Annotated in this window: 44 protein-coding genes; 17 read left to right on the top strand and 27 right to left on the bottom strand. The window is 54.1% G+C overall.

Annotation, left to right across the window (positions count from 1 at the left end; translation table 11 throughout):
* On the top strand, positions 1–235 hold a 235-nt coding region (locus AC0QHF_RS21640), incomplete at its 5' end, for a DUF433 domain-containing protein (RefSeq protein ID WP_324706321.1).
* A 162-nt stretch (positions 236–397) separates the two neighbouring features.
* Here AC0QHF_RS21640 and AC0QHF_RS21635 read toward each other — a convergent pair.
* The 7 genes from AC0QHF_RS21635 to AC0QHF_RS21605 all read right to left on the bottom strand — a co-directional run bounded on the left by AC0QHF_RS21635 (position 398) and on the right by AC0QHF_RS21605 (position 7,101).
* On the bottom strand, positions 398–2,101 hold the full coding sequence (locus AC0QHF_RS21635) for an NAD+ synthase (RefSeq protein WP_324706320.1): 1,704 nt from the start codon (positions 2,099–2,101) through the stop codon (positions 398–400).
* A gap of 98 nt (positions 2,102–2,199) precedes the next feature.
* Positions 2,200–2,997, bottom strand: coding sequence for a carbon dioxide-concentrating mechanism protein CcmK (locus AC0QHF_RS21630; protein WP_324706319.1), 798 nt, complete (start codon positions 2,995–2,997; stop codon positions 2,200–2,202).
* Positions 2,998–3,209: 212 nt separating this feature from the next.
* Positions 3,210–3,839, bottom strand: coding sequence for an LbetaH domain-containing protein (locus AC0QHF_RS21625; protein ID WP_324706318.1), 630 nt, complete (start codon positions 3,837–3,839; stop codon positions 3,210–3,212).
* A 45-nt stretch (positions 3,840–3,884) separates the two neighbouring features.
* Positions 3,885–5,525: a ribulose bisphosphate carboxylase small subunit gene (locus tag AC0QHF_RS21620; RefSeq protein WP_324706317.1), complete on the bottom strand. Its 1,641-nt coding sequence runs from the start codon at positions 5,523–5,525 to the stop codon at positions 3,885–3,887.
* A 120-nt stretch (positions 5,526–5,645) separates the two neighbouring features.
* Positions 5,646–5,954 (bottom strand): EutN/CcmL family microcompartment protein, encoded by a 309-nt coding sequence (locus tag AC0QHF_RS21615; protein ID WP_324706316.1) that lies wholly within the window; start codon positions 5,952–5,954, stop codon positions 5,646–5,648.
* Positions 5,955–6,179: 225 nt separating this feature from the next.
* Complete coding sequence (locus tag AC0QHF_RS21610; protein WP_324706315.1) at positions 6,180–6,536, bottom strand: carbon dioxide-concentrating mechanism protein CcmK; 357 nt, start codon at positions 6,534–6,536, stop codon at positions 6,180–6,182.
* A gap of 253 nt (positions 6,537–6,789) precedes the next feature.
* Positions 6,790–7,101 (bottom strand): carbon dioxide-concentrating mechanism protein CcmK, encoded by a 312-nt coding sequence (locus AC0QHF_RS21605; RefSeq protein ID WP_324706314.1) that lies wholly within the window; start codon positions 7,099–7,101, stop codon positions 6,790–6,792.
* Between the two features lie 430 nt (positions 7,102–7,531).
* Between AC0QHF_RS21605 and AC0QHF_RS21600 the strand changes: the two genes are divergently transcribed.
* The 6 genes from AC0QHF_RS21600 to folK all read left to right on the top strand — a co-directional run bounded on the left by AC0QHF_RS21600 (position 7,532) and on the right by folK (position 15,552).
* Complete coding sequence (locus AC0QHF_RS21600) at positions 7,532–9,403, top strand: NAD(P)H-quinone oxidoreductase subunit F (protein ID WP_324706313.1); 1,872 nt, start codon at positions 7,532–7,534, stop codon at positions 9,401–9,403.
* Between the two features lie 37 nt (positions 9,404–9,440).
* Positions 9,441–10,964, top strand: a complete 1,524-nt coding sequence (locus AC0QHF_RS21595) for an NADH-quinone oxidoreductase subunit M (RefSeq protein ID WP_324706312.1) — start codon at positions 9,441–9,443, stop codon at positions 10,962–10,964.
* Between the two features lie 57 nt (positions 10,965–11,021).
* A complete protein-coding gene (locus AC0QHF_RS21590; protein WP_324706311.1) occupies positions 11,022–12,176 on the top strand; it encodes a CO2 hydration protein in 1,155 nt (384 codons plus the stop codon).
* A 438-nt stretch (positions 12,177–12,614) separates the two neighbouring features.
* Positions 12,615–14,360: an ABC transporter ATP-binding protein gene (locus AC0QHF_RS21585; protein ID WP_324706310.1), complete on the top strand. Its 1,746-nt coding sequence runs from the start codon at positions 12,615–12,617 to the stop codon at positions 14,358–14,360.
* A 267-nt stretch (positions 14,361–14,627) separates the two neighbouring features.
* On the top strand, positions 14,628–14,999 hold the full coding sequence (folB, locus tag AC0QHF_RS21580; RefSeq protein WP_324706309.1) for a dihydroneopterin aldolase: 372 nt from the start codon (positions 14,628–14,630) through the stop codon (positions 14,997–14,999).
* A 49-nt stretch (positions 15,000–15,048) separates the two neighbouring features.
* Positions 15,049–15,552: a 2-amino-4-hydroxy-6-hydroxymethyldihydropteridine diphosphokinase gene (folK, locus tag AC0QHF_RS21575; protein ID WP_324706308.1), complete on the top strand. Its 504-nt coding sequence runs from the start codon at positions 15,049–15,051 to the stop codon at positions 15,550–15,552.
* 1 nt (position 15,553) lies between these two features.
* On the opposite strand, the gene AC0QHF_RS21570 is transcribed toward folK, so the two are convergent.
* The 7 genes from AC0QHF_RS21570 to AC0QHF_RS21540 form a co-directional block, all read right to left on the bottom strand.
* Positions 15,554–16,504, bottom strand: a complete 951-nt coding sequence (locus tag AC0QHF_RS21570; protein ID WP_324706307.1) for an NAD(P)/FAD-dependent oxidoreductase — start codon at positions 16,502–16,504, stop codon at positions 15,554–15,556.
* 78 nt (positions 16,505–16,582) lie between these two features.
* Positions 16,583–17,488, bottom strand: a complete 906-nt coding sequence (locus AC0QHF_RS21565) for a dihydropteroate synthase (protein WP_324706306.1) — start codon at positions 17,486–17,488, stop codon at positions 16,583–16,585.
* A 121-nt stretch (positions 17,489–17,609) separates the two neighbouring features.
* Positions 17,610–18,332 (bottom strand): bifunctional dihydropteridine reductase/dihydrofolate reductase TmpR, encoded by a 723-nt coding sequence (gene tmpR / locus AC0QHF_RS21560; protein WP_324706305.1) that lies wholly within the window; start codon positions 18,330–18,332, stop codon positions 17,610–17,612.
* A 34-nt stretch (positions 18,333–18,366) separates the two neighbouring features.
* Entirely contained in the window at positions 18,367–18,768 is a 402-nt protein-coding gene (locus tag AC0QHF_RS21555) for an NUDIX domain-containing protein (protein ID WP_324706304.1), read from the bottom strand.
* A 119-nt stretch (positions 18,769–18,887) separates the two neighbouring features.
* Positions 18,888–19,136 (bottom strand): hypothetical protein, encoded by a 249-nt coding sequence (locus tag AC0QHF_RS21550; RefSeq protein WP_324706303.1) that lies wholly within the window; start codon positions 19,134–19,136, stop codon positions 18,888–18,890.
* Positions 19,136–19,639 (bottom strand): acyltransferase family protein, encoded by a 504-nt coding sequence (locus tag AC0QHF_RS21545; RefSeq protein ID WP_324706302.1) that lies wholly within the window; start codon positions 19,637–19,639, stop codon positions 19,136–19,138. The genes AC0QHF_RS21550 and AC0QHF_RS21545 overlap by 1 nt, the downstream gene beginning before the upstream one ends.
* A 168-nt stretch (positions 19,640–19,807) precedes the next feature.
* The gene (locus AC0QHF_RS21540) at positions 19,808–20,002 is read right to left on the bottom strand and encodes a heavy-metal-associated domain-containing protein (RefSeq protein ID WP_324706301.1); all 195 of its coding nucleotides are present in this window, start codon (positions 20,000–20,002) and stop codon (positions 19,808–19,810) included.
* A 268-nt stretch (positions 20,003–20,270) separates the two neighbouring features.
* Here AC0QHF_RS21540 and AC0QHF_RS21535 point away from each other — a divergent pair, with 268 nt between their 5' ends.
* The 7 genes from AC0QHF_RS21535 to AC0QHF_RS21505 all read left to right on the top strand — a co-directional run bounded on the left by AC0QHF_RS21535 (position 20,271) and on the right by AC0QHF_RS21505 (position 34,297).
* The gene (locus AC0QHF_RS21535) at positions 20,271–20,843 is read left to right on the top strand and encodes a DUF3611 family protein (RefSeq protein ID WP_324706300.1); all 573 of its coding nucleotides are present in this window, start codon (positions 20,271–20,273) and stop codon (positions 20,841–20,843) included.
* 142 nt (positions 20,844–20,985) lie between these two features.
* Positions 20,986–22,068, top strand: coding sequence for a CAP domain-containing protein (locus tag AC0QHF_RS21530; RefSeq protein WP_324706299.1), 1,083 nt, complete (start codon positions 20,986–20,988; stop codon positions 22,066–22,068).
* 292 nt (positions 22,069–22,360) lie between these two features.
* The gene (locus AC0QHF_RS21525) at positions 22,361–22,549 is read left to right on the top strand and encodes a hypothetical protein (protein WP_324706298.1); all 189 of its coding nucleotides are present in this window, start codon (positions 22,361–22,363) and stop codon (positions 22,547–22,549) included.
* Positions 22,550–22,701: 152 nt separating this feature from the next.
* Entirely contained in the window at positions 22,702–31,743 is a 9,042-nt protein-coding gene (locus AC0QHF_RS21520) for a polyketide synthase (RefSeq protein WP_324706297.1), read from the top strand.
* A 164-nt stretch (positions 31,744–31,907) separates the two neighbouring features.
* A complete protein-coding gene (locus tag AC0QHF_RS21515; RefSeq protein WP_324706296.1) occupies positions 31,908–32,534 on the top strand; it encodes a class I SAM-dependent DNA methyltransferase in 627 nt (208 codons plus the stop codon).
* Positions 32,535–32,565: 31 nt separating this feature from the next.
* Positions 32,566–33,738: a TauD/TfdA family dioxygenase gene (locus AC0QHF_RS21510; RefSeq protein ID WP_324706295.1), complete on the top strand. Its 1,173-nt coding sequence runs from the start codon at positions 32,566–32,568 to the stop codon at positions 33,736–33,738.
* The gene (locus AC0QHF_RS21505) at positions 33,731–34,297 is read left to right on the top strand and encodes an HD domain-containing protein (RefSeq protein WP_324706294.1); all 567 of its coding nucleotides are present in this window, start codon (positions 33,731–33,733) and stop codon (positions 34,295–34,297) included. The genes AC0QHF_RS21510 and AC0QHF_RS21505 overlap by 8 nt, the downstream gene beginning before the upstream one ends.
* A 75-nt stretch (positions 34,298–34,372) precedes the next feature.
* Here AC0QHF_RS21505 and AC0QHF_RS21500 read toward each other — a convergent pair whose 3' ends face one another.
* The 5 genes from AC0QHF_RS21500 to AC0QHF_RS21480 form a co-directional block, all read right to left on the bottom strand.
* Positions 34,373–35,380, bottom strand: coding sequence for a tetratricopeptide repeat protein (locus AC0QHF_RS21500; RefSeq protein ID WP_324706293.1), 1,008 nt, complete (start codon positions 35,378–35,380; stop codon positions 34,373–34,375).
* A 415-nt stretch (positions 35,381–35,795) separates the two neighbouring features.
* Complete coding sequence (gene leuS / locus AC0QHF_RS21495; RefSeq protein ID WP_324706292.1) at positions 35,796–38,372, bottom strand: leucine--tRNA ligase; 2,577 nt, start codon at positions 38,370–38,372, stop codon at positions 35,796–35,798.
* A 63-nt stretch (positions 38,373–38,435) separates the two neighbouring features.
* Positions 38,436–39,146, bottom strand: a complete 711-nt coding sequence (locus AC0QHF_RS21490) for a hypothetical protein (protein ID WP_324706291.1) — start codon at positions 39,144–39,146, stop codon at positions 38,436–38,438.
* Positions 39,147–39,285: 139 nt separating this feature from the next.
* Complete coding sequence (locus tag AC0QHF_RS21485; protein WP_324706290.1) at positions 39,286–40,581, bottom strand: serpin family protein; 1,296 nt, start codon at positions 40,579–40,581, stop codon at positions 39,286–39,288.
* A gap of 210 nt (positions 40,582–40,791) precedes the next feature.
* Entirely contained in the window at positions 40,792–41,751 is a 960-nt protein-coding gene (locus tag AC0QHF_RS21480) for a 3'(2'),5'-bisphosphate nucleotidase (protein WP_324706289.1), read from the bottom strand.
* Positions 41,752–41,968: 217 nt separating this feature from the next.
* On the opposite strand from AC0QHF_RS21480, the gene AC0QHF_RS21475 reads away from it, so the two are divergent.
* The gene (locus AC0QHF_RS21475) at positions 41,969–42,760 is read left to right on the top strand and encodes an MOSC domain-containing protein (protein ID WP_324706322.1); all 792 of its coding nucleotides are present in this window, start codon (positions 41,969–41,971) and stop codon (positions 42,758–42,760) included.
* A gap of 242 nt (positions 42,761–43,002) precedes the next feature.
* A complete protein-coding gene (locus AC0QHF_RS21470) occupies positions 43,003–43,488 on the top strand; it encodes a hypothetical protein (RefSeq protein WP_324706288.1) in 486 nt (161 codons plus the stop codon).
* Between the two features lie 262 nt (positions 43,489–43,750).
* Here the strand turns inward: AC0QHF_RS21470 and AC0QHF_RS21465 are convergent, their stop codons facing one another.
* The 5 genes from AC0QHF_RS21465 to modA form a co-directional block, all read right to left on the bottom strand.
* The gene (locus AC0QHF_RS21465) at positions 43,751–44,338 is read right to left on the bottom strand and encodes a PAP/fibrillin family protein (RefSeq protein ID WP_324706287.1); all 588 of its coding nucleotides are present in this window, start codon (positions 44,336–44,338) and stop codon (positions 43,751–43,753) included.
* Between the two features lie 182 nt (positions 44,339–44,520).
* Positions 44,521–44,730, bottom strand: a complete 210-nt coding sequence (locus AC0QHF_RS21460) for a TOBE domain-containing protein (protein ID WP_324706286.1) — start codon at positions 44,728–44,730, stop codon at positions 44,521–44,523.
* A gap of 10 nt (positions 44,731–44,740) precedes the next feature.
* Positions 44,741–46,642 carry a molybdate ABC transporter permease subunit gene (modB, locus tag AC0QHF_RS21455; protein ID WP_324706285.1) on the bottom strand — a complete coding sequence of 634 codons (1,902 nt, stop codon included), beginning with the start codon at positions 46,640–46,642 and terminating at the stop codon, positions 44,741–44,743.
* 136 nt (positions 46,643–46,778) lie between these two features.
* Positions 46,779–47,624 carry a ModD protein gene (modD, locus tag AC0QHF_RS21450; RefSeq protein ID WP_324706284.1) on the bottom strand — a complete coding sequence of 282 codons (846 nt, stop codon included), beginning with the start codon at positions 47,622–47,624 and terminating at the stop codon, positions 46,779–46,781.
* A 32-nt stretch (positions 47,625–47,656) separates the two neighbouring features.
* Positions 47,657–48,454, bottom strand: coding sequence for a molybdate ABC transporter substrate-binding protein (gene modA / locus AC0QHF_RS21445; protein ID WP_324706283.1), 798 nt, complete (start codon positions 48,452–48,454; stop codon positions 47,657–47,659).
* Between the two features lie 190 nt (positions 48,455–48,644).
* Here modA and AC0QHF_RS21440 point away from each other — a divergent pair, with 190 nt between their 5' ends.
* Complete coding sequence (locus AC0QHF_RS21440; protein WP_324706282.1) at positions 48,645–50,063, top strand: B12-binding domain-containing radical SAM protein; 1,419 nt, start codon at positions 48,645–48,647, stop codon at positions 50,061–50,063.
* A 79-nt stretch (positions 50,064–50,142) separates the two neighbouring features.
* On the opposite strand, the gene AC0QHF_RS21435 is transcribed toward AC0QHF_RS21440, so the two are convergent.
* From AC0QHF_RS21435 to AC0QHF_RS21425, 3 genes are read right to left on the bottom strand one after another with little or no spacing between them, the layout of a single operon-like run.
* Positions 50,143–51,156 carry an NAD-dependent epimerase gene (locus AC0QHF_RS21435; protein ID WP_324706281.1) on the bottom strand — a complete coding sequence of 338 codons (1,014 nt, stop codon included), beginning with the start codon at positions 51,154–51,156 and terminating at the stop codon, positions 50,143–50,145.
* 11 nt (positions 51,157–51,167) lie between these two features.
* On the bottom strand, positions 51,168–52,460 hold the full coding sequence (locus AC0QHF_RS21430; RefSeq protein ID WP_324706280.1) for a nucleotide sugar dehydrogenase: 1,293 nt from the start codon (positions 52,458–52,460) through the stop codon (positions 51,168–51,170).
* Positions 52,461–52,480: 20 nt separating this feature from the next.
* Positions 52,481–53,338 carry a polysaccharide deacetylase family protein gene (locus AC0QHF_RS21425; RefSeq protein WP_324706279.1) on the bottom strand — a complete coding sequence of 286 codons (858 nt, stop codon included), beginning with the start codon at positions 53,336–53,338 and terminating at the stop codon, positions 52,481–52,483.
* Positions 53,339–53,435 lie beyond the last annotated feature (97 nt).

Below are 53,435 nucleotides of genomic sequence, written 5' to 3'. Positions count from 1 at the left end.
AATTGCCAGCACCTATCCGTCTCTAAACCTAGAGCAAGTCTACGCCACGATCTTGTATTATCTGCACCACAAAGAAGCCGTTGATGCGTATATGACCGATTGGCTGGAGTGGGCGGAACGAATGCGGGAAGAGCAGCAACGCAATCCACCCCCAGTGGCAGAAAAAATACGTCGATTAAGGGCCCAAAGAGATGCAATGAGGCAGGCGAATGACCCTCAAGTATCTTATGGATGAAAATGTTGATTTTCTACCACTCCCTTGAGATGTGGAGGATAAAATGTTAGTGCGATACTCTCGCCCTCACCCCCAGCCCCTCTCCCAATCCTGGGCGAGGGGAGCAACTTTCTTGTTCCCCCCAAAATTGGGGGGTTAGGGGGGCTTCCGAGACTGCCATCCCTACAGATATTTCCCCTTGGCGATCGGCATCCGCCACCCCGTCCCGAAGGCGCGATCGCTGATTTTCAGTCCCGGCGGCGCCTGACGACGCTTAAATTCCGCCCGCATTACCAACTGAATAATTCGCTTAACGGTTTCTTCGTCGTGTCCCGCCTCGACCATCGTTTTTAAGGATTCGTGCCGCTCGATCAGGCGATACAAAATATCGTCTAAAATTTCGTAAGGCGGGAGAGAATCGCTGTCAACCTGACCCGGTTTTAACTCGGCGCTGGCGGGTTTTGTTATCACATTTTTGGGGATAATTTCTCGCCCTTTGTCGCGGTTCAACCACTTGCAAATCGAGTAAACTCGGGTTTTGGGTACGTCGGCGATGACCGCCAAACCGCCGTTCATATCCCCGTATAAAGTACAGTATCCCACCGACAATTCCGATTTGTTGCCGGTCGATAATAACAAGTTGCCGAACTTGTTGGAAATTGCCATCAGCAACGTCCCCCGAATTCGGGATTGGATATTTTCCTCGGCGATGCCGAATTCCGTCCCGGCGAACAGGTCGGCGAGGGTGCGATCGAAGGCGCCCATCGCGTCTTGAATGGGGAGGGTTTGGGTTTCGATTTCCAAATTTTTCGCCAATTCCAAAGCATCTGTAATCGAGTGTTCGGAACTGTAGGGGGAGGGCATCAACACCCCCAAAACCCGATCGCGCCCCAAAGCTTCCGATGCGATCGCGGCCACCAAAGAGGAATCGACGCCGCCGCTCAACCCGATCACCGCTTTAGAAAAGCCGCATTTCCGCGTATAATCCCGGACGCCCAAAACCAAGGCCCGCCAAATTTCTTCGTCGATATCGTCCGTGGGTTTGGCGGGGGATTCGGGGGATTCGACGACGATGGGAGTATCTGCAGAAGTGCGATCGAAACTCAATACTTGAAAGTCGGTTTCAAAGGCGGCTAACGCCTTCACCACCTCGCCCTTTCCGTCGAGGATGAGGCTGCACCCGTCGAAGATCAGATCGTCGTTGGCGCCGACCTGGTTGGCGTATAAAATGGGGATTCTGTAGCGGCGGGCGCTGTGGCCGAGCATGGATTTCCGCAACTGTTGTTTGGCGGCGCGGTAGGGGGAGGCGGACAGGTTGACGACCAAATCCACGTTGCGATCGCCGAGATCCTTCATCGGGTCGCAGGTGTAGGTGCGGTGTCCCCAAAATTCTTCGTCATTCCAGAGATCTTCGCAAATTGTGACGCCAATTTGCAGCGGCGCGTCGGCGTCCGGGTCCGGGAGGGTGACGACGTTGCAGTTTTTCCCCGGTTCAAAATATCGATATTCGTCGAAAACGTCGTAGTTGGGGAGCAACCGCTTGTAAAAAATCTGTTGAATTTTGCCCCCCATCACCCAGGCGGCGCCGTTGAAGAGGGGTTTGCCGCCCTGACGGCCCGATTCGGGGTTGGGAAAGACGGTTCCCACCAAAACCGCCAATTCCGGGGGCACTTGTGTGGCGAGTTGTCGCAGTTGGGTGTCCGCCGCCTCGATGAAACTGGGGCGGATGAGCAGATCTCGGGGGGGGTAGCCGACGAGGGCGAGTTCCGTGGTCACGAGGAGGTGAGCGCCGGCCTCGATGGCCTGGTGGGCGGCGTCCAAAATCTGTCCGGCGTTTCCGCTCAAATCGCCGACGGTGGGGTTGAGTTGTGCGATCGCAATTTTCATCGAAATTAGGGGGTAGGGTGTCGGGTGTGGGGTGTGGGGAACAATTAATAATTGTCAATTATCAACTGATTTGTCTGGCACGACTCCCGATTACCAATTTAATCCCAAGTTTCCAGGGAGCGATCGGATTCCTTTTCTTCCATGGGCACGGATTCGGTGGAGAGTTGTTTGAGGTCGGGCAGTTGGATCACTTCTTTTTCGGGCTGTTTGATATTGATGGGCAACTGCAGCGGCTCGTCTTTTTCGATCCAACAACTGGCCAGCGGCAGGGTTTGTTCCAGGTCATCGAGGGGTCTGGGGATGACCATGACGGCGTTCAATTCTCCGATCCGTTCAGCTTCGTACATCCCCGCTTCCACGGCGACGGCGACATCAGCGACGGACCCCCGGATGATGGCGGTACAAAGTCCCGCCCCGATGGTTTCGTAGGAAGCCAGGTAGACATCGGCGGCTTTGAGCATGGCGTCGGCGGCGCCGACCATGGCGGGAAATCCTCGGGTTTCCAGCAGGCCCACGGCTCGGTTGCTGAGGCGGGAGTGGCTGCCGTTGGCGAGTTGGGAGAGGCGGGAGCCGATGGGGAGGACGTATTCCAAGTTGGGGAGGGGTCGGGCGATGACCAGGGAGGACACGAACTGATCGAATTGTTTGGCGGTGTCCACTCCGGTTTGAATCGCCAGACGGATGTCGGCGATGCGGCCCCGCACGATCGCGGTACAGTGGCCGCTGCCGATTTTTTCGTAGCCGACGAGGTGAACACCTGCAGATTTGAGCATCATATCGGCCGTGCCGACGATCGCGGGAAAGCTGCGGGTCGAGACCAGACCCAGAGCGGCGTCTTTGAATTCGGGCTCGATGTTCCTTTTTTGGGGAACGGATATTTGCAAGTGTTCGTCCATGTTTCGTCTCTTCTCCAACAAGCGCGTGCGACTGACCGACTCGGTGTTTCGGGAGAAGGGTGGGGGGTCGGGGGGTTCGACGGGTGATGTTTGGCGATCGCACTTCCAAAGCTCGGGGCGATATCACGTTCGCTCAAATAGTTTTTTTTCAAACTATTTCTGTGATTCGATAATCAAAAATCTATACAATAACTGATTATCGGAACTTGATATTACGAGAGTCCCGAAGGAGGCGATCCGGAATTGGGGGGGGTTATGGGGTTACGGCGGTGGGGGAGCAAGGTTTTCAACAACTCGTTGATTTGAGTGTGTCCGTAAACCTGCGGCCCCATGCGCGTCTGGGGTTCTGATGCCGGCTGTGTCCGGGCCGGTTCGGGTTCCGAGTTTTCTGTTGCCGGTTCGGGTTCCGAGTTTTCTGTTACCGGTTCGGGTTCCGGTTCCGGGTTTTCTGTTGCCGGTTCCGGTTCTGCCGCCATATCGGGGGAGGATGCCCCCACCCGACGCGAGCGATCGCCAATTAAGGAACCCGAAGCGACCACATACTGGGCTTCGACGGCCGGATCGATGGCGGTCGAGTCGGAACCGATGCAGGCATTGACCCCAATTTTTCCAGTTCCCACCACTAGCACGCCCGCACCGATGCAGGCGCCCTTCTCTACTTCTAGGATACCGTGATGAGCATGAAGAATTGTTCCCATGCCAATGCAGACCCCAGCGGCGATCGCGATCTGAGAATCCGGATCGGCTCGGAGAACCACTCCGGGGGCGATGGCAGCACTGGGGTCAACGGTCACATCGCCACTCACGTAGTAAGACGGGTCTGGGTGATGCGGTGGCGACATACACATTCGGTCTGAACCTCTGGAAATGTGGACGGCGTTTCTACGTCATTCGGGACGCTGGATAATTTCCTCCAGAACCCGGCGCTTGGCTTTCGGATCGATACCGATCAAGCGGACATATTCGCCCTCATGTTCCTTCATACAGGCTTCCAGACCCGCGATCACCTCCCGCTGGTTGTTGGAGTCGATGGGGGTGCAACTGCGCCAGGAACCGGTGCGGAAGCGGCGCTTGTCGGCGTGTTCGGTGCCGATCTTGTAGCCCTGGGACAGGAGGCCCTGCACTTGGGCGATCGCCTCGGAACTCAAGTTCCCCTGAGACGGGGAGACGGAGGCGGCGCCGCTGCGGGCGGGGGTCGGGGCGGCGGGGGCCGTCACCGAGGTGGTTTGGGATACCTTGCCGTCGGGGCGCTGAATGATTTCTTCCACAACCCGGCGCTTGGCTTTCGGGTCGATGCCGATCAGGCGCACATATTCCCCGGTATGCTCGTTCATGAACGCATCCAACTGGGCCATGACAGCGGAGGCTTGGGTGCTGTCAATTTTCGGGCCGCTGCGCCAGGAACCGGTGCGGAAGCGGCGTCCATCGGCGTATTCGGTGCCGATTTTCAAGCCCTGGGCCAGCAGTTGGCTCACCTGCTGCCCGAAGTCCGAACCGCCGCCGGACGCGGATGCCCGAGGAGCCTGACGGGAGGCGGATTGGGAGGCCACCTGGCCGTTGGAGGACTTCCCGCCTACCGGACCGTCGGGGCGCTGGATGATTTCTTCGAGAACCCGGCGCTTGGCCTTGGCGTCGATCCCCAGCAGGCGGACGTATTCGCCCTGGTGTTCTTGCAGGCAGGCCTCCAGAGCCGACACCACCTCGCCGGTGTTCTGGGAGTCGATGGGGGCGCAACTGCGCCAGGAACCGGTGCGGAAGCGGCGCGGGTCGGCGTGTTCGGTGCCGATTTTGTAGCCCTGGCCCAGGAGTTGGCTGACGGTGGACACCGTTTCGGCGGGCAGGCCGGAATTGCCACTGTCGGCGCGGGTGCGATCGCGTCCCCCGCCGTTGCTGCCGGCCCGCTGGGACTCATTGCGGAGGGGGGCGATGCAGGCCACGTTTTCCGAACACTGGTAGCCCGCGGCCAGGGCTTGGTTGACGCCGATGACGTGGGTGGAGAACTTGATGTCGGTATCCGTCACGTCGGGCAGGCGATCGGCCTGTTGTTGGTTGGTGATGATGGCTCCGGAGGGGATGTACTTTCCGGCGGGAATTTCCACATCTTGGATCAGGGCGTGCATCATCACGATACACCCGTTTCCGACCCGGGCGTTGAAGACCGTGGACCGGAAACCGATGAAGCAGTTATCTCCCACGTAGGCCGGTCCGTGAATCAGGGACATATGGGTGATGGAGGAATTTTTTCCCACCCACACGGAGTAGGATTGCCCGTCATCTCCTTTGACCCGCCCTTCATCTAAACCGTGGATGACGACGCCGTCCTGGATGTTGGAGTTGTCGCCGATGTAGAAGGGGAAGCCTTCGTCGGCCCGGATGGAGGTGCCGGGGGCCACGAGGACGTGGGCGCCGATGCGGACGTCACCGATGATATTCGAGAATGAGTGGACGTAAGCTGAGGGGTCGATTTTGGGCTCCGCCAGGTTTTTAGACCAGGGTGTTGGAGGAGCCGCGTGGCTGCGAACTGCCATAACTCGATTTCTCCTAACCGACTTTCTATAAGGTTGACTTGTTGTTGGTGGACTCGGGCACGGGAGACGCCGGACGGAGGTGTTTCCGGGTTCGATCCCGATGGGATGGAACCCGGAACCTCAGCCCTGGCGGCCGTGCTCTCTTTGGTTGTAAATCTGCCGATTTCCGGCCGTCACCGTGTCGATAATGCCGACGACGGCCGCATCGGTCGGACGTGTTTCACTTCCGGACATTTGGCGGGCTGCACTTCCTCGGCTCACCAGGACCCATTCATCGAAACCCGCACCCACGTAGTCGATCGCAACTTCATATTCGGCGGTGGGCTCTCCCTGTTCATCTAGGAGTTGCAATAGCAAAAACTTGGACCCCCTGAGACTGGGTTCCTTTTGGGTACTGACGACGGTGCCAAGAACTCTGGCAATTTGCATTGGTTTTGCGGGGAATGGGTGACAGGATTCGGATAACTGACGGTTGAGAGTCGCTCCGAAGGCGCGAAGACGATGCCCCGACAGGGTTCGGGGGACGCAAGTTGCCCATGGTTTCGCGCCGGGGTGCGCCCGCTTCGGTGCGATGGTTCGGAAGCCATGTTTTGAGGTTGTCGTGGGGACGGGCGATGATATGGGTGGAGAAAACTCACCCCCCATTTACCCGCCTCACGGACGTCCCGGCGACGGACGGTTCAGCGGACGCAGGCCGCTGACGCTTTCGCGGAATTGTTCGACCTCTTCGGTGTAACGGATCGGAAGCACGTATTCTAAGTTTTCGTGGGGACGGGCGATGATGTGGGTGGAGAGTACCAACCCGCCATTGACCCGCCGCACGGACTCCGTTCCGGCGCTCACAGAGGCTTGCACTTCCGAAACATCGCCTCGCACGATGACGGTCACACGGGCGCTGCCGATTTTTTCGTAGCCCACCAGGGTGACGCGGGCGGCTTTCACCATCGAGTCCGCCGCCTCCACTACCGCTGGGAACCCCAGGGTTTCTATCATGCCAACTGCAATGGCCATAGTCGATTTTGACTCCTGAATCTCAAGATTGAAAACCCGCTCGGATGTCGTACTCGACGGCAGTCCGCTCCCCCGTTCCGGCGATGCCATCTCGGACACCGCGCCGATCCCCCGAGACTCGATCTCGGGGCGGGACTTTCGCAACTCACGTCAATCTCCTCGACGGTTGCCAGCCCCGTCTCTTCGGAGCGGGGTGCTGACTCCTGTACGACCTTTCCGGCGATCGGGTCGGGTCGCCTGACCGGCGGGCGATTTAGTAGGTCCGGAACTGTTCCACCGCGTCGGTGTAACGGATCGGGAGAACGTACTCCAGGTTTTCGTGGGGACGGGCGATGATGTGAGTGGACGAGAGCTCGCCACCGTTGACTCGTTTAATTGCTTCCATGCCCGCCGCGACTGAGGCTTGCACCTCGGAGACATCTCCTCGGACGATGACCGTTACGCGACCGCTTCCGATCTTTTCATATCCCACCAAGGTGACGCGGGCGGCTTTCACCATCGAGTCCGCCGCTTCGACGACGGCCGGAAAGCCTATGGTTTCAATCATTCCAACAGCGATTGACATCGTATTACAACTCCTAATGACGGACAGACAGAATTTCCGAGCGTCAATGCCTTACGCACTGAGTCCGGCGATCGCACAGACTACGGATTCTTTCTGCCTTTTGCGAAAAAAGTTTTCAACCTCCCTCAAATTTAAGAATAGGAGAATTGTGCGTTCTTTGACAATATTAATCTTCATTATAATTTCTCATATTCGTTATTATTTTTATTGATTAGTAATATAAATTAAGATTTTTTTAAAAAACTTAATAATTCCGCCGATCTCTTCGCCATTTGTCTTGACTTTTGTGCCAAACTGTGGTCAAAAAATCCCCCGGTCGCGCCACAGGTGGGGGGCGATCGCCGGGGGATTTTCGACATCCCCCGCCTCCGAGACGGACGCAAATGCTGATATATTAATTTGAGAGTTAATATTTCTTTATCTAACTTAAATGATTGAGTTCCTCCTACAAGCAAGTTGGTGGATACCGATATATGGCCTGATCGGGGCAGTTCTGACCCTGCCGTGGTCAACGGGACTGATCCGCCGCACCGGGCCGAGGCCAGCGGCCTATTTTAATCTGTTGATGACCGTGGCGGCATTCGCGCACGGTTCGGTCATCTACCGGGCCACCTGGGACCTGCCGAGACAGCAAATAACCATTCAATGGCTCGACGCTGCGGGCTTAGATTTATCATTCTTATTGGAAATTTCCCCCGTCAGCCTGGGGGCGGTGGAACTGGTGACGGGCATCAGCCTGGTCGCCCAGCTTTACGCCCTGGGATACATGGAAAAAGACTGGGCGACGGCTCGATTTTTCGGCCTGATGGGATTTTTTGAGGCGGCGGTGAGCGGGTTGGCCCTGAGCGATTCCCTGCTGCTGAGTTATATTTTGCTGGAACTGCTGACCCTCTCCACCTATCTGCTGGTCGGGTTCTGGTACGCCCAACCCCTGGTGGTGACGGCGGCGCGGGATGCGTTCCTCACCAAGCGGGTAGGGGACGTGCTGTTGCTGATGGGGGTGGTGTACCTCTCGACGGTGGCGGGGAGTCTGAACTTCTCCGATTTGGAACTGTGGTCGGAAAGCCACAACTTGCCCCCCCTGACGGCGGCTCTGCTGGGGTTGGCCCTGATCGCCGGACCCGTCGGCAAGTGCGCCCAATTTCCGCTGCACCTGTGGCTGGATGAGGCGATGGAGGGGCCTAACCCGGCCTCCCTGCTGCGGAATTCCGTGGTGGTGGCGGGGGGCGCCTACGTTTTGATCAAACTGCAGCCGCTCCTGGCTTTGTCCCCGGTGGTCTCCGATACGCTGATGGTGTTGGGGACGGTGACGGCGGTGGGGGCGTCCCTGGTGGCGATCGCACAAATTGACATCAAACGGGCGCTCTCCCACTCCACCAGCGCCTATCTGGGGCTAGTCTTCGTGGCGGTGGGTCAAAATCACGTCGATATTGCCCTGCTGCTACTGCTCACCCATGCGATCGCCAAGTGCCTCCTGTTCATGAGCGCCGGTTCCGTTATCCTCACCACCAACACCCAGGACATGACGGAAATGGGGGGACTCTGGTCGCGGATGCCCGCCACCACCACCGCCTTTATTGTCGGTGCCGCCGGGATGGTCGCCCTGATGCCGTTGGGGATGTTCTGGACGCTGCGGCGGTGGGTGAGCGGATTTTGGAGCCTGCCGCCGTGGCTGGCGGTGCTGCTGGTGCTGGTGAATTTTCTGACGGCTTTGGGTTTGACCCGGGTGTTCGGTTTGGTGTTCGCCGGAGAAACCCAGCCCAAAACCAGGCGGGCGCCGGAAGTCCTGTGGCCGATGGCCCTGCCGATGGTCGCCATGACCGTCGTGACGCTGTTGGTGCCGCTGATGCTCCAACAGTGGCAACTGTTGCTGAGTTGGTCCGCGCCGCTGGTGGAAGTCCCCGCCTCCGGCCTGGAAGCCCGGATCGAAGACTTCACCTTCCCCCTGGCGATCGCATCTGGGGGACTGGGGGTGGCGATCGGTTCGTTCATCTACCTGTACGGTCCGGACAAGCAACCCTACAAACTGCCCTGGAAGTCCGTACAGGATTTACTGGCCTACGATTTTTATATCGATCGCCTCTACGATGTCACTGTCGTCTTTCTCGTCAACCGCATTTCCGCCGCCAGTGCTTGGGTCGATCGCTATGTCATCGATGGGGTGGTAAACGGATTCGGTTTGGCGACCCTATTGAGTGGGGAAGGGCTCAAATATAGCATTCCCGGACAATTCCAGTTCTATGTCCTCACCATCGCTGCTAGTATCGGTCTGCTAATGATTTTGATGCTGTGGCAATTCTAGACCCCTTGGGAAACCCAGAGAACGGACAACCTCAAAAATGCTAAGTGTTTTAATTTGGATTCCCCTCATCGCCGCCCTCTATATCGGGATCTGGCCGAAACTCACCGCCCAACTCGCCCGCCAAATTTCCCGATTTGTAGCGGGGGGATTGTTTCTGTGGTCGGTGATATTGACCCGTTGGTTCGATCCCGCGATCGCCGATTTGCAGATGGTGGAGCGGATTCGGTGGATCGAGTCCCTAGGGTTAAACTATACCCTGGGCATTGACGGGTTGTCCCTGCCGTTAATTATTATGACCAGTCTGTTGGTGGCGATCGCGATCGGGTGCACCGACCTGGAAATTCCCCGCCACCGCCTCTATTACGCCCTGCTGCTGGTTATCTTTTCCGGCATTGCCGGGACGTTCCTGGCTCAAAACCTGCTCCTGTTTTTGCTGTTTTACGAAATCGAACTGATCCCCCTCTACCTGCTGATCGCCATCTGGGGCGGCCAACGCAAGGGGTACGCGGCGACCAAATTCCTCCTCTACACCGCCGTTTCCGGGTTCCTGATCCTGGCCGCATTTTTGGGGGTGGTGTGGCTCACCCAGGCGCCCAACTTCGATTTGGACACCCTAGCCACCGCCCCGACGGGCATCGCGGCCCTGGCCCCGACCACTCAATTCATTCTCCTCGGGGGAATTATCGTCGGATTCGGGATTAAAATTCCCCTCGTCCCCTTCCACACCTGGCTCCCCGATGCCCACGTCGAAGCCTCCACGCCGATTTCTGTCCTGCTGGCGGGGGTATTGCTGAAATTGGGAACCTACGGGTTGCTGCGGTTCGGCGTGGGGTTATTTCCGGACGCCTGGAGTGCGATCGCGCCCTACATGGCGGGTTGGGCGGTGGTCAGCGTCCTCTACGGGGCCTCCTGCGCCATTTCCCAGAAAGATATCAAAAAAATGGTTGCCTACAGCTCCATCGCCCACATGGGTTATATTCTGTTAGCATTTGCGGCGGCCACCCCCCTGAGTTTGCTGGGTTCGGTGATGCAAATGGTCAGCCACGGCCTGATCTCGGCCCTGCTATTCCTCTCCGTGGGGGTCGTTTACAAAAAATCGGGAAGTCGAGATATCGACGTGATTCGAGGATTGCTGAATCCGGAACGGGGTTTACCGCTAATTGGCAGCATCATGATCGTCGCGGTGATGGCCAGCGCCGGCATCCCAGGTTTGGTCGGTTTTATCGCCGAATTTATCATATTTCGCGGCAGTATGGAAGTGTTCCCGGTGCAGACGTTATTGTGCATGGTGGGAACGGGTCTGACCTCGGTTTACTTCCTGATCATGGTCAACCGCGCCTTTTTCGGGCGCCTGTCCGAAACCGTGGTGAATTTGCCCCCGGTTCAGTGGCGCGATCGCATCCCCGCGATCGCTTTAGCCGTGATTATCACCTTCCTCGGCATCCAACCGGCTTGGCTGGTAAAGTGGACCGAAACCACCACCTCGGCGTTAATGCCTGTTCCTGCGATCGTCGCACAAATGGGAGGGAGTCGGGAGTCGGGAGTCGAGAGTCGGGAGTAGGTCATTTTTCACTTTTCATTTTTCACTTTTCACTTTTCACTTTTCCCCACCCCATCCATGACATCTCAAACCCATCCACTCAGCAACTACATCCATCGCCTGGAGTCGGGCGACGCCCTGCTGCCGGACTATCCCGAAAACCTGGTCGAAGTCGTCGGCATCCTCAAAAGCTACGGCGTGGTATTGGACGCCTACTCCGTCAACCTGATCTATATCGCCGACCATCAATTCTTGGTCTTATTTCCCTTTTTCAAATACTTCAACGGGGAAATCAACCTGCAAAAACTCCTCAAATTTTGGTGGCACGATCGCATCAACTACGAATACGCCGAATACTGCATGAAAACCATGCTCTGGCACGGCGGGGGCGGATTGGATACTTACCTCGACTCCCAAGAATTTAAAACCCTCGCAGAAGCCGCAATTCAGGCGAAAATTAAAAACAATCCGTTCATGGTCGGGCTGCACAAACTCTTCCCCGAATTCCTACCCGAACAAGTCCGGCAACTCGCCTACTACAGCGGTTTGGGACAATTTTGGCGGGTGATGAGCGATATGTTTTTAGACCTGTCCGATCGCTACGATCGCGGCGAAATCCAATCCATCCCCGCCGTCGTCGATCACATCCTCAACGGCTTGGTCGCCGCCGCCAACCAACCTATCACTTACTCCGTCGAAATCAAGGGCACAACCTACGACATCATCCCCAAATCGGCGGGACTGACCTTTTTGATGGATACGGCGGTGCCCTATGTCGAAGCCGTTTTCTTCCGGGGGGCGCCCTTCCCGGGCACGGTGTCCTACAACGCCCAGGCCCACCAGATCCCCGGCGAACAGAAAGATTTCGCCTACGGCGCCCTCTACGCCGACCCCCTGCCCATCGGCGGTTCCGGCATCCCCCCCACCCAGTTGATGCAGGATATGCGCCACTTTTTGCCGGACTACCTGCACGAAATCTACCGCAATAGCTGCCGGGGGGAAGATGACCTGCGGGTGCAAATCTGCCAGAGTTTCCAAAAGTCGATGTTCTGCGTCACCACCGCCGCCATCCGGGGACTTGCCCCCCACCCCCTCGACACCGACGACCCCGCCCAAAAACAGGCCAACCGCGCCTATCTGGAAAACTGGATGAATCGCTTCGTCCACTCCCGCCTTGCCGAAGTCAACGAACCCACCTCCCGCGAGTGCCGCCCCTTCACGCGATCGGAATAGTCAATCGGCGTTAAAATTTGGGGAGGCGACCGGAGGCGGAGGGGGCACAGGAGGCAGATCTGCCAATTCTAGACCCGCCTTGAAATTCATTTCAAGGCGAATCGCAAAAGTCCACGCTTGCGTGGACTGGGTTGGACATAGGGTGTCCTAATCTCAGATCCGTATGAACTCCCCAATCATCTTTAGATGATTTGAGCTCTTAGCTTGGGAATTAATATCAAATCCGGTTATCCCCTCCTAAACCTCCCCAATCATCTTCAGATGATTTGAGCTGTTAGCTTGGGAATTGATTCCCAAGCGGTTTGGAATATCCAACCCGTTTTGTTCCGGGCATTCAACCGGATTTGATATAATTCCCAAGCGGTCTAGGCGGAAAACCCGCTCCCTCCGCTTCCTCCGCCCCCTCCGCCCACACCCCACACCCCACACCCCAACCCTATGGCTCATTCAAGACTCAAAACCCTGGGAAGATACCTGCGCCCCCACTGGAAAGTGTCGGGGCTGGGGACGATCGCCCTTTTGGTCGTGAATGCCTTGGGCGTGTACATTCCGCTGCTGATCCGCAACGGGGTGGACGATTTGCAAGAGACAGTCGATTTTCAGCCCGTCATCTGGCAGGTTTTATTGATTGTCGCCCTGGCGTCGATCATGTGGACGATCCGGATGGCTTCCCGGATTTTGATTTTCGGGGTGGGGCGGAAGGTGGAATTTGACCTGAAACAGAAGATTTTCAACCACCTGATCGGCTTGGAAGCGTCCTATTTTTCCAACAGCCGGATCGGGGACCTGATCAACCGGGCGACGAGTGACGTGGACAATATCCGCCGTCTGGTGGGGTTCGCGGTGTTGAGTTTGGTGAATACGGTTTTCGCCTACGCCCTGACGCTGCCGGTGATGTTGGCGATCGATGTCAAGTTAACATTGTTGTCGGTGTCGGTTTATCCGCTGATGTTGCTGCTGGTGCAGGTGTTCAGCGGGAAGCTGCGGGACCAGCAGATGGAGGTGCAGGAAAAACTTTCCAATCTCAGTGACTTGATTCAGGAGGATATGAGCGGCATTTCCCTGATCAAAATTTACGCCCAGGAGGAGAACGAACGGCGGGCGTTTGTGGGGAATAATCGGGAATTGCTGGAGGCGAATTTGAAACTGGCTCGGACGCGGAATTTTTTGTTTCCGTTGTTGGGGGGTTTGGCGAGTTTGAGTCTGTTGATTTTGCTGGCGGTGGGGGATCAGGCGATCGCCACCGGGGAACTTAGCGTCGGGGATTTCGTGGCGTTGGTGCTCTATATCGAGCGGTTGGTGTTCCCGACGGCGTTATTGGGTTTTACGATTACGGCTTACCAGCGGGGGGAAGTGAGTGTCGATCGCGTCGAGTCGATTTTGTCGATCAAACCGAAGATTCAAGATCCTGTCGATCCGATACCGCTGCGGACTCCGGTGAGGGGTTGGCTGAGTGCGCGGGATTTGACGTTTACTTATCCGGAGGCGAAAACCCCGGCTTTATCTGAGGTGAATTTTACCATCGCGCCGGGGGAAACGATCGCCGTGGTGGGGCCGATCGGTTCGGGGAAGACGACGCTGGCGAACGCGATTCCCCGGTTGTTGGATATCGACATTGATCGCCTGTTTCTCGACGGCCAGGATATCACCCAAGTGCCGCTGGCACAACTGCGGGCGGCGATCGGTTATGTCCCCCAGGAGAGCTTTTTATTTAGTACCACGATCGCGAATAATATCTGTTATGGCTGTCCCCAGGCGGAGCGATCGCAAATTGAGGCGGCGGCGAAGTTGGCTCGAATTCACGACGAAATTCTTAATTTTCCCGATGGCTACGATACCATCGTGGGGGAACGCGGCATCACCCTTTCGGGGGGGCAGCGACAGCGGACGGCGTTGGCTAGGGCTCTGATTTCGGATGCTAAGGTTTTGATTTTGGACGATTCTTTGTCGAGCGTGGATAATCAGACGGCGACGGAAATTCTGGATAATTTGACGGGTGGAACGCAGCAGAAAACGGTGGTGTTTATTTCTCACCAGATGTCTGCGGCGACGACGGCGGATCGGATTTTTGTGATGGATAAGGGTGCGATCGTTCAGGTGGGGAGTCATGAGGAGTTGGTGGCTGAGAAGGGGTTGTATCAGTTGCTTTGGAATCAGCATCGGTTGGAGGAGATTTTGGGGTAAGTCCGCAGATTTCGCAGATTTTCGCAGATGGGGGATTTCGGTTTTGTGGCAGTCCCCTGGCGGGGAATTGACTCGCACAACCCGCGAGAGCGTACCTATCGCGGATCGCACCCCGGAAAAAATGAGAAAATCCCGTCGGCGGCCGGCCGGGAGAGGTGCGGGGGTCAGTCGGCAGATTTCCCGGATTTTCGCAGATTGGGGATGGCCGGGTATGGGGTATACTATTAGCTGGCGTACTGGGGCATTACGGAGTAACCTTTAGAAACAATGGACGCGATCGAAATTACGGGCTTGCGCTATTACGGATATGTGGGATATTTCCCGGAAGAGCAGGCTCTAGGTCAATGGTTTGAAGTGGATTTGACCCTGTGGTTGGATTTATCTGGGGTTGGCAAAAGCGATCGCCTGGAAGATACCTTAAATTATGCGGATGTGGTGGAACGGGTGCGCCAACTGATCGAAACTTCAAAGTTCAAGATGATCGAACGGTTGAATACTGCGATTATCGAGGCCGTTCTGGATATGGAAATGGTGCAAAAAGTGCGATCGCGGGTGATTAAACAGCCGCCGATTCCCGGTTTTGGCGGTCATGTGGCGATCGACATGACTCGGAGTAGAGATGAAGTCGCTGAATTTTGAGAATCGCAATAGTTTTGACCGGAATTTTATAGTCTATCAAACTGAAAAGATGATCACTACAAAACGGACCCTGAGTGCGATCGCTATGGGTAGTAATCTGGGCGACTCTCACAGAACCTTAGAAAAGGCCCTCAAAACGATTGACCAAACTCCCGGCATTACTGTCAAGGCCTATTCGAGTTGGTACAAAACCGCACCCATCGGCCCCTCACAGCCGGATTTTCTGAATGGTTGTGCCCTGTTGGAAGTGCAGCTAACCCCCCAAGAGTTACTCCAAACGCTGCTCGATATTGAGGATCAATTTGGCCGAGTCCGTCAAGAGCGTTGGGGGCCGCGAACTTTGGATTTGGATGTGCTATTATTTGGCGATTTAATCCTAGAAACGCCGGAGTTGCAAATACCCCATCCGCGCATGACTGACCGAGCATTTGTGTTAGTTCCCTTGGCGGAAATTGCCCCGGATTGGATCGAACCGGTTTCCGGAAAGGCAATTTCTCAACTGGTGAAACAGGTGGACGATTCGGGAGTCTCTTTGGCGCTGGTGCGAAACTAAACTATCGCAGATCTTCTTCTGCACTGCGGGCGGCAATTGCTCCGTGACCGACAGCGGTGGCTACGCAGGCATCGCGGGGATTGGTCACATCTCCCACTGCGTAAACATGGGGGATTGAAGTCCGCAAAAATGGGTCGGTGGCGATATATCCTCCTGAATTGAGTTCCAGGGTCCCCACCCCTCCGGCGTCAAAGAGTTGAACAATGGGCTCGACGTTGGGCGCAAAGCCCATCCGAAAACAGATGTAGTCAAATGGGAGAGTTTCTGGGGATTTTTCGCCCTCTTGAAATGTCAGACAAAGGCGATCGCCTTTGTCTGACATTTTCTCAATATTTGCCGGTTGGTGCAACGTGATTTTGCCGGCTTTAATATACTCCAATACCTTATTTTGATTGATTCCGAATCCTTTCAGATGGGAGCGAATAAACAGGTGAATATGTTGGGCCGTGTCGGCCAGCATGATTGCCGTACCCAGTCCGTTATCGCCACCCCCAACCACTGCCACGACTTGTCCGTAGGTCATGGGAATTGCCCCCGGATTAAAGCAAATGCGGTTGGAGGATGATAGGCGATCGCTTCCGGGAATCGAGGCGATCGCTTCAAATCCTTTAAACCTTTGACCGGTGGCAATTACGATCCCTTCGGTGGTGATTTCGTGTTCTGGGGTACAAATTTTAAAATTCTCCCCACCCTGAATACTTTCGATCGGAGAGTTACACAGAGTCCGAATCACCTCGACCTCAATATGTCGGCGGAATTCCTGGGCCAATTCTTTGCCGGTTTTGCCCGCCACTCCCAGATACCATTTCTGATGAAATGGATTGATATTTTGCAACCCGCCCAGTTGCGGGCTTTTTTCGATGATAATGGGATACAATCCGAGGTATTTTAACCACAAAGCACAAGACATCCCGGCTGGCCCGCCACCAATTACTGCAACCTTTTTTTTCATCTGACTTTCTTTTTTTAGTCAATGTTTTGCGATCGCCTGTGGGAGCCCGGGCGATCGCGACGTTGAGCGACCCAACCCTCACATCAAACTCATCGTCTCCAAAACTGCTTTCACTTTGGAGACTTCATGGGTTCTGAGTATATCGTTTTTTCCCAAGGCGGCAAAAACCGAGGTAAAGACTTGAGCGCTTCTGACTTCTTCTGCAAAAACTTCCAGAGCCGTCGGAATTTGATTGAACACAGGAAATCCTAATTTTCTCAGTCGAAAAGCACTCAAAAGGCTTTTGATTTGATAGTTGAGTCGCTTGGATACATATTCATATTTGTAGTAAAAATTCGAGTATCCCAAGCCAACAGCGGGATCGATAAAGATTTTTTTAACCCCCAGTTTCGTGGCGATTTCTGTTTCTTTTCCGAAATAATTATACAAAAATTCAATCGGATCTTTCGCTAAGGTGAAGTCGAACTCTCCCACATCTCTGGCGTGTTTTCCTTGAATGTAACACATGATAATTGCCGCATCAAACTCGGCTACCACCTGGTACATTTCTTCACTCTTCTCGGTGCCCGTAAAATTGATCACATTGGCTCCGGCTTTCAAACATTCTCTGGCCACTTCCGGGTGATAGGTTTCGACCGAAGTCAATATGCCTTCTTGACTTAAAGTTTTAAGAATCGGCAGCAGTTGACTGGTCTGCTTAACCTGATCGGCCCGTTGGGTGTGTTGTGAACTCGCTTCCGCCCCAATATCAACAATGTCGGCTCCTTGAGCGGTTAAAATTTTGGCTCGTCGAATTGCTTGTTCGGAATGATAACAGACGGCATGATTAAACCAAGAATCAGTGGAAAGATTGATCACTCCTAGCAGGGACGTTTGAGAATTGAAGTTAAATGTTTTATGCCCGATGGTGAATTCTTCGACTCGGGCATTGTAGTCATCTTTATGGGCGACGTAAATTTCGTATATATCTTCGAGAGTCAGCATCTTTAACTACCTGTAATAAATCGGATGATTGGTCAGTCGGGCGAGGGTCTTGAGCGGGCAGGAAAGATTTCGGTTTGGGGAGAAATTTCGCCTTTACGACCCATGGAAAATTCTCCGAAAATTACAACTTCCAACCCCCCGCCACTTCCAAAAATTGTCCGGTGATATATTCGGACTCGGGACTGATAAAGAAATCGACCGCATTGCAGATTTCTTTTAATCGGGCGGGACGTTGGTTGGGCAAGAGCGGAATTGTCTCCTCTAAGCCGACTGAATTTTCGGCAACTCCGGGCGCGATGATATTCGCCGTAATGTTGTCCTTAATTAACTCCTTTGCCAGTGACTTAGTATAGATGATAATACCGGTTTTGGCAATGCGATACGCCGTCTGGTCGTCGGTGGCGATGAGATGTTGGGCGCTGGCGAAGGCAAAGTTTACAATCCGTCCCCAACCGGCTGCTTTGAGGTGGGGAATTGCTGTTTGAGTCACGTAAAAAGTGGCATTGAGATTGGAGTCGATCATTTCTTGCCACTCTTTTATGGAGGTTTGACTGGCGAGTTTTTCCAAATAATTGCCCACGTTGTTGACAACCACAGACAGGCCGCCGAGTTTTTCGGCGGCGGTTTCTACCAGGGACTGGGCTTGTTCCGGTTTCGTGACGTCGGCTTGCAGCGCCATCGATTTGATGCCGTAGGTGGCGGCTTCTTGACTGGCTTGGTTGGCCGCGTCGGCACTGTTTTTATAGTGAAAAGCGACATCGAATCCCTGACCGGCAAGGTGAAGTGCGATCGCCCGTCCAATTCCCACTGCCGATCCGGTGACAAGGGCCTTTTTTAGCATCATTAGTTTGGGTTAACTTTGCCAATTAATAATGATACTATAGATCAACATTTTTGTCAATATAATTCTGAATTAAAATTCGAGTATAGGTATTGAGATTGTACTCCATTGCCTCTCGGGGTGTCACCCAAGCCCACTCCCGAATTTCTTCATTGGGAACAATTTTTTCCCGGGCGGAGAAAGCGTAGTAGTTGATCATAATAAAATGGGCGGGTTGGCAAAACTGGGAATCCAGAATAGCTTCTTGTAACAGGGCAAAGCGGATTTGCGTCAACTCCAAACCCACTTCTTCTTGGAATTCTCGTATCAGGGCGGAAACGAGACTTTCCCCCCATTCAACTTTCCCCCCGGGAACGCCCCAGGTTCCCCGCCACTTGGTCGTTTTCACGATTAACACTTGTCCGCGATCGTTCGCCACCAAAGCACCGACAGTTGACAAGGGAAATTGTCTTTGTCCTGATGGAGCCGATGTTTTGGCTAGGGTCGTTGGATTTTGTCCGCTCACTTTGATGATTGACTGGTAAATTAGCTGTTCGAGTTGAAGATTGCGATCGCATTTTACCAGATGACGATCGCGGGAGCCAAGAAATGACCCGAAGATCTGCTGCGACGCGGTTTCCGTCCCCGGGCAGGGAATGGAGCGAGGTTAATTGAAAAAGTGATGGTGAGGGTCCAGGTGGCGATCGCCCGTTCCTCGGCGCGAACGGTGACTCCCAGCATGAAAACGAATAAGAACAGGTAGACGTAGCTGGCATCGGCCAAGAAAATGGACTGCTCCCAAGCGGTATAACGGAAAATCCCAAACATCAATAGGGTAGCGGCCAGAACGATCGCCCTTTTGACCCGAGAATTAGCCAGGGCAAGGCGATCGGTATCAGCATCAGGGTCGAAAGGTAGACGGCAATATACCACAGACTGCCGGGGTAAACGGGGATGCGAGACCACAGCTTGCTATCCGGGCTGACCTTTAGCATGGAAGAAAAAGCCGGCAAAAAATTGGGGAAGGCATTCTCTTTGAGGGCGAGGGCAAAAAAGATGCCGATCAGCAACAAAGCGCTGACCATGAGATAGTTCAAATACAGATTGATGAACTGCTTGAGCGATCGGCGCAGCGATTTGACGAAATTTCCACTTCGATTCAGGTAGCCAGAAATGAAAACAAATGCGGTGACATCTGCCAGCAAACTGACTTGCCGAGACACATCTGGTAGATACTCTTCTCCCGTCCAAAAGACGGTGTGGATGTGGATGACCCAGAGGATGAGCAATCCCTTAAATAAGTCGATGAATCGATCGCGATTGGCAGGCATGGTGAGATGTTCAAAATGGTGAGTAATCGGCGCGAGGCAAGTTTTTGTTTCCTCGTCACGCCGGACGGCTAGACTTTAACTTAACTGGATCAAAAATGGCAACCCGCAGCCCGCCGGTCCCCCACCCCGTCCGAACTCGCGACAACCGCGAATCGCACCCCCGAACCCTTATTCGATGGTTTCACCCGTGGAACGGAGCGCCTGTCTGACGGATTCTTCGGACATGGATGTATCGACTTCGACGGTTTTTCCTTCCCAGTCAACTTTAACGTCCGCGTCTTTGTCGGCCGTTTTCACCACTTCTTTGATGGTGGTGGCGCATCCTTGGCAAACCCAACTGGGGACCCGATAGACTGTACTCATAAATAATGACTCTCTATGGTGACTTCAATCTGGCTGTACTTTACAGCTTGGGGGGCGATCGCGTCGTCTGTCTGTCGAAAGATTGATCCCGTTTTGACTGTCATTTTTCCTTCGCCCACCTGCAGATGGAAATCGCTGTCACCTCCGATGTACTCTCTAGCCAATTCGCGGCCGTGGAGCTATAATACTCTAAACCGAACTTTTTAAATTAAAAAATCGGGCGATTCCCACGTGATCGCCTCAGACTTCAAACCGGAGGTACGGTCAATTGACAGGTAATAAAACAAAAAATATCAATAATCCTTTGCTCCCCAACGAGTTGCAAGAAAAAGGAAAAATTCTCCGCATGAGCGGTTTGGCGGGTTTGTCTTTACAATTTATCGCCGCCTTCATCGCCATTTTATCGCTCATTTTTACCAGCACCGGACGGGGCATCGCCGACGACACGAATCCGGCCTTGGGAATCGGAGTGACGTTTGCCGTCATCGGGCTGATCGCGGCGGGATTCGGCATTTTTTTCTCGTTTCGATATAGCCAAATTGGCACACAATTGTTGACGCCCACCGGCGTCGCCCAACCCAAGAAATCGGATACGGTCAAACTGTTGAGGCTGGGGTTGTTGGTCGGGTTGATTGGCATTTTAATCACGTTGATCGGTTCCGGGATCACGGCTTCTGTCTTGATCGCTAAAACGATTTCCCAGCCGCCGGGAACCACCCTTACCGAAGCCAGCGAAGCCGTCCGCGCCCTGGATGTTTTTGTCATCGTCGCCAATTTGAACGGGTTGGCTTCCCACTATATCGGAAGCGTGACTTCGATTTGGCTATTATATCGACTTTAAATCCTCCGTTGTTGGGCTTGAGCCCCCGGAGTGCGTCGCAGCGCCGCAACTTTTTCGGAACAGGAAGGCGGGTATGCGAAGATTAAGTAGGGGGAATTCTCCGGGACTTCCCCTGTTGAGTCGATCGCGAGGAAAAAGAAAAATGGTATTGACACCGGATGGGGAACTCGGCGCGTTATTGGGTGAGGATAACGCCGAACAAATCAACCTGTTCTCCGGACAGTTGAGCGGATTTCCGGGGGGACTGCTGGCTTTGGGGGGAAATGACACCGTTGCGGGATCGGATGACGACGAATTGATTATCGCCAACCGGGGTGCGGACAGCGTATTCGGCGCTGGAGGGGCCGATCGCCTCTACGGTGGAAAAGAAAATGATATCCTGGATGGCGGGGGCGGAGACGACCATTTATTCGGAAATCTCGATGCCGATACGGTGGTCGGAGGTGACGGAAATGATTCTTTATTTGGGGGTCAACAAAATGACCAACTCATCGGTGGGGCGGGCTCAGATACCCTCTACGGTGATTTGGGAATGGATACGGTGACGGGGGGAGAAGGAAGCGATGTTTTCGCCCTTGCCAGTGGCGGACGGGACGTGATTACCGACTTTGAAGATAACATCGATCGCATTTTACTCCCCGACGGGATCGCCGAGATCCAAATTCGGGCGATCGGGGTGAATCAAACCTTAATTACCGTCGCCAATACCGGGGAAGAATTGGCGGTTTTGGAGGGCATCGCAGGGGATGCGATGGACGAAAACGATTTTGTTGGTAATGTTGTTATTGTCGATAACGGCGGCCCGACCGAACCGCCAACCGGTACCAGTTTCCCCGAACAGGTGATTGAATTGACCAATAATTTCCGCGCCCAAAACGGTTTATCTCCTTTGGAATTCGACCCCCAACTGGCGACGGCGGCGCAAACCCATACGGAAAATATGGCGTTTCAAGACTTTTTCTCCCACACAGGGGCGGACGGTTCCGACGTGGGCGATCGCGTCACCAATACGGGCTATAATTACTCCACCGTCGGCGAAAATATCGGCGCGGGTTATCAAACCCCCGAAGCCGTCGTCCAGGGTTGGATCGAAAGTCCCGGACACCGCGCCAATCTGCTGAACCCGGATTTCCAAGAAATCGGAGTCGGCTATTTCTTGTTAGAAGAAGATACCGGAAACGAAAATTGGAATTACTACTGGACGCAGGTTTTCGGTGCCACCTGATCGCCGACCGAGATGCCGGGTTTCCATGCAGAATTGCCGCCAGAAACCCGGTTCCCGGTCTATTCTCAACCGTCGGTCGAATCACCCCATATGGCAGGGAGCGATCGTCGCCATAAAAATCATTGTTTTTGCGTCAAATTTTTCCAAAGAACTGGAGACAATCACCGCGACCATCAATGATGAATGATTGGTCGTTGATTCTTAAATGACTTCAATTCGAGAGTGAGACCTCCTAAATCGGGAACTTAAACTCCCTTTAAACCCAGTTTTAAAGGCGGGTTGCGATCCTCAAATGGTCAAGATCCTGGCAGCCATCGTCACGGAAATATTAGCCGCCCCTAAATTTTACACCACCCCGCAGTTTTTGTCAATTTTATTAACAAGTCAGAGCCGGGGCCGATGGCGCGATCGGCGGCAGTTCTCCCTGCCACCGTCGCCTCAAAATCTGACCTTGACAGATCGAGAGCGGCAATCGAGCTGAGGCAATCCGAGTTGAGAACACCCGAGTCCTGCCAGCCCAAGACCACCCATCTCTAAAGGTACAATTTCTCCCAGCACCAAGCCCATGAAAATGTTATGCTGTATTGAGCCTGTATTGAGTTGAAGCGGGGATTGTTATTTGTGGAAGAATTGATGCTAACAAAATCGGAAAGCCATCAATTTTGGGTTCAGTGGAACGATACTGGAGCCGAGTACCCCCGGGACAAGTGCATCCACCAGTTACTTGAAGAACAGGTAGAAAGAACTCCCGATGCGGTGGCCGTCGTTTTTGAAAACGAGCGACTGACCTACCGACAGTTGAATGCCAAGGCCAACCAACTGGCCCACCATTTGCAACATCTGGGTGTCGGACCCGAGATCTTGGTCGGCATTTGTGTCGATCGCTCCTTAGAAATGCTCGTGGGACTGCTGGGCATCCTGAAAGCGGGCGGCGCCTATGTTCCCCTCGATCCGACCTATCCCCGCGATCGCTTGGCTTACATGGTAGAAAGCGCTCAAGTCGCGATCATCTTGACCCAGGAGAAATTAGTCCCGATCCTCAGAGAAGGGGTGCTCAAGGGCCAAGAAACCCACGGAGAACAGACATCTCGCCTGTTAACCCTGGACGGGGACTGGGACAAAATCGCCCAGGAAAGTGATATGAATCCCGATGGGGGAGTCCAACCTCATAACCTAGCCTATACCATTTACACCTCCGGCTCCACCGGCAAACCCAAAGGCGTGGAAATCGAACATCGCTCGGTGGTCAACTTCTTAACCTCAATGGCACGTCAACCCGGACTGACCGACCGAGACATTCTGCTGGCCGTCACCACCATTTCCTTTGACATTGCCGGACTGGAACTGTACCTGCCCCTGGTGGTGGGAGCCCGAGTGGTCATTGCCCCCCAAGAAGTTGTATCGGAAGGGCAGGTCTTAGCTCAATTAATCGAAAATTCCGGCGCCACGGTCATGCAGGCCACGCCAGCCACTTGGTATCTGCTCCTCGCTTCCGGGTGGCAAGGCCAACCGGGCCTGAAAATCCTCTGCGGCGGCGAAGCCCTGCCCCAAGCCCTGGCCGATCGCCTCCTTGACACCGGAGCCCACCTATGGAATATGTACGGGCCTACAGAAGCCACCATTTGGTCCACGACCTACGAAGTGGGCAACGGTCGCCGTTCCGCCGACAATGCCGATGATATTAGCCACCTCACCCAAAACGGTCCTGAATCCGTCGGCACTCCCATCGCCAATACCCAAATCTACATTCTCGACGAAGAATTTCAACCCGTCCCCATCGGGGAACTCGGAGAACTGTACATCGGCGGAGACGGTCTGGCCCGGGGCTACCGCGATCGCCCCGATTTGACCGCAGAACGATTTATTGCCAATCCCTTCGGCCCGGGACGACTCTACAAAACGGGGGATCTGGCCCGCTACCTGGCTAACGGACACATCGAATTTCTCGGTCGCATCGATCACCAAGTCAAAGTCCGGGGTTTCCGCATCGAACTCGGAGAAATCGAAACCGTTTTGAACCGGCACGGCGGCGTCCATCAAAGCGTCGTCGTCGTTAAAGAACGGGAACGGACCGGGGAATACCTCTCGGAAGCGGATAAGCGCCTGGTGGCCTACGTCGTCCCCGACCCCAACTACCGGGGCGAGGAGGAAGCGGAAGCGGAAACAGAAAACACAGAAGAACAAATTTCCCAGTGGCAGGAACTTTGGAACCTCGCCTACAGCAAAGAAACCCGGGCGTCAGACCCCACCTTCAACATCAGCGGTTGGAACGACAGCTACACGGGGGCACCCATTCCGGCGGTAGAAATGCGGGAATGGCTGCAAGGGACCGTGGGGCGAATTCTCTCCTGTCGTCCCCAGCGGGTGTTGGAGATCGGCTGCGGTACGGGGATGCTGCTGTTTCGGGTGGCGCCTCACTGCCAGTCTTACTATGGCATCGACCTGGCCCCGGCGGCTTTGCGTTACATCCAGACGCAAATCGAGAAGTTGGAGGGGGATTGGTCCGGCGTCGAGTTGCGGCAGGGGGTGGCCGACGAAGCGATCGCCCGTATTGAGCCGGGAGAAGTGGATACGGTCGTGATCAACTCGGTGGTGCAGTTGTTCCCCAATATCGATTATCTGGGGTCGGTGCTCTCCCAAGCGGTGGAAAGGGTTGGATCGGGGGGGACTGTCTTCGTGGGAGACGTCCGCAGTCTGCCCCTACAGCCAGCTTTCCACACCTCGATTCAATTGCAGAAAGCCCCCGACGAACTGCCCCGAGAAACACTGCGAAAGCGGGTTTTGAAAAGTATTGCCGGGGAGGGACAGATGACCATCGACCCCGACTTTTTTATCGCCCTGCAACAACGCCTACCCCAGATTGGCTGGGTGGACATTCAACTGCGGCGGGGGCGTTACCACAACGAAATGAGCCAATTTCGTTACGATGCCATCCTCCATGTAGGGGATGCAGGCGAGGCGGTAGAGCCGAATTGGGTGGATTGGCAAGAAGACGGACTGTCCTTGGCGGCGGTGCGGGACTTGTTGGGAGGTGAGCCGGAAATTGTCGGTATCAAACGAATTCCCAATGCCCGGGTTTGGGGGGAAGTCAAACTGTTTGAATTGTTGGAAAGTGCCGAGGGACCCGCAACCGTTGGCGAACTGCGCCAAATTTTACCTCAATTGACCGAAAATGCCGTGGAGCCGGAGGATTGGTGGAGTTTGGGCGACGAATTCCCCTATCATATCGCCATCACTGTGTCGGGTTCCGATGCCCCGGGCTGTTACGACGTGATCTTTCAACACGATGCGATCGCGCCCAAGCCCGTCATGACGACCCACCCAGGCCCGCTCAAACCGTGGACGGCCTACGCCAACAATCCCCTGAGCGGGAAAGTGGCCGGGGAGCTGGAACCGGAATTGCGCCGATACTTGCACGATCGCTTACCAGAATATATGGTACCGGCGGCTTTTGTCATTCTCGACGAAATGCCCCTGACTCCCAACGGCAAGGTGAATCGGTTGGCCCTCCCCGCCCCGGAACGGTCCCGCCCGGAATTGGCGACGGCTTTGGTGATGCCGCGGACCGAAACCGAAAAAGCGATCGCCAACGTCTGGCAAGACCTTTTACAGTTAGAAATTGTCGGGATTAACGATAACTTTTTCGATCTGGGAGGGAATTCTTTACTCCTCACCCAAGTTCATCAAAAATTAGTCGCGCTTTTTGACCCGACCTTATCAATCGTCACCCTCTTCCAATACCCCACCATCGCCACCCTCGCCCGAGAGTTGAATCCCACCTCGGAAGAATCGGCAAAAGTCGAGGGTTCTGCTCACCGAAAAAATGGTGCCACCCGCAATACAGACGGCTCAGATATCGCCATTATCGGCCTAGCCGGTCGCTTTCCCGGGGCTAACAATATCGATGAATTTTGGCAAAATTTAGCGGCGGGTGTCGAAAGTATTTCCAGTTTTGATGATCGGGAATTGGAATTCGCAAACCCCGAATTACTCGAGGATTCTAACTACGTCAAAGCCGGTGGCGTTTTAGAAGATATCGATCAATTTGATGCCGCGTTTTTTGGCTACTCTGCCAAAGAAGCTGAAATCATGGACCCGCAACAACGGCTGTTTTTGGAATCGGCCTGGACCGCCGTTGAAAGTGCGGGTTACAACCCCGAAACCTACCCGGGATCGGTGGGGGTGTACGCCGGCTCGGGGATGAACAGTTATTTAATTAACAACGTGCATCCCAACCGGGGATTTTCTCCCCATCGCACCTTCTTAGAATCCGCCCAAGACCTCCAGGTGAGACTCACCAACGGCAAAGATTATCTGCCGACGCGGGTTTCTTACAAACTCAATCTCAACGGTCCGAGTCTGAACGTTCAAACCGCCTGTTCGACGTCTCTGGTGGCCGTTCACATGGCTTGTCGGAGTTTAATCAACGGCGAATGTGACATGGCTTTGGCGGGAGGCGTTACCGTCAGCGTCCCCCAAAAGACGGGTTATTTGTACCAAGAGGGTATGATCGGTTCTCCCGACGGAAAATGTCGGGCTTTCGATGCGGATGCGAAGGGGACGGTTTTCGGCAACGGTGTCGGCGTGGTGGTGCTGAAATTGCTCTCCCAGGCAATTGAAGATGGGGATAAAATTCATGGGGTGATTAAGGGCTCGGCCGTCAATAACGATGGTGCCCTGAAAGTCGGCTACACGGCGCCGAGCGTCGAGGGGCAGGCGGCGGTGATTTCCGAAGCCCTGGCGGTGGCGAATATCGATCCTCGTACTATTGGTTATATCGAAGCCCACGGGACGGGCACGACCCTGGGAGATCCCATCGAAATCGCGGCATTGACTCGGGCGTTTCAGAACTCGATTGAAGAACCCGAAGAAAAGGGCTATTGTGCGATCGGTTCGGTGAAAACGAATATCGGACATTTGCTCGAAGCGGCGGGGATGGCCGGTCTGATCAAAACGGTGCTGGCCCTTAAACACAAGCAAATCCCGCCCTCGCTGCATTTCCGGCAACCCAATCCCAATATCGATTTTGACAATAGCCCGTTTTATGTCAATACGTCCCTCTCGAAATGGGAGAAAAATGGCACGCCGCGACGGGCCGGGGTGAGTTCGTTTGGGATGGGCGGCACGAACTGTCACCTGGTACTTGAAGAGGCGCCGGAGATCCCCCCCGGCCCCCCTTACAAAAGGGGGGAGATGGAAGATCCCCCCCAGCCCCCCTTGGGAAGGGGGGGGCCAGAAAGTTCATGCTTGGAAAGGGAAGATCCCCCCCAGCCCCCCTTGGGAAGGGGGGGGGCAGAAAGTTCATGCTTGGAAAGGGAAGATACCCCCCAGCCCCCCTTGGGAAGGGGGGGGCCAGAAAGTTCATGCTTGGAAAGGGAAGATACCCCCCAGCCCCCCTTGGGAAGGGGGGGGGCAGAAAGTTCATGCTTGGAAAGGGAAGATCCCCCCCAGCCCCCCTTGGGAAGGGGGGGGCCAGAAAGTTCATGCTTGGAAAGGGGGGAGCCGGGGAAAGGGCGTCCTCTGCATCTGTTGACGTTATCGGCCAAGACGGAAAAAGCGCTGTTGGAGTTGGTGGGGCGTTACGTTGACTATTTGGACTCGGAACCCGAGGCGGATTTGGGAGATATTTGTTTTACCGCGAATACCGGACGCCAGCATTTTAACCATCGTTTGGCTGTGGTGGCGAGCTCTCAAACCGAACTGCGGGAACAGTTGGCAACCGTTGACCCGGATAGTGTCAGAAAAGTGGAGGTCAAAGCCACAAAAGGAGCCATTGCATTTCTATTTACGGGTCAGGGTTCCCAATATGTGAATATGGGCCGGCAACTGTACGAGACTCAACCGACGTTCCGGGATGCGATCGCCCACTGTAATGAAATTCTACGGCCCGAGTTGGAGACGCCCTTACTCGATGTCCTCTATCCCCCAGAAGACATCGGAGATGCCAACCTGATCAATCAAACCGCCTACACCCAACCGGCTCTATTTGCCCTGGAATATGCCCTGTACCAGCTATGGACCTCCTGGGGCATTGAACCGGATATCGTCATGGGACACAGCATCGGCGAATATGTTGCCGCCTGCGTGGCCGGCGTGTTTAGCCTCGAAGACGGTTTGAAACTGATCGCCGAACGGGGGCGCCTGATGCAAGCCTTGCCACCGGGTGGGGAAATGGTTTCCCTGCGGGCGACGGAGGAACGGGTTAAGGCCTTGATCCCTCCCGACTCGACCGAAGTTTCCATCGCGGCCATTAACGGTCCGGAGAGTATCGTGATTTCCGGAACAGGGGAGGCGGTGCGAAAGGTTTGTGCGGTTCTGGAAGCAGAAGGCGTCAAAACCAAGCCGTTGACGGTTTCCCACGCCTTCCACTCGCCCCTGATGGAGCCGATGCTGGCAGAGTTTGAGAAAGCGGCGCGACAGATTGACTATTCGCCACCCAAGATGAAGCTGATTTCCAATGTGACGGGTTCTCTGGCTGGGGAGGAAGTGGCGACGCCCGAATATTGGTGCGGCCATGTGCGGCAGGCGGTGCGTTTTGCACCGGGGATGAAAGCAATTGATCGCCAGGATGTGGGAGTATTTATCGAAGTCGGCCCGAAACCGATTCTGTTGGGTATGGGGCGGCAGTGCCTACCCGAACATGAGGGGCGATGGCTTCCGAGTTTGCGTCAGGAGCGAGAAGATTGGCCGCAACTGTTGAGTTCTTTGGCACAATTGTATCTGGATGGAGTGGCGATCGCTTGGTCTGGCTTCGACCGGGATTATTCGCGCCGTCGGGAATTGCTCCCGACCTATCCCTTCCAGCGAGAGCGCTATTGGTTGGAGACTCCCGAGTGGTATCGCCGGGGTTTATTGGACCGGGCGGGTCAAGTCGCCTCTGAGTCCGAAAACGGCGAGTCCGCGGCGGGCGAGCCCCTGGAAAACTGCCTCTACGAAGTGGACTGGCAACCCCGGCCGCTCCCGCCGGGACAACCCCAACCGGCGAAACATTGGCTGATTTTCGCCGATGGGTACGCGATCGCCGATCGCCGGGGGGTCGGGGATCAGTTGGCGCGACGGTTGCGGGCGAGTGGCTGTCCCACGACGATCGCGGTTCCAGGGCCGGAATATCAGCGCAAGGACGACGGACATTTCACCCTCGACCCCGATCGCCCGGAACAGTTCCGGCAACTCCTACGGGCCGTCCCGGATGTGGAGGTCGTCGTTCAGATGTGGGGTTTGGATGCCCCCACAATTGAGACAACCACCCAGTTGGAAACGGCGACGAAAATGAGTCTGGGCAGTACCCTGCACCTGGTTCAAAGCCTGATCGAAGAATGTGCCGAACTGCCGAAGCTGTGGCTGATCACCCGAGGGGCGCAGCCGGCGGGTGATGCGGCGAACGTCCCGGAAATCGGCCAGTCTCCGCTCTGGGGAATGGGTCAAGCGATCGCCCTGGAACACCCGGAACTGCACTGCCGCATCGTCGATCTGGACCCGGATGCCGGGGCAGAAAATGAAGTCGAACTCTTGACAGAAATTGCCTCTTGTGATACAGAAGACCAGGTGGCGTTCCGGAACGGCACCCGCTACGTCCCCCGCCTGGTGTCCCGCCGTTTGGAGGAGAAACAACCGCTGGCTCTCAATGCCGATGGCACTTATTTGATTACCGGCGGTACGGGCGGTTTGGGATTGCGGGTCGCCGGTAGCATCGTCGAACGGGGGGGCAAAAATCTCGTTCTCGTCGGACGCGGCGAACCGAAACCCGAGGTCAAAGACCGGATCGAAGAACTGGAAGCGGCTGGGGTGCGGGTTATGAGTTATAGCTGCGACGTCTCCGATCCGGAAAAAGTGGCCGAGTTACTGGCGCACATCGACAACACCTTGCCCCCCCTGCGAGGCATCGTCCACGCGGCGGGAGTGGTGGACTTCTGCGGACTGTGGCAGCAGGACTGGACCCGCTTTGCCCGGGGGCTGGCGGCTAAAGTGCAAGGGACTTGGAACCTGCACTCGCTGACGGGCGATCGGCCTTTGGACTTCTTTGTGTGTTTCTCTTCCCTCGCTTCCTTGTTGGGTTCCCACGGTTTGGCCAGCTACGGGGCGGCGAACGAGTTTATGGATGCGATCGCCCATCACCGCCGTTCTCTGGGACTGCCGGCATTGAGCGTCAATTGGGGACCCTGGGCGGAAACGGGTATGAATGCCCGACTGGATGCGAACCACCGGCAACGGTTGTCCGCCTGGGGACTGGCGGAAATCGCCCCCGATCGCGGTTTGGCGGTCTTGGAGCAACTCTTGACCCAAGAGACGGCCCAGGTGGGAGTGCTGCCGGTGGATTGGTCTAAATGGCTCGGGCAGTTTTCTGAAGTGCCCCCGTTTTACGAACAAGTTGCCGCCAATACAGGTGATCGCCAAGAAGTAGAGACGCGATCCCCCCTAACCCCCCTTAATAAGGGGGGAACCGGATCTGTAGAGACGCGATCCCCCCTAACCCCCCTTAATAAGGGGGGAACCGGATCTGTAGAGACGCGATATATCGCATCTCTACCAGCAGAGCAGCGGCGATCGCATCTGATGTCACACCTGTGTACTTTGGTGGCGAAAACCCTGGGGTTGAAGAATGCCCAGCAAATTGATCCAAATACCCCGTTAGCCGATTTGGGACTGGATTCTTTGATGGCGATGGAATTGCGGCATCGTCTCAAATCGAGCTTGGGATGTTCCTTGGGTTCGACCTTTCTGTTTAAATATCCCACCGTGACGGCGTTGTTGGATTATTTGGAACAAGAGGATTTCGTGATTCCCGGCGAAACCACGCCAGCATCGAGCCCACCCACCCCGGACCGTTTGGGCGATCGCTCCACGGTGGTGCCCATTCGCCCGGAAGGGTCCCAACCCCCGCTGTTCTTGGTGTCGGGAATTTTGGGGAGCGTTTTCGACCTCTATCCCTTGGGGAAATATTTGGATGGCGACCGGCCTATTTACGGATTGCGATCGCTCGGCACCGATGAGGGTGAACAACCGTTAACCCGGATGGAAGAGATTGCGGCGTACCATATCCAATCCATACTCGAAATTCAGCCCGACGGACCCTATTATTTGGGCGGCCATTCCTTCGGCGGGAAAGTCGCCTTTGAAATGGCCCGACAGTTGCGATCGCGGGGTCAGGAAGTCGCCTTTTTGGCCGTCATGGACATTCAAGTGGGCGTCCCCGAACCGGAAAAAGATGTGGCTTCTTGGGATGAGTCCCGATGTCTTGCCCATTTGAGCAAAATTTATGGCAGCATTTTGGGGAAAGATTTGGGGGTCGAGTCTGGGGCGCTGCAACTTCTGAGCGATCGAGAACGGCTCGATTATTTACACTTGGTTTTGAAAATGGCCGGTCAGCCCTTGGCCCAAAGCGATTTGCGGCGAATGGCCGCTATTTATAAAGCCAATACTCAAGCCAGCGTCGAATACCGAATACCCAAGAGCGATCCGATACCGATGGTTCTCTTTCGGGCGGCGGAGGCGGGCGCCCTGGGAAATTATCTCCCGGATGAGGCCGGCACCGAAGCCGATCCCACCTGGGGATGGCAGGGGGCGATATCGGTTCCGATCCAGTGGGAATTGGTCCCGGGGAACCATTTCACGATGCTGGCCGAACCCCACGTCCGGGTTTTGGCCGAACGGCTGCAATTGGTTTTGGAGCAGTAAGCCATCAGGTTTCAGCTATCAGGGTACTCGGGACTTCCGAAAATGCCGAAACATTTCAATAATGGGCAGTTCACCGATGCTGATGGCTGAAAGCTTGTCCTGGGCTGGCCGAAGGGCTAACTGCTGATTGCCATCTGAAAATACGCGATTAAAACTCTCACAAAATGAACAAAAAAACCGACAAAGTGCATTTGGTTTACAGTGCCAAGAGTCCCGAAGAATTGGCGAAAAGATATGACGAATGGGCGAAAGAATACGAGGGAGATTTGTTGCCGGAAAACTACACCGGGCCGGAACCGGCGGCGGACGTTTTGGGCAAATATGTCTCCAAGGATGCCAGCATATTAGATGCGGGCGCCGGAACGGGTTTGGTCGGCGAAATCCTCCACCGGCGGGGCTACCGCAATATAGAAGCGATGGATCTGTCGGCCGGAATGCTGGAAGAAGCGCGGAAAAAAAATGTTTATACCGGATTTCACCAAGGCATCTTGGGCGAACCGTTGGAGTTGACAACTGACCGGTTTGATGCCATTATTAGTGTGGGCACGTTTACATTGGGTCATGCGCCGAGCCGCGGGTTTGACGAACTGATCCGGATTACCAAACCGGGAGGATACATCGTTTTTACTATCCGCCCGGACTATTACGAAAACAGCGATTTCAAAGATCAGCAAGCCGCCCTGGAAGCAGAAGGCAAATGGCGGTTGGTGGAAACAGGAGAACCGTTCCTCAACCTCCCGGAAGCCGAACCGGATATTTATTTGCAAGTCTGGGCTTATCAAGTTTGCTGATTTGGGCAGAGAAACTGAGGAGATAAAATTAATGCAGAATCTAGAAGAGAATTTATTAACCCAGAGCGATCGCTTTTTGACCGTGCGCGGCAAGCGATTTCATTACATCTGGTTGTACGACCATTGTTTGTGTCCCAAATGTCACCATCCCAGTTCCTTTCAAAAAATTCAAGATCTGAGTGATGCCGTAGAACTGCCCAAACCAAAATCAGCGAAGTTGCACGATGAAACGCTCATCATTGACTGGGAAGAAAACCCACCCCATCGCAGTATTTTTCCCGTATCTTGGCTATTAAATCGCGCTTATGACCCCCAACCCGAGCCGAGATTGGCTCCCCGGGAAAAGGTACTTTGGGACCCAGCCATGTTGGAAAGTAATCCACCCGAGTGGTGCGATTATAAACCGGATTGTTTTGAACCTTGGATGAATCAACTCTCTACCCTGGGCTTTACCCGATTGCGAAAAATGCCTTGGGAGAAGTTAAATGGGTTCATGTCTTCCATCGGGCCGACTTACTATCTCGGTCAAAATGGTCCTTACTGCACCGTCAAAGCAACTCCAAAAGATGGAGACAAATCCTTGTCCCCGGAGGGTCAGGACTTATCTTTCTTTGCCAATGGCTTATCGCCCCATACGGATATTACCTACCTCCCCACTCCCCAAATTGTACAACTGCTTTATTGTGTAGAAAATGAAGCATCTGGAGGGGAGTCTATCGTCATCGATGGGTTTCGAGTGGCGGAAGACTTTCGTCGAGATTATCCCCGTTACTTTGACATTTTGACTCGCACTCCTGTCACTTTCTCGCAATTCTATCAAAGCTGGCATTATTACGTTTCCCAGACTACGCCTATTCTCCAGGTCAAAGATACGGGGGAAGTCGCGAAGATATTCTTCTGCCATAAAAATTTAGACTTGGATTTACCGTTCGAGCAGGTAGAAAGTTTTTATGAAGCCTACTCTACCTTCTTTCGCTACCTGAAAAATCCCGCTTACGAATACTCTTTCCGGATGCGGCCGGGAGACTGCTTGTTGGTCCAGAATTTCCGAATTCTGCACGGACGCAAAGCCTTCGATCGCGGTTCGGGATCTCGGCATCTAGAAGTGTCCTATATGGACTGGAACTACTTTGCGGGGCGACGGGACTTTTATGCAGTAGAATTTTTGTACAAATCAATCGGAGGTTTCTGCGACAATGGATAGTCAAACTTACACCCGACTCGATACCCTGACTCGGGAACAGTGTGATTTTTCCTTCAAATGTTTTGAAGAAGAACTGGTCAACAATATCCCAGACCGAATTATTCAAAGTTTGCTCAACTTGCGAAACTATCACTTGGGAAGTCAAGTCAATAGCCTCGAACATTGCTTGCAAACAGCGACACGGGCATTTCGCGATGGGGCCGACGAAGAAATGGTGGTTTGTGCCTTGCTACACGATATTGGCGAAGAACTCGCACCCTACAATCACGGTCAAATGGCCGCCGCGATTTTACGCCCTTATATATCGCCGGAAAATGCTTGGATGCTGGAACATCACCAACTGTTTCAAGCCTATTACTACAACCATTTTATCGGGCGCGATCGCAACGAGCGCGACCGGTTCAAAGGGCATCCGGCTTTTGAACGAACTTTGATGTTCTGCGAAGGCTGGGATCAATTGTCTTTTGACCCCAATTATGATACCATGTCCCTGTCTGATTTTCGACCGATGCTCGAGTCAGTTTTGAGTCGGGAACCTTATGGTTCTATCAAATCCTGATCATTAACCACACAACATCTGTGTCCGAACCGTTCGGGCGAGATCGCTGTAGCAACCCGGTTTCTAAAAACCGTTTCAATCGTCGATAAATTCCGCTTCGCAGATGGTCGATTCTCGGTGGCTGAGATCGATTTCGTCCCACATTCCGTTCAATAATGTGGTGTGAAAGTATTCTCCCCCCTGATTCATTTCCACCTGCGGCGCTTCTTTGGAATAGTTCTGGCCCTGGGTGATGCTTCTTTGGGCCTGATAGTAAACGTAGGCATCCGCGTTGACGCACATGACGTGATAAAAGTCTTTGTTGGCGCCGACTTGATCGCCGATTTTATAACGCGCCAAACCCCGGTTTAAGTAGGCTTTAATGTAGCTGGGATCGATCGCCAGGGCCCGGTCAAAATCCGCGATCGCCGCCTTGACATCTTTGAGGCTGTAGTAGGCGCAACCGCGATTGTAGAAGGCGTAGACGTTGTAGGGATCGATTTTTAGGGCACTGTTGTAGTTGGCGATCGCCTCGTCGTATTGCCCCAACTGCTGCAGGCACAAACCCCGATTGATGTGGGCTTTGATATAGTGGGGATCGAGCTTCAAGGTGCGGTTGAAATCTTCGATCGCCTCCTGCTTTTTCCCTAAAATATAATAAGCCCTGCCCCGATTGTAATAGGTTTTGTGATTGTGGGAGTTGATTTCGATCGCTTGGTTGTAGTGAAGGATCGCCTCTTCGTTGTTTCCGGTTTGCGCGATCGCCAGTCCCAAGTTATTATAAACTCCGTCACTCTTCGGACTCAGTTTCAGGGCTTTTTTCAAGTCCCGCAGCGCCTTTTCCGACTCCCCCAAATGCCGCCAGGCGTTGCCGCGATTCAGATAAGCATCCACCAGCTTGGCATCGATCAACAGGGCGCTATTAAAATCTTTGATGGCTTTTTTGTAGTCTTTTAAGTAGTAATACAACAGCCCGCGATTGTTGTAGGCGATCGCGTGATTGGGGTTTTCTTCCAAAACCCGATTCAGGTCGTTCAAAGCACCTCGATAATTCCCTTGCTTGGCTTTTGTCAAACCTTGTTGATAGAGTTTTTTGGCTTTCATGGGAGAACTCCTCAAATGACTGGCTCGGGGTAGAATGTCGCGTTTTTAATAGAATTGACTGGCAACCGTTCGGCAGGCTACGGGGAATCAATATCAGTTATCGGGATGATGTCACGCGGGGATAGATTGACCCGTTCAGATAAACGATACGTTGGCAAATTGTCGGCTTGGAAAAATCCTGCGATCGCTATAGAATCGATTTCAAAATTTTAACCTTTCCATCTTTTTGGGAAGTCGGCTCGTCAGAAATTTCTGCACCGATCCCACATGGCGAATAGAAAGGATTCCAAGTCACCGCACAGATTCTATTATAGCAATCATATAGCTATGGGCGATCGTCTTCGGCTCAAATCCCCATCGAAAATCCCCCCATCTGCCGGAAATTGGGGGGAAATTTCGAGTCAACTGAAACGGTTCACGCCACTACGAAATTGACCAATTTGCCGGGGACGACGATCGCTTTCCGGATTGGTTTGCCCTCCAAATAGCGTTGGGCGACTTCGGATTCCCGGGCGAGATCTTCGAGGGTTTGCTTGTCCGCCCCGCTGGGAACCGGAATCGTCCCCCGGGTTTTGCCATTAATCTGGATCACCAGGGTAATTTCATCCACCGCCAATGCGGATTCGTCCAACTCGGGCCAGGACTGGACGTGGACGGACTCCCCGCCGCCCACCATTTGCCACAACTCCTCGGCGATGTGGGGGGCAAACGGCGCCAATAACTTCAGCAGAGTTTCGATTCCCTCAGCATAAACCGGCGACTCCCGCAGGTCCTTGGCATCGGAGAGGGCGTTACTGAGTTTCATCATCTCGGACACCGCCGTATTGAACTGGTAATCCCCCTCCAGGTCCTCCGTCACTTCTTTGATGGCGGTGTGAATTGCCCGCCGCAGGTCTTTTTCGGCTTTGTTGAGATTCCCTTTTTTGGCTTTTTTGCCGCCGGAAGGCTGACGGTTGGCAAAGTCCGCCACCAGCCGCCACACCCGATTCAGGAAGCGGAACTGTCCTTCAACATCGGCGTCGTCCCATTCTAAATCCTTCTCCGGCGGGGCTTTAAACAGGATGAACATCCGGGCGGTATCGGCCCCGTATTTCTCCATCACCACCAGGGGATCGACGCCGTTGTATTTGGATTTGGACATTTTTTCATAAAACACCTCCAAGCGATCGCCCGTCTCGGGATCTTTGGGGTCGTCGGGATTAACCTGGCCGGCGGGGATATATTTGCCCGTTTTCGGGTTTTTATAAGTCAACCCCTGTACCATCCCCTGAGTCAGCAGCCGCCGGAAGGGTTCGTCGCACTTCAACAAACCGCGATCGCGCAACACTTTCGTAAAAAAGCGAGAATACAATAAGTGCAGAATCGCGTGTTCGATGCCCCCCACATACTGATCCACCGGCATCCAATCGTTCGTTTTTTCCGGGTCAAATACCTGTGTTTCATTTTTGGCGTCGGGGTAACGGAGGAAATACCAGGACGAATCGATAAAAGTATCCATCGTGTCCGTCTCCCGCTTCGCCGGAGTCCCGCAACTCGGACAGGGAACATTCACCCAATCCTCCAACTTCGCCAACGGAGACGGCCCGCGGCCGCTGAACTCCACATTTTCCGGCAATTTCACGGGTAAATCGGCGTCGGGCACCGGAACCGCCCCACACTCGGGACAGTGAATGACGGGAATCGGAGAGCCCCAATACCGCTGTCGGGAAATCAGCCAGTCCCGCAACCGATACTGTATCCGCCCCTCGCCGTAGCCCTCATCTTCGGCATATTCAATCACCGCCTGTTTGCCGTGGGCGGAATGTTCCCCGCTGAACGGCCCGGACTCCACCATGATCCCCGGTTCGGTGTAGGCAACCTTCGCCTCGTCGGGGTCATTATCATTATCCGCGTCGTCGGGGACGATCACCTGCCGGATGGGCAAACTGTACTGGGTGGCGAAGGCGAAATCTCGGGTATCGTGGGCCGGAACCCCCATCACCGCCCCGGTTCCGTATTCGTACAGAACATAATCGGCAATCCAGATGGGCACTTCTTTTTCCGTGAAGGGATTGATCGCCTTCCCGCCGGTGGGCACGCCACGTTTGGGCTTGTCCTCGGCGGTCCGTTCCATCTCGCTTTCGGCGGTGACTTCTGCGATGAATGCCTCCACGTCCGCTTTCCGGTCTGGGGTGGTGACTTTCGCCACCAGGGGATGTTCCGGGGCGAGGACAACATACGTCACCCCATAAATTGTATCGGGGCGGGTGGTGAAGACGGAGATTGTCGCGTCGTGTCCGGCCACGGGGAAGTCCAAACGGGCGCCGACGGATTTGCCGATCCAGTTTTCCTGCATCAGTCGTACCCGTTCCGGCCAGCCGGGGAGTTTTTGCAAGTCGTTGAGGAGTTCTTCGGCGTAGTCGGTGATTTTCAGGAACCACTGGCGGAGCAATTTCCGCTCCACTTTGGCGCCAGACCGCCAGGAACACCCCTCGTTATCGACCTGTTCGTTGGCCAATACCGTCTGGTCGATGGGGTCCCAGTTGACGGCGGATTCTTTTTGGTAGGCGAGTCCGGCTTGGAAAAATTGCAGGAAAATCCACTGGGTCCATTTGTAATAGTCGGGGGAACAGGTGGCGACTTCGGCTTCCCAGTCGATGGAAAAGCCGAGGCGTTGCAGTTGGTCCCGCATTTGGGCGATGTTTTGGTTCGTCCACTCGGCGGGGGGGATGCCGCGATCGATGGCGGCGTTTTCGGCCGGAAGCCCGAAGGCGTCCCACCCCATCGGGTGCAGGACGCGGTATCCCTGCATCCGCTTGAGTCGGGCGATCACGTCGGTGATGGTGTAGTTGCGGACGTGACCCATGTGCAGGCTTCCCGAGGGGTAGGGAAACATGGATAGGGCGTAAAACTTGGGCTTCTGGGGGTCTGTCAGGGTTCGGTACAGGCCCCGTTCCGCCCAGGTGGTTTGCCACTTGTGTTCGATGGATGTGGGATGATATCGGGACTCCACAGCTTTCACTCCGTGCTGGCTTGCTCGTCAATTGTCACCGTCCATTTTTGCACAATGCGGGGGTCAATTCGTCCAGGGGACGTTGATGCTCCAGCGGTGGATTTCCCGATAGGCGGCTCGTGCCATGTCGTCGGTGACGATTCCGATGCGGTTTCTGAGGTAGTCGTCGGTAATTCCTAGGCGGATGCTGATGTCGTGGGCGCCGTCGGCCAGACTGGGGTCGATCGCGGTAATTTTCCAGCGTTCGCATTTTCCCAAAATTCGATGCACCAAATCTTCGACGATGATTTCCCAGTAATCCAAGTTGGTGGAGCGGCGGTCGAAGGACTCCATTTCCCAAAAGTTCTCTTCGATGTCGGGGGCTTCCCAGTCCGACAAAACATGATCTTGATAGGCTTTCCAAACGAAGGAGCGAAAAAAATATCGGGTCCGTTCGTCGGTGTCGATATTTCCTTCGAGTTCCGTTTCGACTTCCGCCTCAATTCGGATTTTTAAATAGGCGAAGGGAAGGTAGACCGCAGCTTCTAAAATGTGGGTGAGGGGCGGAGGGGGAATCGCCCGGTTTAAAAGGGCGGATAAACAGTCATTTAATAAGTAAAGTTTTTGATGGGTTGTCGCCGTATCAAATAGGGGATTTCCTGTTTGAGATCCCAACTCGTCAAAATTGTCGCCGAAAATATAGAGATCTTCGGCCAACAGTTGGACGGCCGCAATGAACAGATCGGCTTCCGTACCCGCCAAGGTGCGATCGCCCAAAGGTGTCCGCCAAGCCATACGGTTGATTAGATGGTTATTTAATGATCATACCACCCAGTTTGACAAAATGGCGGGGGATGGGAGCCGAGTCTCCGAAACCCGCCAATTTCAGAAAGCGATTAAAAATCCCGACTGCCGACGGCTGACTCCCGACTCCCTACTCCCTCTCCAAGGGGTTGAGGACGGCGCCCAAAAACAGGATCGTGCCGCTTTCAAAGTCTCTGATCAGGAAGATGAAGGGGCGATCAACCCGGATGCGATCGCGAACCGCGCTGCGACTGCCGGCAATGACTCCCGTGGCGGCGGAGGCTTCGGTTCCCCTCTCATTCACGTCCACGAAGGCTTTGTGGACGACATCGTACAGGTAAAACGGTTTTTCCGGGCTGATGCCGGACAAGTCTGCCGCTTCGGTAAATGCGGATTTCATCCCCATCGAACTCAAGGTCGATTTCATCTTAAAAGACGAAGTGAGTTGAAATTTGGGAAACCAGACTTCGAGTTCGACATATTCACTGGCCTCGATCCAGCTTTCCAAGCGGGCGATCGTGAGTTTTTTTTCCAACTGTTGTAAATCGCTATTTTCGTCGGGAAGCAGGACGACCATCGACAAGTTTCCTGCCGCGTAAGGCAATTCTAAAACTTGCAAGTCGGGCAGTTTATAGTAGCCGATCGCAACCTTGGGATGGTGCATCATCGGCACCGTAATTTCTTCTCCGGAAGGGAGGGTGAAGCGATCGCCCGCCGTCAGTTCTTCTGGAAATGGGAACAGCCAATCGCCTTTGAAATAGACGGCATTGGTGAGGACGAGTCGGGTCCACTCGTCCAAAATTCCGGCCGGAATGAGATCGCGAATTTGATTCTGTGTTTCTTGGCTGACCCAGGCATTAATTTGTTGCCGAGACGCTTCCGTATTTCCCCGAAAATCGACCGGAGTTAAGGGGGCATCGTAGTAGGTGCGGGTGATTTCCAGGAACGGTTCTTGGAAGGTGTAGCCGGACTGTCCCCAGAGGCGATTGACGATGCAAAGTTGAGAATTCGTGCGAGTTTTGATGTTATTTAGGAGGGTGGTAAATTCCGGGTGGAGGCTGTCGGGCGATCGCTCGAAGTGAAACACCCGGGCGATTTCCGCGGCGGTTTCGGTTCTCGCCCCGGCGTAGGTCATCGCCATTCCGACGGACAGGCTGTAGGGGGAGAAAAACAGATTTCCCCCCGTTTCGGTCTGCAGTCGGTTGTAAAGATCCAGGGCAAATTGATTGTTTTGATTCACGATCGCATCACTCTCCACAGCGACAATTTCGGGGGGATTATCGGCCGGCGGTTCGGGCAGGGGATGGGCGAGGGCGGGGTGGCAGACTCCCCAAACGGACAGCAGGAGGGCGAGTAGGAATCGCGATCGCGGGGGCGAGGATTTTTCACGCCGGGAAGGTTGCACTTTCATGGGACGGATCATCATTTGGGTTCTCCGATTCAATGTTAATGAATATCAATCGCGAATCGCCCCGAAAGTGATCAAATCCGGCGAGTTCAAAACATCAAAGAATAGACCGGAGAGCCGTTGTCGCAGAGGGGGCGATCGATGGCGGAACGGCGAAAAAAAACGGTTGCCGTCTTTTTAAATATCCGACCGAAAGCCACTTTCACCGGACATTTTCCCCCTCTAAAATTACGCTTTCAAAGCTGCCAAAACGGTGTCGTGAATGATGCCGTTGCTGACCACCACGCCGCGGTTGTCGTGCATCTTGCTGTCGGAGGCGAAATCCAGGGGTTTGCCGTTCATGTCGGTGACGCGGCCCCCGGCCTCTTCCACGACGATCGCCCCCGCCGCGTGGTCCCAAATATTCTCCCGGTAGTCGGGGTATTTGGGGGAGGGGAGGCGCAGGTACAGGGCCGCTTGTCCGGAGGCCACCGCCCCGTATTTGGCCTGGGAGTCCATCCGCACGGAGGGGGAGGTAATTCCGACGGCCTGGGCGATCGCATTTTGGCGGGACTGGTTGCCGTGGGCGGCTTCGACGCTTTCGACGAAGCGCAGATTTTCGGCGTCGTCGGCCTTCACGACCCGGATCGGGGCAAATTCCCCCGCCGCGATCGGTTTCATCGTCGCCCCTTCTCCGCGCACCGCCACGAACACCATGCCGGGGATATCAGTATCAGTCGGGTAGGCGGGACAACCCATAATTCCCAGTTTCACTTCCCCATCTTCGATCAAAGCCAAAGCGATCGCGTACTGGTCCTTCCGGAGAAATCCTTTCGTCCCGTCGATGGGGTCGAGGGTCCAGAACCGCCGCCCCACAGTGCCATTGCCGCGATCGATCCAAGTCGCCACGTCCTCCGGGGTCGCCTCCGGGAGAATCTCTTTCACATAATCGGTGACTTTGGCCAAATTGTCGGCCATTTCCGGCGATCGCAGGACGGTAGCATCTTCCTCGCCGACGATCGCATCGTCCGGAAAGGCTTCGGAGATGGCTTTGCAGATAATCGCCTGGGAACCGAAATCGGCCACCGTGACGGGGCTTTTATCTCCTTTTTCGATGGCGGGGGGAATCTCTTGGCGCACCCGTTCGCAGAGTCGGGCGGCGGCGAGGACGGCATCGAGGGCGACCTGTTTTTCGCGATCGTAGGGCATGAAAACTCCTCAAGGATTTTGGGGATGGATGGACCGGTCCGGTGTGAATCAGTTTGGATCCGCTCCTTTCCCAGCTTGGCACTTGGTCGGGTACTCGTCAAGATTTCCGAACTGGGGGGATGAAAGGCGATCGCGGAACCGGACTCGAATTTGAGTTAAACTCTAACAATTCCCACTCAAAAAAACTCTGAATATCCAAAATTTTACAATGGACAAAATCGACATTCGGGAGATCTTCGTGCACCCTGTCAAAGGCCTGACGCCGCAGCGGTGCGATCGCGTGGAATTGCTGGAAAATTTTGGCATCCGGGGCGATCGCGCCTTCGCCCTCATGTTCGCCGACACGGGAACCCCGAAACCCCGAACGCCCTGGCTTTCTAAAAAGCATTTCGCCGTCCAAAATGACTGGGGAAAATTAGCCGCCCTGGATTGTTCCTACGATGGGACTCGCCACACCCTGGAAATCAAACGAAATGGGGAATCCGTCCTGGTGGCGGATGTGGGGACTTCGGAGGGGCGCGATCGCGTGGGCGATTTTTTCACTGAATACCTGCAAACCCTGACGCCGAGTCCTTCGGCGCGGCACCCCCACGTCTCCCCGGTGCGCCTGGTGGGGACGCCGACGGGAGAAACCCGCTACCAAGACCGCGATCGCGGCCAAATTTCCATCATCTCCCAAGCCACCCTCGACGATATCGCCCGCCAAGTGGGACTCGGGGCGATGGACCCGCGGCGGTTCCGCCCCAATTTTATCGTCGATGGCGCCGATCCGTGGGCGGAGTTCGACTGGGTGGGGGGTCGCCTCCGGTTGGGTCCGGCCCTGGTGCAGGTGACGGCCCGCATCGGGCGCTGTCTCAATATCGATGTCAACCCCGACAGCGGCGATCGCGATTTTCCCCTCCTCTCCAAGCTTTCCGAAGGGTTCGGACAGGCCCAAACTGGAGTGATCGCCACGATCATCGAAGGTGGCACGGTCGCGAAGGGAGATATCGTCAAAATTGTAGACTGATCGGATTTTTCGCAAATCAAAGTCGAAAAAACATCGGTTATCGGCATTTTTAAAACTGCATCCGCAGCAGTCGAACCCCTGTTTTCTGAGACTTTCGGAGGAACCCCGGGCGGTTGAGGTCAAAAATTTTCTGCGACATTATCTCGAAAGGACGATGGATTTTGACTCGGCAATTGCTAACTTAAAACTAGAAGATTTTTAAATTGAATTGACATTCAAGACGTTAGCAGCGGGAGATAATTATGAATTTGCGATCGAAAGTTTGGCAGCCCTTCGCCATCCTGTCGGGCGGGATTTTCGCCGCCATGTTAGCCTTTTCTCCGATGGGAGTCGAGGCGAGGCCCCCATGGATCGGGGGGAACGGGGCGACCGATGTCCCCATGCACGATCTAGCCAGTCGCTATCAATTTTTATCGGCCGATTTGCAACCGGAAAACGGCGAAGTCAGCATCGAGTTAATCAATACGATGGATGCCCCGATCACCTATCAGTTGGTGGGAGATACACAAGCGAGACGTTTACGACCTTCCGAGGCGGTGATGTTGACCTCTGTCGAACCCCCAACCACCCTCAATATCTATCGGAAAGATGGCGGTTTGTTGTCCGCGATCGCCGAAGAAACTGACGACCCTTCAAAAGTGCAGATTATGGTCAATCCCACGGACGAATTGGAGGGCGACGAACGGGCGATTTGGATTAACGAAGAGGGCGAAGTTTTCGTCAACTAATCCATCGAAAACATTGACAGCTTGACGGGTCGGAGGAGAACCGGGTTTCAACCGCTTCGCGGACGAGAAACCCGGTTTTTGATTGATCAGGCAATAGGCAACAGGCAAAAGGCAATAGTGAGAATCAGTTTCCGACTCCCGACTCCCCATAGTTGGGTCGGTGATGTCTTGCAGATGACCGTTGCCTTTCGTGGACCGGGCGATCGCCTCCTGATGAACCATCGAATGATTCTCCTTTTCTAACTGTTTTTTAATCCAGAATTTAAGCTACTTTAGTTAAGACAAATACACTGCCCACATTGCCCCGCCCGATCCGCATATCTTCGTCCAGATAGGTGGTTTCGAGCCACCCCTGCTGGTCCCGTTCGGCGATGCTGAAATCCACCGCCAGGAATTTTTGACCCGATGCGATCGCGTCGATTAATTGGTTGGGGGATTGATATCCGATCAGGCGCTGCAAACCCACCACGAAGCGGTTGAATTTCACCTGCACCCGGCGCTCGGAGACGGCTTCAAACCGGGCGACGACACTGACCATTCCCTCCAAATAGGGGATGCCGGTCACTTCGGCGATGTTGTAGATTTTGCCTTCCTTGGCGCGGATACATTGGTAAACCTGCCCCAAGTTGTAGACTGGGACGCGATCGATTCCCAACAGTTCGTCGCTGCTGGTGTAGAGGAGGCGCCAGTTTCCGTCCAACAGTTCCGCCGCCTCCACCGGCCGCGGCGTCGGATTGTAATCTTCCAATTGGGCGATCGCGGACAAAATTGCCGTTTTTTCGGCCGGACTGGCCAGCAAACCCCGATTTTTTCCGGCGATGGCTTCCAGCAAAGTTGCTTTTTTAATCATATTGATTTAGAGTCCCTCAATCCAATTGATCCGACACCTGACGACATGGAAGATGCGAATTTTTCAAGGTGACTCAATTCTAACAACTTTGATTCTCAACCGGACACAACCTCAAGTGATATTCTAGCAGACCCCCATCGACCGATCATTGAAGATGGGGGATTTAACAGTTTGCGGAGTGGCTATTCGACGGCCAACATGACGTTGCTGGCTTTGATCACCGCGTAGGCTTCCGAACCTTCGGAGAGTCCCAAACTCTCCGCCGAGGCTTTCGAGATAATGGAAACGACCTCGACGCCGGGGGCGACTTCTAGGGTGACTTCGGCGTTGACTGCGCCGACAACGAGTTTTTTAACGGTTCCTTTGATGGTGTTTCTGGCGCTCAATTTCATGGCATTTTCCTCACAGCATAGAGTTGGATTTTGGACTGAAATTATTCTCGAATTTTGGCGAATTTATGCTATCATAATCTTTGGGCAAAAGCAACATGATTTTTTCGGGATTTAACTGAATTTTCCAGGGGAAGGGTTGCCCGTTCATTTCCTGCCATTTTTCGTGGGAAATATCGGCCTGTAGCTGATAATCTTCGGGATGACTGGGGGGATGATTTAACTTGAGGTAGAGGGCGATGTGTTTGGGGGATTGGATCGTGGAGACGACCCAACAGGAAAAGGTGTTTTCGGCATGGGGATGGTCGCTTTCTGGCCATAAATTCAGGCTTTCCCCCACTTGATACGCCCGGATTCCGATGTGGGTTAATTTTTGGGGCAGGGGGTTTGAGAATTGCAATTGACAGCCCCAGTCGGGGGCTTCGATCGCCCGTTCGGAAATGGCGATCGCCCGGGAAAAATTCTTGCATCCGGTGAGTTGGGCGGCGACTAAAGTGGGGGGGGTGTCGAATAGATCTCGGGTGGCCCCGTAGGCGGCGACTCGGCCCCGATCCATAATTAATAATCGGGGACAAATTCGATAGGCTTCGGAACGGTTGTGGGTGACAAATAAGGTGACGCCGGAATAGGTGTCGAGAATTTGGATTAATTCCCGTTCCATCTGATATCGGAGGTGGCTGTCGAGGGCGGAAAAGGGCTCGTCTAATAGCAGGATTTCCGGTTCTCCGGCTAAAGCCCGGGCGAGGGCAATTCGCTGCTGTTGTCCGCCGGAGAGTTGGTGGGGGTAGCGATCGCCCATTCCGGGCAGTCGGACGCGGATCAACTGCTGTTCGACTCGTTGCTTAATTTGACGAGAAGAGAGTCCCCGAGGCAAGCCAAAGGCGATATTTTGGGCAATTGTTAGATGGGGAAAGAGGGCGTAATTTTGAAACAGAAAACCCACGCGGCGATCGCGGCTGGGGAGGTCGATACCCCGTTCGGAGTCGAACAGCACCCGGCCGTTTAAAACGATGCGTCCGGAGGTGGGGGTTTCCATGCCGGCGATACACCGCAAAATCATGCTTTTTCCGGTTCCGGACGCCCCCAAAATTGCCAGCGGTTGTTCGCAATATCCGTCCAATTTGGCTTGCAGGGAAAAGCCGGAGAGTTCCTTGTAAATATTCACCTGCAACCCGGATGCGATCGCCGGATAGTCGGAGATCATCAAGTCCAGTTGGGTTTTAATTTTGGGAATTTTTTGGGGTTTTTCTTGACGCGATCGACGCCGCCCCGTCCACAGGTTCACCGCCGTAATCGCCGACAGGGAAATTGATAAAATCCCCCCCGACCAAACCCACGCTTCCCCCATTTTTCCGGCTTCCACCGCAGAATAAATCGCCAATGGAATGGTTTCGGTGACGCCGGGAATGTTGCCCGCCAGCATCAGCGTCGCCCCGAATTCTCCGAGTCCTCGAGCGAAGGCTAATGTCGCCCCAGAAATAATGCCCGGAAACGCCAGGGGAAGGGCGACCCGCCAAAAAATTGACAGTTCCGAAGCCCCCAAAATTCTCGCCGAACTCAACAGGTTAGCATCGATCTGTTCAAAGGCCCCGGAGGCGGTTTTGTACATCAGCGGAAATGTCACCACAGTGGCGGCGATGATGCCCGCGTACCAGGTAAAAACGATGTCGATTTTCAACAGATCCAACAGGGGACCTAGCAGTCCCCGCCGGCCGAAAATTTGCAGGAGAATAAATCCCACGACGGTGGGGGGCAAAATCAGGGGAGAAATGAAGATTCCGTCGATCAGGGATTTCCCGCGTCCGCGATAACCCTGGAGTTTGTAGGCGGCGATTATCCCCAATAAAAATGTAAAACCTGTGGCGATCGTGGCAATTTTTAAGGAAATCCACAGGGGCGAGAGGTCGGCTGGCATGATCAATTACCTGTCATCATCAGTCGGGCAAATACAGACAGTTATTAAACGCCGATTTTAAACTGTTTTGGGTTTTATATTTTTCTATTTTTCCCACAAAACTGTGGGAAAGTTTGTAGCCTAGATAACAGACCGATCAAATGGGCAAAATTTTGACGTCGATGTTGGCGGGTTTGGCGTAGTAGGGGGAAGTGGAGACGATGCCGTTAATGCCGGTGGCGGCATATTCGGCGATGTTGGCTTCGTCGATTCCCCCCGCCGCCAGTAGGGACATTCCGGGATGGATGGATTTGAGTTTGGGGATGATTTGGGATAAGTCGGCGGCGGACACTTTGTCGAATTGAATTTCGTCGATTCCGGCCTCCGCCAGGGCGATCGCATCTTCGGCTTCCGACACTTCGACGACGATCTTTTTTTCCAACATCTGAGGTTTGAGAATTGGCAGTTTTTGAATCAATCCTTCGAGGCCGCCGATAAAGTTGAGATGCTGTTCAAAAATCAGGATACTTTCCGAGAGCCCCAAACGGTGGGGATAGGCTGACCCGGCGAGAATGGCCCGGACGGCGATCGCTTTGGTTCCGGGGATGGATTTGCGGGTGGTGTACAGCATCACCTGGGGGTTGACTTCCCGGGCGAGTTGAACCAAACGATGGGTTTTTGTCGCCACACCGCAGGCGTATTCCAGCAGGTTTTGGGAGGCTTTCCAGACAGCGTGCAAAGCCCCGGCTTTTCCGGTGGCAATTAAGATGGGAGTTCCGGTTTCGAGGGTTTGACCGCTATCAACTTTTAAGGTAATTTCCGCCCCCACTTTCGTCAACATCGCGGCGGCTTCTTCCACGCAGGCGAGGCGGGTTTGATGGCGGGTCGCGTAGCGAATTTCCGCCGGTTTTTCGCCAAAGTTGAGGGCGTGGGTGGTGAGGTCGAAGTAGGGGACATCTTCTTGAATCAGGCGATCGATGAGTTGTTCGGGAATGAAAACCATTGGACTCGTGGTTGAGGGGTCAAAATTTGGCTTCAAGTTGCCATTTTAAATCCGTATTTTTCAAACACGGACTTTGCCGTTTCTCCGGATAGAAATTCGAGGTAACTTTGGGCGGCTTCCGGATTTTCGCTATCTTGGACGACGGCGATGGGGTAGACGATGGGGGAGTGGCTATTGGCGGGGGCATTTTCTACGATTCTGATGCGATCGCTCAAGGCGGCATCCGTGGCGTAAACCAACCCCGCGTCGGCGTTCCCTGCCTCGACAAAGGAAAGCACCTGGCGGACGTTATTTCCGAATACCAATTTATCCCGAATGTCTTCCAAAATGCCCAAATTGGTCAGCACTTCTTCGGCGTACTGTCCGGCGGGAACCGATGCAAATTCTCCCACGGCAATGCGACGGAGGTTTCCGGAGGTCAGGTCGGAAAAGCTGTTGACAGTTTCGCTATCTTGGGGTACGATTAAAACAATGGTATTTTGCAACAAGTTCTTTCGGGTTTCTGGACGGATAAAATCTTGTTCTTCCAAGGCATCCATCTGCCGTTGAGCTGCTGAAAGAAAAATGTCGGCTGGTGCCCCTTGTTCAATTTGTTGTTGCAGCGCCCCGGAAGAACCGAAGTTGTGTTGAATCGTGGTGTTTGGCTGTTGTTCGGGATAGAGCGTTGCCACCTCTTCCATCGCGTCGGTGACGCTGGCGGCGGCGGAAATTAACAGGGTGGTCGCTTCGGACTCGGGGGCGGGTTGTTGTTGGGCACAACTGACCGCGATCGCCAAGCAAAAGGCGGCAAAACCCCGTAGCATTAGGGGAAATAAGCGTCTTTGGGACATGGGAAATTAGATGTTTTGGGTATTCGGCTAAAAAGCACGGCTGAACGGGTCCTATGGCGAACTTGGGTATATTATTATGCAGTTGGATTGATCGCGTCTGTATCGGTAGTTACCTTTACCCGTAGCAAAAATTGCCGGTCAGTCGCTATGATATCCCTGAATTGCTGTGCGATCGCCCTTGTGAGGAGTCATGCAAACCCTAACCGAAACCCCGTCCACTGCGACGGAGAAACAAACCGTCCTGCTGCTGAACCCGCCGGGGGATAAAAAATACTTTCGGGACTACTATTGTACCAAAGTTTCCAAAGCCCATTATTACTACCACCCCGTCGATTTGGTGTATTTGAGTGGAACCCTATCCGAGGCGTTTCCGGTGGCGGTGATCGATGCGATCGCCGAATCTTTAACTGAGGAAGAATGTCGGCGGCGGGTGGAAGCGATCGCCCCGGACGTGATTTTATTTCTGATCTCGTCCCCTTCTTATAATTTAGACGTTCCCTTCATCACCCAACTCAAACAAACCCTTCCCGAAACTCGCTTTATCGGGACGGGCGACATCTACCGGGAATTCCAAGACGAAGCCCTGGAAATGCACCCATTTTTGGATGCCATTTTGCTGGATTTTTCCACCGACGATATTATCACATATCTCCAAAACGGGACGGGGGAGGTCATCAATAATATCATCTACCGCCACGGGGGAGAAATTGTCGCCGGGGAGGAGATCCACGGCAACGGAAATTTCCGCATCCCCACCCCCCGCTGGGACTTATTCCCCATCGACAGTTACCGCTTCCCCTTTGAACGGCGGGGGAAATTCGCCTCAATTTTAACCGATTTCGGCTGTGCCTACAGTTGTACATTTTGCCCGATCAGCACCTTGGGTTTCAAGCTGCGTCCGGTGGCGGATGTCGTCGCCGAAATTGAACTGTTGAAATCCTTGGGAGTGCGGGAACTGTTTTTCCGCGATCAGACCTTCGGAGTCAATAAAAAGCGGACCTTAGAACTGTGCGAAGCTCTGAAGCCTTTAAACATGAGTTGGACCTGTTTCACGCGGGTTGACGTGCTCAACGAAGCGATCGCCAAACCGATGAAAGAGGCGGGATGCCATACCATCATGTTCGGCATCGAATCGGCGGACGAAGAACTGTTGAAAAAGTACGAAAAAAATACCCAACAAAACCAGATGTTGGAAGCGATCGCCCTGTGTAAAAAATATGCGATCGAAACCGTCGGCACCTTCATCCTCGGACTCCCCGGAGACACGCGGGAATCCACGTTCAAAACCCTCGAATTTGCCAAAAAGCTGGATTTAGATTTCGCCTCTTTTAATATTGCCGTCCCCCGGTTCGGAACCGCCTTCCGAAAAGATGCCCTCGCCAACGGCTGGGCCAGCGAAGAAGAACTGGTATTCGAGTCTTCCGCCAGCAAACCCATCTGGCAGAATCAGACCCTTTCCAACGAGGAAATTTTTGAGATTCACCAACAGGTAAAGCGGGGATTTTACCTGCGTCCTGCTTATCTATTAAAGCGGATTTTCGGCATCCGCACCCCGCACCAATTCCTCAATTCTTTGGAAGGGTTTTACTTTTTGCTGTTCAAAAAATAACCCATCCCACCTGTAGGGGCAGTGCCTCCGCGCCTGCCCTCCTCACATTCCAACTTTTTTCTTTTCTACTCCCTATTCCCTACTCCCTACTCCCTACATTATAATAGGATTTGTACCAAGAAATAAACCGTTCCACCCCCACTTCAATGGGGGTGCTGGGTTGGAAGCCGACATCCTCGATCAGGGAATCCACATTGGCATAGGTGATCGCCAAATCTCCGGGCTGCATGGGAAGCATATTTTTTTCAGCCTTTTTCCCCAACAATTTTTCCAGGACTTCGATCAAATACATCAATTCAACCGGCTTATTATTGCCGATGTTGTAAACTTTATAGGGTGCGGTAGTTTTAACTCCGCCAATTTCGGTGCCGTCTTCTCCCGCAGTTGGGATGCGATCGATGACCCGAACCACCCCCTCGACCACATCATCGACGTAGGTGAAATCTCGCTTCATATCTCCGTAGTTGAAAATGTTGATCGGCCGATCGGCCAGAATGGCTTTAGTAAAGATAAACATCGCCATATCCGGGCGACCCCAGGGGCCGTAAACCGTGAAAAATCGCAGTCCGGTAACGGGGATGTTGTAGAGGTGGCTGTAGCTGTGGGCCATCAGTTCGTTGGCTTTCTTGGTCGCCGCGTACAAACTTACCGGATAATCGACATAATCTTCGACGGAAAAAGGCACGGTTTTGTTAGACCCGTAAACCGAACTGGAGGAGGCGAAAACCAGGTGTTTGATCTGGTGATGGCGACAGCATTCTAAGATGTTCATAAATCCCACCAAATTGCTGTCAACGTAGGCGTAGGGATTTTCGAGGGAATAGCGGACGCCCGCCTGGGCCGCCATGTTGGCGACCGCATCAAAATGGTGGTCGGAAAATAGCTTTTCGATCCCGGGGCGATCGCACAAATCCAACTGATAAAATGTAAAGGCTTCTTGGGGCTTAAGTTGGGCGAGGCGGTTCTCCTTCAAAGACACTTCGTAATAATCGTTGATATTGTCAATTCCGACCACCGTATCTCCCCGTTCCAGCAGCCGCTGACACAGGTGAAAACCGATAAATCCCGCCGCACCAGTTACTAAAATTTTCACTAACTTTTCTCCTACAAACTCCAGTAGTGAACCTCGGATGTCATCAAAGCCGGATCTAAAACGGATTTGACATCCATCACAACACCCCGAATATTCAAGCCAGCCAGCAATTGTTCCGGTGGCATCTCCAAATAAAATTGATGGGGCACCGCCAGGACGATCGCATCTAAATTGCACAAGTCCGACCAGTCTATTAATGTCATATCATATTCCCGGCGGGCGAGGTTAGGATTGGCGAGGGGATCGTGGATGAGGGGCTCGATGCCAAATTGCTTCAATTCGGCGACGATATCGGGGACGCGGCTGTTGCGGAGATCGGGGACATTTTCCTTGAATGTGAGGCCGAAAATGGCGACTCGGGCGCCGGAGATGGGGCGATCGGCTTCCACTAACAATTTAACCAAACGCTGGGCGAGATAGGTGCCCATGCTGTCGTTGATGCGGCGTCCGGCTAAAATAACTTGGGGGTGGTATCCCAACTGTTCGGCTTTGGTGGTGAGGTAGTAGGGATCGACGCCGATGCAGTGTCCCCCGACGAGTCCGGGGGTGAAGGGGAGAAAATTCCATTTGGTCCCGGCGGCGGCGAGGACGTCGTGGGTGCGAATGTGGAGGCGATCGCAAATAATTGCCAATTCGTTCATTAAGGCGATATTGAGATCCCGCTGAATATTTTCGATCACTTTGGCGGCTTCGGCTACCTTGATGCTGGGGGTTTCGTACACCCCCGCTTTCACCACTTTTCCGTAGACGGCGGCGATGCGTTTCCGGGTGGCTTCGTCTTCCCCCGACACCACTTTGACGATTTTTTCGAGGCTGTGGGTGCGATCGCCCGGATTGATCCGTTCCGGGGAATATCCCAGTTTGAAATCGACCCCCTGTTTCAACCCGGAAACCCGGGCTAAAATTCCGCCGCAGATCTCCTCCGTCACCCCCGGATAAACGGTGGATTCGTAAACGATAATATCCCCCGGTTTGATAATTTTTCCCAAACTTTCGGAAGCCCTCATCAGGGGTGTCAAATTGGGTTGGTGGTTGTCGTCTACGGGGGTGGGGACGGCGACGATGAAAAAGTTGCGATCGCCGATTTCTTCCAGATTTGCCGTCACTTTCAGGGGGGAATTGTTCAGGACTTCCGGCGACACCTCCCCGGTGCGATCGCACCCCTGTTTTAATTCTAATACCCGGTCTATATTAATGTCAAATCCCACCGTCCCCGGAAACTGTTCCGCGAAGGCGACGGCGACGGGCAAACCGACGTATCCCAAACCGATGACGGCTATTTTATGTTCTGAAAGCGGTATCATTCCCGATGGTTTCTTGCAGTTTAAACTGGGGTGTTAACGAGGGGCGTTTCTCCGGATTTTTCCAATTTCACCAATTCCCCCGCCGTCACAAAAGAATAACCCGAGAGTCGCAACCAGGCGATCGCCTTTTCCAGCGTCCGCAACGCCGAACCCCGACGGCGAGTATACCACAGTTTCGCCCCCCGAGGAATAGCGAACCCCTCCACCGGATAGGCGGGGATAAAATCGAAGGGGTGCATATATAAATGTACCAGGGATGGCAGGGGAGAAAATTGCGTCAATAATTGAATTGAGGATAGGTTGAATAAATCCACCCACAGCAGCCCCATCGGCAAGGGAATCAACGGCAATTGATTCACAGGAATTTCCCAAATTCCTTCTCTCATGTGGGGAAGTTGCGACACTTCCCGGTTGTCGAATCGGGTCGGCATTTTTCCGCCAAAAACAGAGGAATCGTACTCGTAACCCGCCCGTTTCAATTCGGCAAATAGCCCGTCCGTAATTCTCGCCTGGGGGGCGCGAAATCCCGATACCGTTTGCCCCGTGGCAGTTTCTAACACTGCTTTCGATTTCGATAATTCTTCTCGTATTTCCTCCCGCGACAATTCCGGCATCCGGCGGTGGGTGAAGCCGTGGGAGGCGATTTCATACCCTGCGGATACTGCCAAATTCAACGCCTCGGAAATGTGGGGGACGCTTTCCCCGTTCACAAATAGGGTGGCGGGGATTTCATATTTCTGCAAAATCTCAAAAATCGCCGGAATTCCCATCCGGACGCCCCGCAAATATTCCGGCTGGGCGGGCAGTCTCCCCCCCCAGTCGGGCTCCACGTCAATGGAGGCGATCGCGATGCGGTTTTGTCCGAAAATAGAAGCCATGATTCCCAAATCTCAACATCGTGTAGCACAAGCTTCTAGCTTGTCGTAGATACAGTTGTGTAGCACAAGCTTCTAGCTTGTCGTAGATACAGTTGTG

Source organism: Lyngbya sp. CCY1209 (assembly GCF_055795065.1).
The sequence above is the reverse complement of the archived record's forward strand: the minus strand, read 5'-3'. Positions and strand labels throughout refer to the sequence as shown.

Excerpts from the sequence above, each read along its gene's own strand:
- AC0QHF_RS21635 (WP_324706320.1), bottom strand. The coding sequence starts at position 2,101 with ATGAAAATTGCGATCGCACAACTCAACCCCACCGTCGGCGATTTGAGC.
- AC0QHF_RS21630 (WP_324706319.1), bottom strand. The coding sequence starts at position 2,997 with ATGGACGAACACTTGCAAATATCCGTTCCCCAAAAAAGGAACATCGAG.
- AC0QHF_RS21625 (WP_324706318.1), bottom strand. The coding sequence starts at position 3,839 with ATGTCGCCACCGCATCACCCAGACCCGTCTTACTACGTGAGTGGCGAT.
- AC0QHF_RS21620 (WP_324706317.1), bottom strand. The coding sequence starts at position 5,525 with ATGGCAGTTCGCAGCCACGCGGCTCCTCCAACACCCTGGTCTAAAAAC.
- AC0QHF_RS21615 (WP_324706316.1), bottom strand. The coding sequence starts at position 5,954 with ATGCAAATTGCCAGAGTTCTTGGCACCGTCGTCAGTACCCAAAAGGAA.
- AC0QHF_RS21610 (WP_324706315.1), bottom strand. The coding sequence starts at position 6,536 with ATGGCCATTGCAGTTGGCATGATAGAAACCCTGGGGTTCCCAGCGGTA.
- AC0QHF_RS21605 (WP_324706314.1), bottom strand. The coding sequence starts at position 7,101 with ATGTCAATCGCTGTTGGAATGATTGAAACCATAGGCTTTCCGGCCGTC.
- AC0QHF_RS21600 (WP_324706313.1), top strand. The coding sequence starts at position 7,532 with ATGATTGAGTTCCTCCTACAAGCAAGTTGGTGGATACCGATATATGGC.
- AC0QHF_RS21595 (WP_324706312.1), top strand. The coding sequence starts at position 9,441 with ATGCTAAGTGTTTTAATTTGGATTCCCCTCATCGCCGCCCTCTATATC.
- AC0QHF_RS21590 (WP_324706311.1), top strand. The coding sequence starts at position 11,022 with ATGACATCTCAAACCCATCCACTCAGCAACTACATCCATCGCCTGGAG.
- AC0QHF_RS21585 (WP_324706310.1), top strand. The coding sequence starts at position 12,615 with ATGGCTCATTCAAGACTCAAAACCCTGGGAAGATACCTGCGCCCCCAC.
- folB (WP_324706309.1), top strand. The coding sequence starts at position 14,628 with ATGGACGCGATCGAAATTACGGGCTTGCGCTATTACGGATATGTGGGA.
- folK (WP_324706308.1), top strand. The coding sequence starts at position 15,049 with ATGATCACTACAAAACGGACCCTGAGTGCGATCGCTATGGGTAGTAAT.
- AC0QHF_RS21570 (WP_324706307.1), bottom strand. The coding sequence starts at position 16,504 with ATGAAAAAAAAGGTTGCAGTAATTGGTGGCGGGCCAGCCGGGATGTCT.
- AC0QHF_RS21565 (WP_324706306.1), bottom strand. The coding sequence starts at position 17,488 with ATGCTGACTCTCGAAGATATATACGAAATTTACGTCGCCCATAAAGAT.
- tmpR (WP_324706305.1), bottom strand. The coding sequence starts at position 18,332 with ATGATGCTAAAAAAGGCCCTTGTCACCGGATCGGCAGTGGGAATTGGA.
- AC0QHF_RS21550 (WP_324706303.1), bottom strand. The coding sequence starts at position 19,136 with ATGTTTGGGATTTTCCGTTATACCGCTTGGGAGCAGTCCATTTTCTTG.
- AC0QHF_RS21545 (WP_324706302.1), bottom strand. The coding sequence starts at position 19,639 with ATGCCTGCCAATCGCGATCGATTCATCGACTTATTTAAGGGATTGCTC.
- AC0QHF_RS21540 (WP_324706301.1), bottom strand. The coding sequence starts at position 20,002 with ATGAGTACAGTCTATCGGGTCCCCAGTTGGGTTTGCCAAGGATGCGCC.
- AC0QHF_RS21530 (WP_324706299.1), top strand. The coding sequence starts at position 20,986 with ATGGTATTGACACCGGATGGGGAACTCGGCGCGTTATTGGGTGAGGAT.
- AC0QHF_RS21525 (WP_324706298.1), top strand. The coding sequence starts at position 22,361 with ATGGTCAAGATCCTGGCAGCCATCGTCACGGAAATATTAGCCGCCCCT.
- AC0QHF_RS21520 (WP_324706297.1), top strand. The coding sequence starts at position 22,702 with ATGCTAACAAAATCGGAAAGCCATCAATTTTGGGTTCAGTGGAACGAT.
- AC0QHF_RS21515 (WP_324706296.1), top strand. The coding sequence starts at position 31,908 with ATGAACAAAAAAACCGACAAAGTGCATTTGGTTTACAGTGCCAAGAGT.
- AC0QHF_RS21510 (WP_324706295.1), top strand. The coding sequence starts at position 32,566 with ATGCAGAATCTAGAAGAGAATTTATTAACCCAGAGCGATCGCTTTTTG.
- AC0QHF_RS21505 (WP_324706294.1), top strand. The coding sequence starts at position 33,731 with ATGGATAGTCAAACTTACACCCGACTCGATACCCTGACTCGGGAACAG.
- AC0QHF_RS21500 (WP_324706293.1), bottom strand. The coding sequence starts at position 35,380 with ATGAAAGCCAAAAAACTCTATCAACAAGGTTTGACAAAAGCCAAGCAA.
- AC0QHF_RS21490 (WP_324706291.1), bottom strand. The coding sequence starts at position 39,146 with ATGGCTTGGCGGACACCTTTGGGCGATCGCACCTTGGCGGGTACGGAA.
- AC0QHF_RS21485 (WP_324706290.1), bottom strand. The coding sequence starts at position 40,581 with ATGATGATCCGTCCCATGAAAGTGCAACCTTCCCGGCGTGAAAAATCC.
- AC0QHF_RS21480 (WP_324706289.1), bottom strand. The coding sequence starts at position 41,751 with ATGCCCTACGATCGCGAAAAACAGGTCGCCCTCGATGCCGTCCTCGCC.
- AC0QHF_RS21470 (WP_324706288.1), top strand. The coding sequence starts at position 43,003 with ATGAATTTGCGATCGAAAGTTTGGCAGCCCTTCGCCATCCTGTCGGGC.
- AC0QHF_RS21465 (WP_324706287.1), bottom strand. The coding sequence starts at position 44,338 with ATGATTAAAAAAGCAACTTTGCTGGAAGCCATCGCCGGAAAAAATCGG.
- AC0QHF_RS21460 (WP_324706286.1), bottom strand. The coding sequence starts at position 44,730 with ATGAAATTGAGCGCCAGAAACACCATCAAAGGAACCGTTAAAAAACTC.
- modB (WP_324706285.1), bottom strand. The coding sequence starts at position 46,642 with ATGCCAGCCGACCTCTCGCCCCTGTGGATTTCCTTAAAAATTGCCACG.
- modD (WP_324706284.1), bottom strand. The coding sequence starts at position 47,624 with ATGGTTTTCATTCCCGAACAACTCATCGATCGCCTGATTCAAGAAGAT.
- modA (WP_324706283.1), bottom strand. The coding sequence starts at position 48,454 with ATGTCCCAAAGACGCTTATTTCCCCTAATGCTACGGGGTTTTGCCGCC.
- AC0QHF_RS21440 (WP_324706282.1), top strand. The coding sequence starts at position 48,645 with ATGCAAACCCTAACCGAAACCCCGTCCACTGCGACGGAGAAACAAACC.
- AC0QHF_RS21430 (WP_324706280.1), bottom strand. The coding sequence starts at position 52,460 with ATGATACCGCTTTCAGAACATAAAATAGCCGTCATCGGTTTGGGATAC.
- AC0QHF_RS21425 (WP_324706279.1), bottom strand. The coding sequence starts at position 53,338 with ATGGCTTCTATTTTCGGACAAAACCGCATCGCGATCGCCTCCATTGAC.